The sequence below is a fragment of the Chitinophaga tropicalis genome (assembly GCF_009758205.1).
GTDB classification, from domain to species: Bacteria; Bacteroidota; Bacteroidia; order Chitinophagales; family Chitinophagaceae; genus Chitinophaga; species Chitinophaga tropicalis.
Genome location: NZ_WRXN01000018.1, coordinates 1 through 57671, shown reverse-complemented (window position 1 = coordinate 57671; position 57671 = coordinate 1). Strand labels below are relative to the sequence as shown.

Annotated in this window: 39 protein-coding genes; 21 read left to right on the top strand and 18 right to left on the bottom strand. The window is 44.3% G+C overall.

All coding sequences use genetic code 11. The features are described from left to right. Positions 1–147: 147 nt before the first annotated feature. The 5 genes from GO493_RS27455 (at position 148) to GO493_RS27435 (ending at position 5292) form a co-directional block, all read left to right on the top strand. Complete coding sequence (locus tag GO493_RS27455) at positions 148–780, top strand: hydrolase (protein ID WP_198315849.1); 633 nt, start codon at positions 148–150, stop codon at positions 778–780. Between the two features lie 53 nt (positions 781–833). After that, on the top strand, positions 834–2198 hold the full coding sequence (locus GO493_RS27450; RefSeq protein ID WP_317165474.1) for an alginate export family protein: 1365 nt from the start codon (positions 834–836) through the stop codon (positions 2196–2198). A 37-nt stretch (positions 2199–2235) separates the two neighbouring features. After that, positions 2236–4089 (top strand): amidohydrolase, encoded by a 1854-nt coding sequence (locus GO493_RS27445; protein ID WP_157309445.1) that lies wholly within the window; start codon positions 2236–2238, stop codon positions 4087–4089. 103 nt (positions 4090–4192) lie between these two features. Then, a complete protein-coding gene (locus tag GO493_RS27440) occupies positions 4193–4624 on the top strand; it encodes a DoxX family protein (protein WP_157309444.1) in 432 nt (143 codons plus the stop codon). A 14-nt stretch (positions 4625–4638) separates the two neighbouring features. Beyond that, the gene (locus GO493_RS27435; RefSeq protein ID WP_157309443.1) at positions 4639–5292 is read left to right on the top strand and encodes a YoaK family protein; all 654 of its coding nucleotides are present in this window, start codon (positions 4639–4641) and stop codon (positions 5290–5292) included. 73 nt (positions 5293–5365) lie between these two features. Here GO493_RS27435 and GO493_RS27430 read toward each other — a convergent pair whose 3' ends face one another. Then, the gene (locus GO493_RS27430) at positions 5366–6256 is read right to left on the bottom strand and encodes an NAD-dependent epimerase/dehydratase family protein (RefSeq protein WP_157309442.1); all 891 of its coding nucleotides are present in this window, start codon (positions 6254–6256) and stop codon (positions 5366–5368) included. A gap of 99 nt (positions 6257–6355) precedes the next feature. Between GO493_RS27430 and GO493_RS27425 the strand changes: the two genes are divergently transcribed. Next, complete coding sequence (locus GO493_RS27425; RefSeq protein ID WP_157309441.1) at positions 6356–7252, top strand: LysR family transcriptional regulator; 897 nt, start codon at positions 6356–6358, stop codon at positions 7250–7252. Positions 7253–7473: 221 nt separating this feature from the next. Then, positions 7474–8742, top strand: a complete 1269-nt coding sequence (locus GO493_RS27420) for a BamA/TamA family outer membrane protein (protein ID WP_232539131.1) — start codon at positions 7474–7476, stop codon at positions 8740–8742. Here the strand turns inward: GO493_RS27420 and GO493_RS27415 are convergent. After that, a complete protein-coding gene (locus GO493_RS27415) occupies positions 8739–9278 on the bottom strand; it encodes a GNAT family N-acetyltransferase (RefSeq protein ID WP_157309439.1) in 540 nt (179 codons plus the stop codon). The two genes, GO493_RS27420 and GO493_RS27415, sit on opposite strands and share 4 nt — an antisense overlap. Positions 9279–9383: 105 nt before the next feature. On the opposite strand from GO493_RS27415, the gene GO493_RS27410 reads away from it, so the two are divergent. The 4 genes from GO493_RS27410 to GO493_RS27395 all read left to right on the top strand — a co-directional run bounded on the left by GO493_RS27410 (position 9384) and on the right by GO493_RS27395 (position 12277). Then, complete coding sequence (locus GO493_RS27410; protein ID WP_157309438.1) at positions 9384–10001, top strand: transcriptional regulator; 618 nt, start codon at positions 9384–9386, stop codon at positions 9999–10001. 1 nt (position 10002) lies between these two features. Continuing rightward, positions 10003–10734 (top strand): DUF3307 domain-containing protein, encoded by a 732-nt coding sequence (locus tag GO493_RS27405; RefSeq protein WP_157309437.1) that lies wholly within the window; start codon positions 10003–10005, stop codon positions 10732–10734. Positions 10735–10844: 110 nt separating this feature from the next. Continuing rightward, positions 10845–11666, top strand: coding sequence for a DUF6585 family protein (locus GO493_RS27400; protein WP_157309436.1), 822 nt, complete (start codon positions 10845–10847; stop codon positions 11664–11666). A gap of 146 nt (positions 11667–11812) precedes the next feature. Beyond that, positions 11813–12277: a DUF2231 domain-containing protein gene (locus GO493_RS27395; protein WP_157309435.1), complete on the top strand. Its 465-nt coding sequence runs from the start codon at positions 11813–11815 to the stop codon at positions 12275–12277. Between the two features lie 46 nt (positions 12278–12323). Here GO493_RS27395 and GO493_RS27390 read toward each other — a convergent pair whose 3' ends face one another. The 6 genes from GO493_RS27390 to GO493_RS27365 form a co-directional block, all read right to left on the bottom strand. Continuing rightward, positions 12324–13064 carry a carbonic anhydrase family protein gene (locus GO493_RS27390; RefSeq protein WP_157309434.1) on the bottom strand — a complete coding sequence of 247 codons (741 nt, stop codon included), beginning with the start codon at positions 13062–13064 and terminating at the stop codon, positions 12324–12326. 84 nt (positions 13065–13148) lie between these two features. Further along, positions 13149–13655 carry a YkgJ family cysteine cluster protein gene (locus GO493_RS27385; protein ID WP_157309433.1) on the bottom strand — a complete coding sequence of 169 codons (507 nt, stop codon included), beginning with the start codon at positions 13653–13655 and terminating at the stop codon, positions 13149–13151. Between the two features lie 171 nt (positions 13656–13826). Next, positions 13827–15062 carry a glycoside hydrolase family 88 protein gene (locus GO493_RS27380; RefSeq protein WP_157309432.1) on the bottom strand — a complete coding sequence of 412 codons (1236 nt, stop codon included), beginning with the start codon at positions 15060–15062 and terminating at the stop codon, positions 13827–13829. Between the two features lie 5 nt (positions 15063–15067). Beyond that, entirely contained in the window at positions 15068–15979 is a 912-nt protein-coding gene (locus GO493_RS27375) for a DUF5017 domain-containing protein (RefSeq protein WP_157309431.1), read from the bottom strand. Positions 15980–15996: 17 nt separating this feature from the next. Next, entirely contained in the window at positions 15997–18030 is a 2034-nt protein-coding gene (locus GO493_RS27370; protein ID WP_157309430.1) for a RagB/SusD family nutrient uptake outer membrane protein, read from the bottom strand. Between the two features lie 11 nt (positions 18031–18041). Continuing rightward, a complete protein-coding gene (locus tag GO493_RS27365; RefSeq protein WP_157309429.1) occupies positions 18042–21212 on the bottom strand; it encodes a SusC/RagA family TonB-linked outer membrane protein in 3171 nt (1056 codons plus the stop codon). 403 nt (positions 21213–21615) lie between these two features. On the opposite strand from GO493_RS27365, the gene GO493_RS27360 reads away from it, so the two are divergent. Both GO493_RS27360 and GO493_RS27355 read left to right on the top strand, forming a co-directional pair. Beyond that, positions 21616–25587, top strand: a complete 3972-nt coding sequence (locus GO493_RS27360) for a hybrid sensor histidine kinase/response regulator transcription factor (protein ID WP_157309428.1) — start codon at positions 21616–21618, stop codon at positions 25585–25587. A 76-nt stretch (positions 25588–25663) separates the two neighbouring features. Next, positions 25664–28552: a polysaccharide lyase family 8 super-sandwich domain-containing protein gene (locus GO493_RS27355; protein WP_157309427.1), complete on the top strand. Its 2889-nt coding sequence runs from the start codon at positions 25664–25666 to the stop codon at positions 28550–28552. Between the two features lie 116 nt (positions 28553–28668). Here GO493_RS27355 and GO493_RS27350 read toward each other — a convergent pair whose 3' ends face one another. Beyond that, on the bottom strand, positions 28669–28818 hold the full coding sequence (locus GO493_RS27350) for a hypothetical protein (RefSeq protein ID WP_157309426.1): 150 nt from the start codon (positions 28816–28818) through the stop codon (positions 28669–28671). 123 nt (positions 28819–28941) lie between these two features. Here GO493_RS27350 and GO493_RS27345 point away from each other — a divergent pair, with 123 nt between their 5' ends. Together GO493_RS27345 and GO493_RS27340 are read left to right on the top strand one after the other, a co-directional pair. Continuing rightward, the gene (locus tag GO493_RS27345; protein ID WP_157309425.1) at positions 28942–30642 is read left to right on the top strand and encodes an ABC transporter ATP-binding protein; all 1701 of its coding nucleotides are present in this window, start codon (positions 28942–28944) and stop codon (positions 30640–30642) included. Positions 30643–31183: 541 nt separating this feature from the next. Beyond that, the gene (locus tag GO493_RS27340) at positions 31184–32812 is read left to right on the top strand and encodes a hypothetical protein (protein ID WP_157309424.1); all 1629 of its coding nucleotides are present in this window, start codon (positions 31184–31186) and stop codon (positions 32810–32812) included. Here the strand turns inward: GO493_RS27340 and GO493_RS27335 are convergent. Genes GO493_RS27335 through GO493_RS27325 form a run of 3 tightly spaced genes read right to left on the bottom strand, consistent with a single transcriptional unit; the run spans position 32806 to position 35619 of the window. Further along, positions 32806–33600 (bottom strand): glycosyltransferase, encoded by a 795-nt coding sequence (locus GO493_RS27335; protein WP_157309423.1) that lies wholly within the window; start codon positions 33598–33600, stop codon positions 32806–32808. The two genes, GO493_RS27340 and GO493_RS27335, sit on opposite strands and share 7 nt — an antisense overlap. Before the next feature lie 2 nt (positions 33601–33602). After that, positions 33603–35057 carry a glycosyltransferase family 4 protein gene (locus GO493_RS27330; protein ID WP_157309422.1) on the bottom strand — a complete coding sequence of 485 codons (1455 nt, stop codon included), beginning with the start codon at positions 35055–35057 and terminating at the stop codon, positions 33603–33605. A 13-nt stretch (positions 35058–35070) separates the two neighbouring features. Continuing rightward, complete coding sequence (locus tag GO493_RS27325) at positions 35071–35619, bottom strand: class I SAM-dependent methyltransferase (RefSeq protein WP_157309421.1); 549 nt, start codon at positions 35617–35619, stop codon at positions 35071–35073. Between the two features lie 114 nt (positions 35620–35733). On the opposite strand from GO493_RS27325, the gene GO493_RS27320 reads away from it, so the two are divergent. Next, a complete protein-coding gene (locus GO493_RS27320; RefSeq protein ID WP_157309420.1) occupies positions 35734–37077 on the top strand; it encodes a UDP-N-acetylglucosamine 2-epimerase in 1344 nt (447 codons plus the stop codon). A 20-nt stretch (positions 37078–37097) separates the two neighbouring features. On the opposite strand, the gene GO493_RS27315 is transcribed toward GO493_RS27320, so the two are convergent. Further along, complete coding sequence (locus tag GO493_RS27315) at positions 37098–37946, bottom strand: polysaccharide deacetylase family protein (protein ID WP_157309419.1); 849 nt, start codon at positions 37944–37946, stop codon at positions 37098–37100. 173 nt (positions 37947–38119) lie between these two features. On the opposite strand from GO493_RS27315, the gene GO493_RS27310 reads away from it, so the two are divergent. After that, positions 38120–40498 carry a TonB-dependent receptor domain-containing protein gene (locus GO493_RS27310; RefSeq protein ID WP_157309418.1) on the top strand — a complete coding sequence of 793 codons (2379 nt, stop codon included), beginning with the start codon at positions 38120–38122 and terminating at the stop codon, positions 40496–40498. On the opposite strand, the gene GO493_RS27305 is transcribed toward GO493_RS27310, so the two are convergent. After that, positions 40495–42123, bottom strand: coding sequence for a biosynthetic peptidoglycan transglycosylase (locus GO493_RS27305; RefSeq protein WP_157309417.1), 1629 nt, complete (start codon positions 42121–42123; stop codon positions 40495–40497). The two genes, GO493_RS27310 and GO493_RS27305, sit on opposite strands and share 4 nt — an antisense overlap. A gap of 181 nt (positions 42124–42304) precedes the next feature. Further along, positions 42305–42877 (bottom strand): NUDIX hydrolase, encoded by a 573-nt coding sequence (locus tag GO493_RS27300; protein WP_157309416.1) that lies wholly within the window; start codon positions 42875–42877, stop codon positions 42305–42307. A 189-nt stretch (positions 42878–43066) separates the two neighbouring features. Between GO493_RS27300 and GO493_RS27295 the strand changes: the two genes are divergently transcribed. The 3 genes from GO493_RS27295 (at position 43067) to GO493_RS27285 (ending at position 47824) form a co-directional block, all read left to right on the top strand. Then, positions 43067–44806, top strand: coding sequence for an SWIM zinc finger family protein (locus tag GO493_RS27295; protein WP_157309415.1), 1740 nt, complete (start codon positions 43067–43069; stop codon positions 44804–44806). Between the two features lie 279 nt (positions 44807–45085). Continuing rightward, on the top strand, positions 45086–46441 hold the full coding sequence (locus GO493_RS27290; protein WP_157309414.1) for an amidohydrolase family protein: 1356 nt from the start codon (positions 45086–45088) through the stop codon (positions 46439–46441). A gap of 273 nt (positions 46442–46714) precedes the next feature. After that, the gene (locus tag GO493_RS27285) at positions 46715–47824 is read left to right on the top strand and encodes a serine hydrolase domain-containing protein (protein WP_157309413.1); all 1110 of its coding nucleotides are present in this window, start codon (positions 46715–46717) and stop codon (positions 47822–47824) included. A 68-nt stretch (positions 47825–47892) separates the two neighbouring features. Here the strand turns inward: GO493_RS27285 and GO493_RS27280 are convergent, their stop codons facing one another. Beyond that, positions 47893–48798: an AraC family transcriptional regulator gene (locus GO493_RS27280; protein WP_317165473.1), complete on the bottom strand. Its 906-nt coding sequence runs from the start codon at positions 48796–48798 to the stop codon at positions 47893–47895. Between the two features lie 146 nt (positions 48799–48944). On the opposite strand from GO493_RS27280, the gene GO493_RS27275 reads away from it, so the two are divergent. Next, on the top strand, positions 48945–51734 hold the full coding sequence (locus tag GO493_RS27275; RefSeq protein WP_157309412.1) for a sugar-binding domain-containing protein: 2790 nt from the start codon (positions 48945–48947) through the stop codon (positions 51732–51734). A 116-nt stretch (positions 51735–51850) separates the two neighbouring features. Here the strand turns inward: GO493_RS27275 and GO493_RS27270 are convergent, their stop codons facing one another. Together GO493_RS27270 and GO493_RS27265 are read right to left on the bottom strand one after the other, a co-directional pair. Beyond that, positions 51851–53377 carry a RagB/SusD family nutrient uptake outer membrane protein gene (locus tag GO493_RS27270; RefSeq protein ID WP_157309411.1) on the bottom strand — a complete coding sequence of 509 codons (1527 nt, stop codon included), beginning with the start codon at positions 53375–53377 and terminating at the stop codon, positions 51851–51853. A 14-nt stretch (positions 53378–53391) separates the two neighbouring features. Continuing rightward, positions 53392–56412, bottom strand: a complete 3021-nt coding sequence (locus GO493_RS27265) for a SusC/RagA family TonB-linked outer membrane protein (protein WP_157309410.1) — start codon at positions 56410–56412, stop codon at positions 53392–53394. Between the last annotated feature and the right edge of the window lie 1259 nt (positions 56413–57671).

The following is a 57671-nucleotide window of genomic DNA, read 5'->3' as shown; positions in this document are numbered from 1 at the left end:
CATTTCGCGATTTTATATACTTCTTCGCGTTTCTCCGAAATACCGGAACTTCCACTTCTCTGATTTCTATCCCACATTATTGATATACAGTCTCATACGCTGATGGCACTCTTATTGGTAACTCCAGTCACAAATAAAACATCAGTTATGAATCCATCTCCGAATTTGTTGTCTCCCGGCAACCACGCCTTAGTATTGATTGACTTCGAAGGTCAAATGGGATTTGCCACAAAAAGCATCTCTCTCAGCGAACTACGCACCAACACCGCTATCATTGCAGGAGCTTCAAAGATCTTCAATGTTCCAACTATCGTAACCACTGTAGCAGAACAATCTTTCAGCGGACCCGTATTCCCTGAAATAGAAGAATTTTATCCCCAGGCCACATCCGGCTATATTGACCGCACCAGCATGAACACCTGGGAAGATGCAGCCGCCTACAAAGCTATTACCGGTACCGGAAAGAAGAAACTGGTACTGGCAGGACTGTGGACAGGTGTTTGCATCGTAGGCCCTGCCTTATCTGCCCTCTCTGAAGGTTATGAAGTATATGTGATCACCGACGCCTGCGGAGATGTAAGCATAGAAGCACATGAACGCGCTGTAACCAGGATGGTACAGGCAGGAGCTATTCCCATCACATCAGTTCAATACCTGCTGGAACTGCAGAGAGACTGGGCAAGACAGGAAACATATGCTGCAGTGACAGGCCTCATGAAGAAATATGGCGGCGCATATGGCATAGGTATCCAGTATGCCCATACTATGTTGCATCACTAATCTATCCCTTTCATAAAGACAGACCTCCATGGTCTGTCTTTTTAATCTTAGACGTGTTACGATTCATTTTTACCATATGTGTGGGGTTGATAGCAGTAAGAGCAAACGCCCAGTCTTTTAAACTGTTACGGTATGATGAAAACTATGCCGGTTTGAAAGATTCCGTACTACACGGCTACAACCGTATAAAGTTCATTCCTCTTTCTGCTGGTAAACAGGTATACCTGTCCTTCGGCGGCGGAGCAAGAGTGGAATATGTTTCATTCCAAAACGAAGACTGGGGCGAGACTGACATAGGGCATAACGACTTCTTCCTGCAGCGCTATGACCTGCACGGAGACCTGCACATCGGCCGCGGACTGAGACTCTTTGTACAGCTGAGAAGCGCATTGGAAAATGGCCGTAAAGAAGGCCCGGGACCTACAGATGAAGACAAACTGAATATCCAGAACCTGTTTATAGACGTCAGCATCTGGCAGCACAGGAACAGCTCACTAAAACTCCGCGCAGGCAGACAGGAAATAGATTATGGCTCCGGCAGATTGATATCTGTAAGAGAAGTGCCCAATGCAAGACTCTATTTCACCGGGCTGAAAATAATGTACACACACCGTAACCTGTCTGTAGATGGTTTTGCACTCATGGCAGATACTACCTACACAGGCGTCTTCGACAATGAGCCAACGAAAGAGATCAACCTCTGGGGAATCTATTCCAGGATGCCTGTTGCTGAAGCAGGTAACCTGGAACTGTATTACCTGGGTATTCACAGGGACAGGTCGGTTTTCGAAGAAGGCGCTGAAAGAGAGAACAGGCATACTATAGGCAGCCGGTTGTGGAAAAGTGGCGGTGGATTTATATACAATCTTGAAGCCGCATACCAGGCAGGAAGCTATGGAAGAGGAAGCATCAACGCATGGACAGCATCTGCCGATGTAGGATATTCCTTCATTCACAGCAAGCTGAAACCTGCTATCAATGTGCGCAACGATTACATCTCGGGCGATAAACATGCCGGCGATGGCAAGCTGCAAACATTCAATCCCCTCTATCCCAGGGGCGGTTATTTCGGCTTCAACTCGCAGATAGGCCCCGCTAACCTTATAGATCTTCATCCTTATGGAACACTGCAGCTGGCACGTAAGTTCCTCTTCCAGGCAGAAGCAGTATTTCATTGGCGATACTCATTAAATGACGGTATCTACAGACCCGGCGGGAATTTTAATATGGCAGGCGCATCGTCAGGCAAACGCTACATAGGCACTGCGTACCTGGTCAGCGGAGTATGGAAGGTCAACAGGTTCCTTACACTAAATACAGGCATACAGTATTTCAAACCCGGCGCTTTTATCAAGGACCTCATACCCGGCGCTAAAGACGGACTATTCATCAACAGCAGGCTTGACTGCAGGTTTTAAGCCCGGACTATTCATAACAAGAAAACAAAACGATCACATGAAAGCGGATATTATCTTATACAATGGCAATATTCACACGGTAAACAGGCAACATCCTATTGCCTCCGCAGTAGCCATTAAAGACGGCAAGTTCATTTCCGTTGGTACAGACCGCGAAGTGATGCAGGCCATACCGGAAGCTGCAATAAAAATCGATCTGAAAAAGAAACGTGTAATACCGGGACTGAACGATTCCCATATTCACCTGATACGCGGAGGACTGAACTATAATCTTGAACTGCGCTGGGATGGAGTTCCATCATTGGCAGATGCTTTGAGAATGCTGAAAGAGCAGGTAGACCGTACTCCCTCCCCTCAATGGGTACGTGTAGTAGGAGGGTGGTCTGAGTTCCAGTTTGCCGAAAGACGCATGCCTACACTGGACGAGATTAATGCCATTGCTCCTGATACGCCGGTATTCATCTTACACCTATATGACAGGGCCTTCCTTAACCGTGCGGCATTAAGGGCTGTAGGATATACCAAAGATACACCTGCACCTCCCGGCGGAGAAATACAACGGGATGCCGGCGGGGAGCCCACAGGACTGCTCATAGCAAGGCCCAATGCTATGATCCTGTACAGCACCCTTGCCAAAGGCCCTAAACTGCCATATGAACAACAGAAGAATTCTACCCGTCACTATATGACAGAGCTGAACCGCTTTGGTATTACCAGCGTAATTGATGCAGGCGGCGGATTTCAGAACTACCCTGACGATTACCGTGTCATCAGCGAGCTGAATGCAGAGAAACTACTTACCGTACGTATTGCATACAACCTATTTACACAACGCCCTAAGCTGGAACTGGAAGATTTTCAGAACTGGACCTCTGCAGTAAATGTTTACCAGGGTGATGATATGTACAGGCATAATGGCGCCGGAGAGATGCTGGTTTTCTCTGCGGCAGATTTTGAAGATTTCCTGGAGCCTCGCCCTGACCTCTCTGAGAATATGGAGGCAGACCTGGAAAAAGTAGTAAGGTTACTGGTTAGTAAGAGATGGCCTTTCCGCCTGCATGCTACTTATAACGAAAGCATTACCCGCTTTCTGAACGTTTTTGAAAAGGTGAACAGGGACATTCCTTTTGAGGGCCTTCCATGGATATTCGATCATGCTGAAACGATCACTGTACAGAATATTGAAAGAGTAAAGGCATTAGGTGGAGGTATTGCTATTCAAAGCAGGATGGCTTACCAGGGAGAGTACTTTACTGACCGTTATGGTGCCGCTGCAGCATTACAGACGCCTCCTGTTAAAAAGATGCTGGAAATGGGAGTGCCCGTAGGTGGTGGTTCAGATGCTACCCGTGTAAGCAGTTACAATCCATGGGTGTCTCTCTACTGGCTCACTGCCGGAAAAACAGTAGGCGGGTTGCAACTGTATAATGAACAGTCAAGGTTGAGCCGTGAAGCAGCGCTGGAGCTGTATACAAAAGGTAGCGCATGGTTCTCGAATGAGCAGGGTAAAAAGGGAGAGATCGGCACCGGTATGCTGGCAGACCTTGCTGTACTGGACAAAGATTACTTTGCTGTGGAAGATGAGCAGGTAAAGAGCATAGAATCTATCCTGACCATAGTAGGAGGGAAGATAGTATATGCTAAGGAAGATTTCTCTTCCTTCTCGCCCGAGCCTGTACCCGTATTACCCGCATGGTCTCCCGTTGCCGTGTATAACGGGTATTATTCTGCTAAAAATAAGGAGAGTAACATAGCAGCTGCTGTACACTGTTGTGCCGGCAGTTGTGATGTGCATGGGCATGATCATAATGTAGCGCGTATGAATAATGTACCGGCGGATAACTTCACTGCTTTCTGGGGCGCTTTGGGATGTTCCTGTTTCGCATTCTGATTTTATCATAGCCGGTCGCAGGCCAGCCCTCATCCCCCGAAAATTGATTTCTCCGAAGGCGAAATTAATTTTTGAGCGGTTTTTCAAACTCAAAAACTATAGAATGGAGTTATTAAAATACCTTTTTTATACCGACGCAGGCTCTGATGTCAACAACCTCGCCCTGCTCATCTATCGCGTCTTACTCGCACTGGAACTCTTCAGAGTACACGGTTTAAAGAAGTTCAGAGTAGAGAATGGACAAAAGGAACACGTACCTAATCCTTTGCACCTTCCTGAGAAACTAAACGCCTTTGTAGCTACATTCTCTGATACAGTAGTGCCTTTCCTTGTAATGCTGGGACTTGGCACAAGACTGGCAATATTGCCTGTGATAGGAGTAACAGCCATCGGGTATTTCGTAGTACACCGGAAAGATAGCCTGGAAGTAAGAGATGTACCATATATGTATACACTCTCTTTCCTGTTCCTGCTGGTCATCGGCGCAGGCACTTATTCACTTGACAACTACCTGTTACATTTATTATTAGATTAGTAAAAACAAACCAGATGGAAATGGAAGAAGTAAAGATCTGGAATATCACCCTGCTGCTTGCCGCCATTGCAGGGTTTTGTGACACAGTAACCTTTGTAGCGGCAGACAGCCTGTTCTCCGCTCATGTTACCGGCAACTTTATCGTATTTGCTTACCAGCTGATCAACAGGCAGGAGCTGCATGCCTGGGTCAAGCTGCTCACATTCCCTGTATTTGTTTTCTCTGTGATGGCTGGTGGCAGACTGGCAGCAAGCACCCTTAACAAGTATCACTTATTACTGACAGAAGGAATATTGTTATGCCTCGGCGGAATAGGGGTTGTGGTGTTTGACGCCATGGCTTTCAACGAAGCCTGGGTAATGCATCTGATTGCGATGATGGTAGTATTTGCTATGGGAGTACAGAATGCCTTTGGAAAGCTTTACAGCAAAGAGACCTATGGCCCTACTACTATGATGACCGGCAACGTTACACAGGCAGCGCTTGATCTCGGTGCATGGTTGAAAGGTGATAAGCCTGCTCTGACCAGTCTGAAAAAACAGGCTGTAACTATCAGCGGTTTCCTTGCAGGATGTGTACTGGGAGCGCTGATAGGGAATTATATAGGTTTGAGCGCAATATTACTACCCGGTATAGGCATGGTGATCTGTTACCTTTTTAAATCCTGAGCCGCTCAAAAAAAGTGCTTTTGCCGCAGGCAAAAGCACTTTTTTTGAGCAACCCTCTCTTCTTAAACCAACCTCAGATAAAATCATGTATAGAATTATACCTCGGTTTCCATCCCAACGTTTCTCTCGCCTTATCAGCATTACACCTGCTATTGGATCCCAACGCAAAATAAGCCCCTTCAGATCCGAAATGCTTCACCGCTTCATCCATACTGATAGAGGTAATATCCCCTTCCTTACCAATCCTTTTACTGACAGACAGCGCAATATCTTTCAATGAAGACTCCCCATTCTCAGCATAGAAATAAGAACCTGCTTTTGCCTTTTCCAGTGCAGCCACGTAAAGCTCTGCCAGATCTGCAATATGTATGTTAGACCAGATATTCTCTCCCTTCTCAATATAAACACCTGTACCTTTTTCTTTAGATGCTTTCAGCAGCATAGGGACCTGTATACTGTCTTTCTTCAATCCCAATCCGTCTCCGTATATCATGGTAGGCACGATCACGATACTGCGTATGCCTTCCTGTGCAGAGCGGATAATATGATTGTTGATGATGATACGGTGTACTTTCTCAAAACGTGCCTCCACGGGTATATCTTCTGTATATACAAAGTCACTTTTCCCGCCGTTATCTTTATTTCCCAGTATGCTTGAACCCGAAGTGTGAATAAACGTCTTACCGGTGCCTCTCAGCGCCTGCAGGAAGGTATCCACAGCATAAGGATCATCTGCATCAGCAGTATGAATAACAGCATCTGCTTTTATACTTTCTGCTCTTAATACAGGGGCATCCTGTAATGTACCCTGTACCGGCGTAATGCCCAGTGATTGTAGTTTCTCCAGGTCGCTTTCTTTTCTTGCAAGCCCCGAAACAGCATATCCCTTATCCATCAGTAACTTCGCGATAGAGCCTCCAATATAGCCCGTAGCGCCTGTAACAAATACTTTCTTTATTGACATGATTTATTGTTTTTTAATTGAACGACACAAATTTACGGCCATGCTATCTATCAATATAATTATTTAAATAGTAGCTTTGTATCAGAAAAATGATTGAGCATGATTGCAAATATGGAATGGTTCCGCACCTTTAAAGCGATCTATGAAACCGGCTCCCTGACAGGCGCTGCACAGGCCTTATACATTTCTCAACCCGGGGTAAGCCTGCATCTGAATTCGCTGGAAGCCTTCACCGGTTATAAACTGTTTGACAGGGCAGCCCGGAAAATGGTACCGACTGAAAGAGGAAAGGTGTTGTACAATTTTATTCTTGAGCCTGTCAGCAGGCTGGAAATGGCGGAACAGCATTTCAACAGGAGCTCGGTCTCAGAGAAAGCAACCATTAGTGTAGGCATGTGCTTTGAAACTTTCCAGTACACGCTGGAACCACATATCTCCCGTTTCCCGTTCAACCTGATCATTAAGTTCGGAGAGTATCCGCAAATGCAGCATGACCTGGATAAAGGAGTGCTGGACCTCATCATCACGCCGCAGAAAGGTAATCAGCAGGGATTACAGTATGTGCCTTTTTCAAAAGAGCGGATAGTCATGGTAGGTGGAAGCAGGTCAGATACCAAAGCATTTAAGAAACTGATCACTCAGAAAAAATTAAAGGAAGCAGAAGCATGGTTGCAGAAGCAGACCTGGTATAGCACGGCGGCAGATATGGATAACCTGAAGAAATTCTGGCATCTTAATTTTAATAAACATCCTGATTTTAAGCCTAACTATATCGTCCCTAATATCTGTTCCATTATCCGTTGCATCAGTGATGGAGAAGGGTTTGCCATTATCCCTGATTTCCTTTGCCAGGAAGAGGTAGAACAGGGTAAGGTTAAGCTGGTATGGGAAGGGAATAACGTTATTGAGAACACCCTTTATTTCGGTACCAGGAAAAAGACCATCTATACTGAAGAGATCAGGCAGATCCAGGAAATATTTGAACAAAGGCATTAAAAATGGCCTTCTGAACAATCTACGCATCAAATTTATAGCCGGCCGCAGGCCAGCTCCGTGTTCAAAAAAGCTTTTGCTGCAGGCAAAAGCTTTTTTGAACAGTGCTTTTGGCATAAGCCCACGCGGTTGGTTTAAAATTTGTGTACTCTGCTGGTATATAAGCTAATAAATAAACTTATTCTGCATTGTTATACCGCCCGCTAAATATCCTGTTGTTGTTTTTGTTGCTATGTGTCTGTAGCCAGGTATATAGCCAGGTACCGGTGCCGGCAGATACCCTGAAAATAGACTCCCTGAATGAAGCCCACCGTCAGGTGGAGGATCTGTCAGGGCAGTATGATATCGGAGATCTGGTCCGGGCGGTGCTGTTTCCTAAAAGGCCACCAGTGCCCAAGAACAGGAAATCTTCCGGTATTATCGTTGTCCCCAATATTGCTTCCAATCCCACTATTGGGTCGCAGATAGGTATTAAGGCTGTTGCAGGTAAGAAATTTGGGAATGATCCTAATACACTATTGTCTGTAGGAGCCACATCTGCTTCCATTACCACTAAAGGCATCATCTATTTTTATATCAGTCATAATATCTATACATCCGGCAATAAATGGAACCTGCAGGGCAGCCTGGTAGCTGCAAAAACTGTAACGCCCGATTACGGGCTGGGAATAGGCAAAGGCTCTGATAAGAGTGAAACAGATAATATCCTTGCCAATCCCGGGCGTACACCCCGTGTGCTGCGTGCCCAGTTTTACAATTTCCGGGAGAAGGTGTATAAGGAAATTAAGAAGAACCTCTTTGCCGGGGTCGGTGTATCCTTCGATATCAGGAGAAAGATCGACGAGAGGGATACCGCCAACAGCCTCACTCCCTATAACATATATAGCGACCGGCACGGGTTCCCGCGGGATCATTATATGGCTAACGGCCTTTTATTCAATGTTCAGTATACTACCCGCGATAACCAGAATCGCGCTTATAAAGGCATCTATGCCGATGCTGGCTTCAGGGTCAACCAGACCTGGATGGGCAGTACGAAAAGCGCGGTACAGTTCACTACCGATTTCAGGAAATATGTAGGGCTTTCTACCCGTAACCCTGCACATGTGATCGCTTTCTGGAACTGGGGCTCTTACCTGGTTAGCGGGGCAGTACCATACCTTGAACTGCCGGGTACAGCCAAAGACCCGGGGTCCCGTAGTGGAAGAGGGTATACCGTAGGTTACTTTAAAGGAACAAAATATAACTATTCAGAAGTAGAATACAGATTCCCCATATTGAGGAATAACTTTATCAGTGGAGTAATGTTCTTCCATTTACAGACAGCCAATGATGAGATTGGTACAAAGTTATTCCAGGAATGGCAACCCGGCGGGGGAGGGGGATTACGCATACTTTTCAATAAGGTTACCCGCACTAACTTATGCCTGGATTATGCCTGGGGAAAATATGGCGCCAAAGGATTTTTCCTCGGTTTAAATGAAGCTTTTTAATCTATAAGTATCCTCCTTGTCTGGTATTCTGATCTCACTTCTGTAAAGCCGTTATTCTTATAGTTGGTAAGTGCATAGGGATGGTCCAGTTTACATGTGTTCAGCTGTATCCATTTGGGACCATAGCTCCACGCTTTCTCTATAGCCCATCTCAGGAAATATTTTCCATAACCTTTACCCGTAAATTCGGGATAGAGACCAAAATACAGTATCTCTGTAAACTCTTCACCTTTTATAAACTCTGCATAGCCTGCAGGTGCGCCATCAATACTGACAATAAAAATGTCAATATTATCTGCATTGATAAGCTCATGCAGCTCATCATCCGGCATTACCAGGCGGTCCAGCCAGTAATGCTTTTCTCCTACTTTATAATAATGCTCGCGGTAAACTTCTACGTCTATCGGCTTCTCCAGCAACGTTATTTTTACATTGTCTGCCGGTACCAGTATTTCTGCCGGAGGCGTATGCATTTCCAGGTAAGTAACCAGCGTCTGGCAGGTGCCTATTTTCTCTTTGTTGATGTTTATAGCCATATTATTATCTTGTAATATAAATATCGGTAATTCTACCGATATTTCAAATTATCGTTTAAACAACCGATATTTTAAATTATTGGTAATTTAGCCGATATTTGATTTATGACAAGTGTTATTACCGGAGATATTATCAATTCACGGAAAATGGATGATCCGGCAATCTGGTTAAATCCATTGAAAGCCCTTATGCGGGAATGGGGGAAATCCCCAAAGACATGGGAGATATATAGAGGTGACAGCTTTCAGGTAGAAATAAACGCTCCTCAACATGCTCTGTTAGCAGCAATCCGTATTAAAGCCTGTATAAAGTCTATTGAAAAATTAGACGTGAGAATAGGTATCGGGATAGGAGAGAAGAATTATGATGCTCCGAAAATTACCGAAGCTAACGGTGAAGTATTTATTAATTCCGGGGAGATTTTTGAAGAACTTAAAAAATTAAAACAGCACCTTGCCATCAGAAGCCCTTGGCCGGAATTAGATAATGAACTAAATTTAATGCTTCGTCTTGCGTCGATAGTTTTAGATAAATGGAGTGCTGCTACAGCACAAATAGTAGCAGCATCAATTGTTAACCGCAATCTTTCACAAAAAGAGCTTGGTGATAGAATAGAAAGGACGCAATCTACCATTAGTGAAACTCAGAAAAGAGCGCATTATGACGAAATAATGGATTTGATAGCCTTTTATGAAAAAAGCATCGTAAAGAAAATCAGCTGATATGATACTTTTACTTCAATTCTTTTTGGCTCATCTTCTCGGCGACTTTTTTTTACAAAATGATAAAATGGTTGCCAATAAAGAGTTGTTGAAATGGCGCTCTCCTTACTTGTATGTGCATGTTTTCATACACTTCATTTTAATTCTTTTAGTTACCTGGAACTATAGTTACTGGAAAGCAGCATTAATAATTATGGGTTCTCACCTGCTTATTGATGGAGTAAAGTTACAGTACCAAAAGCCAGGAAACCAAAGAACATGGTTTTTTATAGATCAGATCATCCATTTAGTTGTATTATTTTTCGTATGGTCATTCTATGAAAAAGTAACTTTGGATTACGCAGCTATAGTTACTCCCAGAACATTGATAATCACTACCGCTATTTTATTCGTATTGAAACCCGCATCTCTGCTTACAAAAATAGCAATCTCTAAATGGACGCCGGATACAACTGCTCATCCCGGGCCACATACAATAGTAATTGAGTCCTTAAAAGATGCCGGTGAATGGATAGGATTTCTTGAAAGATTAATGATTCTTATCTTCATTTTGTTAGGGAAATGGGAAGGAGTTGGCTTTCTGCTGGCAGCGAAGTCGGTATTTAGGTTTGGAGACTTAAAAGAGCCCAAAGAAACCAAGCTCACTGAGTATGTGGTGATCGGAACATTTCTGAGCTTCTTCATAGCCATTCTTACAGGAATTATTACCAACCAGCTATTAAGTATATTGTAAGATAGCTGTTAAACATAAAAAAGAAGGTCCCTCCCCAAAATCCCTAATTTTAACTATACCCCTATTCACCAGCCCCATCTATATTTGCGCTTTATATAAACAGGAAAACGATGAACACGCAAAACGAACTGGGTGGGCTTGTCTATAAATCGGCTCCGTCCAAAACCTTCTTTTACTTCTCTGTCGTAATAATGATCTTATTTTCAGCTATATGTGCATTGATTTACTTCGGAGGGATCTTACCCGTAAAAAACGGCACTGCCCATTTTTCCGGGGATATCAGTGTATTGTACGGCGCCATAGCCTTTATTATGACATTAGCCATCCTGATAATACTCCTGGCTAATTATCGTACTAAAGGGGCCGTATTTTATATATGTGAGCAAGGGATCATTGCTGATCATAAGGGACAGCAAAAAGCAACCCGTTTTGCAGATATGCGTGACATTTACCTCTTTTCATCCGGCAGGCAGCTTTATTTCCTGAATAACCTGGCCTACCGTAGTAACGAGCATCAGGAATGGCAGGCCATTCCTACAACATACAGGAATTCAGCTAAGGTGATTGAGTACATTCGTACACAGCATCAGGCAATACATGCGCCCAAAGTATTACAGCATTTATCTGCTGGTAAAAGCATCACCTTTCATTACATCGATCAATCTGCAGTGATCGCTAAAAAATTCACGGCAATCGGTACAAAATCGTTTCTGAAAGTGCAATCTAAAGAGCTTATTCTTCAGAAAGATTCATTAAAGATAGGAGACCAGCTAATTCCGTTATCAGATGTTCAACGCTTCTCTGTCAGCGACTGGACAAGCCAGATCCAGCTGTTTGACAGGCAGGGCAAACCATTGTTGAAAACATTCTTTTCCTCCGTTTTTAGCGGAGATACATTCGTATTCGTGTTAAATAGGCTTGTTAACCCATAACGACGACCAAACACATTGACTTGTTAACCTCTAAGTGGTCATAACTATAAATGTATAGTTGTGACCGCTTTAATTTAAAAGTATACTGCTGACCCGGCTTACCCATCTGGCACGCTTTTTCTACTGAAAATCAGTAAACAAAGCATATGTACAGTAAAGTAAAAATTGCAGGGCATCCTGTTCACCCGATGTTGGTAGCCTTCCCGGTTGCCTTTTACACGGCTACGCTTGTCTGTTACATTACCTACAGTTCCAACCAGGACCCGTTCTGGTTCAGAGTGGCTGTAGTGGCAAACATTGCAGGTGTGGCCACGGCAGTACTAGCTGCGCTGCCTGGCTTTATTGACTGGCTGTTTATACCTAAAGATGTCGGCGCAAAAAAGACAGGTCTGTTTCACATGATTTGTAACGTGCTTGCTTTAATATGCTTCGCTATTGTGGCTTTTACTGAATGTGGAAAGTGGGATGAGGTTAAACCTGTACTTGGCCTGGCTATTCCGCTTACTGTTATAGGATTTGGATTAACACTGGTTGCAGGATTTTTAGGATGGACCCTGGTTCAGAAGCACCATGTAGGAGTTGATATGGAGCATCAACCTGGGAAAGTCTGAATGAAAAAAAAGGGATAGCCATCAGAAAATGACTATCCCTTTTTAATTATAAAAATGTTACCTCTCCCGTTTTCAGGTTATAAAAAGCACCTACTATCTTTATCTCTCCCTTATCTTCCATTTCTTTCAGAATAGGGCTTTTGGCTCTTATTGTTTCAATAGTATTAGATATATTCTTCTTCGCTACATAATCCACAAAATCATAATTTTTAGAAGTCTTCTCTCCCTGGTAGTCCTGCGCCTGTGCTACTGCCGGCTGGATCTTTGTGAGCATTGCTGTGATGTTACCCAGTTCCACATGGTCAATAGCTGCTTTGATAGCGCCGCAGGACGCATGTCCTAACACTACTACCAGTTTGGCGCCTGATACTTTACAGCTATATTCCAGGCTGCCCAGCAGGTCTTCGTTTACAAAGTTACCAGCCACCCTTCCTACAAACAGATCGCCTATTCCTTTATCAAACAGGTCTTCTACCGGTACACGGCTATCTATACAGGAAATAACCGCTGCTTTGGGATATTGCCCCGCAGCTGCCTTTCTAACCATAGCAGAGTGGTTCCGGGAAGTAAGATTATTGCTGACAAACCGTTTATTACCTTCTTTCAGACTTTGTATCACAGCATCTGGTGTAAGGACTTTCTGTTCTTCTGCTGTCAGTACTTTCTCATGTACAGGTGTTGTTGCCGCTATAAGCTTAGGTTTTTGCTGGGCGTTTACTGATGAGTGAAAACATGTAGTTAGCATAGCCATAAAAGTAATGGCAAGGGGTGTGCTCAATTTTTTCATTGTTCCATTAAAGTTTGCGGAGCAAAAGAAGAGAATTTTTCAATAGCTTTCCTGAGGCTATCCCTATTTTAATGCTTTTTTAATTCAATAAGAAAATGCCAGTCTCCTCTTCATTTCTTCCAACACATTGTAAATGATAGGGCAACGGCCATAGTGCATCAACATGGCAAAGAGGCGGTTGGTAAAATGAGGTTGACTCAGGCCGGGAAATTCACGGCATTCTGCAAAGCGTTGTTCGTAAATAGTACAGCGGTTGTTATTAAGAAAATGGCAGGGAATAGTATTGACAACCATCATTGTATTGTCAGAACCGTTTTCAATATATTGTTCCTTCACATTATCTTCAGAGCGGTTTAAATGTGCCGCCAGTCGTCTTACCTCTTCCTGCGTAACATTGATCATCAATGAGCGGCAACAATTGCCGCAACTGGTACAATCTATCTGCGGAGTAATAATAGCATCAAGCTCCTGTGCAAGCTCATCAATATCAGCAGGTTCCTGTGTACGGAGAAATGCTCTGAATGCCTGGTTTTCAGCTTCCTTTTCCTGTGCCTCCAGCGCAATAATGTTGAGTTGTGTAGTGATTTTCAAGCTGCTAAGATACGCAAAAGAAAGAAAGCATAGTATGCCGGTTCAGATTCTTAGCCGGCCGCAGGCCCTATCCCCCCTCAAAAAAATAGATTTTGCCGAAGGCAAAATCTATTTTTTTGAGCAGTTTCTTTGTATAAATCCTAATTGGTGCACTAGATCTGTAAGCATACATTAATTCAGCGAAACTTTATACCGCTGTAACGCTTCCATAAAATAATAATCAGCATACACCAGCGGCACATCTATCTCCGTATTATGCGGAATGCTTCCCACACTGTGCATCAATATAAAGTTACCATTCTTTTCCTCCGGCGCCCTGTACGCAGGACTTGCCAGTGAATGCAGCATTTTGATCCCCGCCTGGCGGAATTTCAGCCCTTTACTCTTATCTGCATAACCACTCAGCTCAAACAATGCAGAAGCTACAATAGCAGCAGCAGAAGCATCACGGTACTTCACTTTTATTTTGCTGGCACTGGAGCGCACACCAGGTACATATCCTTGCTCCTGCGCGTTAAAATCCCAATACGGTATTTTGTCGGCAGGTAGGTTCCTGTTATCCAGGAACCAGTCAGCCATACCAATTGCGGTCTTCAGAAAGCGCGGGTCTTTCGTTTCCCGGTAAATCATAGTGAAACCATATATCCCCCATGCCTGGCCTCTTGACCATGTAGAATTATCTGCATAGCCCTGCGCCGTCTCCCGCGTCAATACTTTACCATTCGCCGTATCGTAACAAACCACATGATAAGAGCTGTAATCCGGCCTTACCTGGTTCTGCATGGCAGTCTCCGCATGACTCACCGCTATATGACGGAAGCTGGTATCTCCCGTCTCTTTTGAGGCAAAGAATAGCAGTTCGAGGTTCATCAGGTTGTCAATGATCACAGGATAATTATATAGCTGCTGACTATGCCACGACTTGAAAGCATTCCATGATTTAATACTCTTTGTCACAGGATTGAAACGGGTACTGAGCGAACGGGCTCCCTGTATAAGTATGTCCCGGTACGCTTTATTTCCCGTAAGTCTATAAGCATTGCCATAGCTGCAATACATCATAAAGCCAAGATCGTGATGCTGCGTGAAATCTTTCAGCGGTTCCAGCTTCTCCGTCCACTTAACAGCTGCCTGCTGTAACACCGGATCCTTTGTCTGTTCATAAGCATACCAGAGAGTGCCTGCAAAAAAGCCAGGCGTCCAGTCGTACATAGAAGTGGTGATCATTTTCCCTTCTTTATTGATAGTGCGTGGAAAAGCCAGGCTATTGCGGGATTCTGTATCCTTTAACATGTGCCTGAGCTGTTGCTGCGCAAAGTCTGCATTACTGCTGATAAAATCCTTTTCTTCGCTTAGCGGATAAGCAGTCAGGCCGGCAGTAAGAATGAGATAAAGCAATGGTTTCATAATCTTTATGGTGTCACTTTTATGATAAATTCCCGGACAATCTGTTTTTCTTCATCCAGGGTATGATTAAAGGCAACGAAAGTGGCCCTGTACACGCCGGCAGCCGGATAAGCATAAGCATATCCCGCTTTATCCGGTTCATTAACGCTCTTGATACCTGCACTCACATCAGGAGGAACACGGCCTGCATAAAGTGGTTTGGTGATGATCCAGCTGGTATTGGTAGATGCACTGCTGTTGCCACCGGTGATTTTGAGATCAGAAGCAGATATTGTCCACCTGCCATTGGCCGGGCTCCATACATTGCCATACCGTGTCCAGTAAGCCACATCTGTTGATAGTGCGCTTAGCGGAACAGTCTTTTCAGACAGAACATTATTTACTGTAAACTCTGTAATGGTCCATGTACGCTGTTGGGAGCCGGTTACTCCGCTGTATTTGAAAGCAATAAAGAGAGAATCGTTCTCATTAGCCACCAGGTCTGTCACATCAGCAACACCAAAAGGTACTACAGTAGCACTGGTAGCCAGGGCACCGCGGGTACTTATATCTGTCCATTCCGCATTCATTACAGAAACAGAATCAAGACCAGCCAGTTTATTGGTAGCCAACACCTGCAATGTATTCACCTGAGTACCCGATTCTGCTTTGGAAGAAAAACTCAACGTAAGCTGCCCCAGTTTGTAAGTAGAGGTTCGGCTATCATAACGCTTTCCCGCTTCTCCGGAATAGAACGCTATATTACCAATAGTGCCGCTGAACCTGAACCGGGTGGTGTCTCCCAGGCGGTAAGTGAATGTATCCGACACCATCCTTGCCGGATCTAGCGAAACATCGAAGCTGGGCGTATCTGTTTCCAGCTTTTTAGAGCAGGCGGCTGCAAAGAAAGACAACAGTATGATGAGTGATTTTTTCATGTTCGTGTTTTTAAGGATTACCAACCTTCATTCTGTACCAGTAAGCGATTAAGATTGAGTTCATAGGTAGGCTTCGGCAGCAGGACATGCCTTGCGCTCACATTACGCAGCCCCTGCAGCCCGTTGGGATTACCTGTAGACGTAACTCCCGCGCCATTGGAAGTAGCCCATACGGCAAAATTCTGCATGTCTGTCACAAAGTTCCCCCATCGTATCAGGTCTGCTTTCCTTACCGCCTCAAAACACAGCTCACGCATTCTTTCATCGCGTATTGCCAGCTGGAATGTTTCTTTGTTAAGGCCTGGCGTAAGATCAGCTTCATTGCCAACGGTAATGGTAGCCGTTGCACTTGCCGCCGGACCTGCATATGTAAACGCAGCGCCGGTTATCTCCGCGCTGGAAGCCCCGCTGGTATGGGTCGGTGGAGTATTGGTGGAAGTACCTGCCATTGTTACGGTGTACAGCACATTGCCATTGGTGATCTGCATGCCTTCTGTATAGCTGATGCCCGGCGTCCAGAAAGTACCTATCACTACAACAGGAGAGGAGGTATAGTAAGAACCCGCTGTCAATGCCCCCGGACTATTCAGATAAATGCCGGTGACTTTGCCACCTGTAACGATCGCCGTTCCGGTAGCGCCTGAACCCCCTCCACCGGTAATGGTAACTGCAGGTACTTTGGTATAACCACCGCCCTGGTTCGTCATAGTGATGGATTTCACTACATTTCCATTCAGCAGCCCATATCCTCTTTTCCTCACCTGGTTAATGTACGTATATGCGTTAGCAGGGCCATTCACATAGTTCTCCGCTTCCGCCCGCATAAGCAACACATCAGAATAGCGTATCACAGGCCAGTTTATATTGTAGGTACCACCAGCGCCATTTGTATTGCGGATAGCCTGAGATACATACTCCCTCCTGAATTTACCCGCACACATCTGCCAGGGATTCGGACGTGCCGCTTTAGTACGGGGACTGGTCCCGCTGTATATGTAATTTGCACAGTTCCAGTCACGGCGAATATCCAGTGAGGATTTGTTAGGGGTTGCAGTACTGCCGGGATCCACTTCATAAGAATCAAACAGCTTCCTGGTCACCCATACCCAGGCGGCCGAGTTGTAGGAGGTAGAATCCAGCGCTGTAAGGGTAGACTGTATACCCACAAAGTTGCCTATATCATTCCCGGATTTGTTAACCACACCGGCGGCAGCGCCGAGAGACCCCAACTCCCAGATGTTTTCTCTTACATCATACTGATCTCTTGCCAGGTTAATGAATATCTGCCGGTAATCAGGGTTCAATGCATGAAGGCCTGAATTGATCACCTTATCGGTATAGGTGATCACATCCTGGTATCTGGCAGTATTATTCTGCGGATAGCCTGCCCAGTAGAGATATACCCGGGCAAGCATAGCCTGTACAGCAGTCAGCGTAACCACATCGTTGAAACTTGTCTGGGCCACGGTATAGTCTTTCAGCAGCACTTCCGCCTCTTTCATATCTTTTTCAACCTGGGCATACACATCCGCCTGTTTAACGGGGGGAATGTTCACTTCATTGATAGCAGGAGTGTGTAACACTAATGGCACATCACCATAATTACTGGTAAGAATAAAATACAGGAACCCACGCAGGAACAATGCCTGTCCTTTAATGATATTCCTGCGGCCCTCATCCATCGCCGGTTTGTCAATGTTATCCAGCAATGTGTTGATATTGTTGATGCCCACATAGGAATAACGCCAGATGTTGCCTACATACACCAGTGAAGCATCGTAATTGTAACGGAGACCACGCGCATCGCCATCTGCAGTACGGTTAGACATCACCTCGTCCGTAGTGGATACAAAATTGAAGCCCATCACCTGTGCATATAGTTCCGGTCGCATCAGGTCTCCGTACACACCATTCAGCGCCTGTTGCAGCTGTGTTTCCGTTTTGTAATAATTTTCTGTTGTATAGAAATCCGTCGGTTTGGTATCAAGGAATTTTTTGCAGGAACTAAGCCCCGCTATTGCTATACATGCCAGGATGCAGATACGTTTCATGTTCAGTCAGTTTAGAAGGTTACACTTAAACCAGTCACATAAGAGAGGGAATGCGGATAAATGGCATAATCAAAACCCGGTGTAAGGTTGCCAGGCCGGCCGTTCACTTCCGGGTCCATACCGGAATACTTCGTCCACGTATAAATGTTCTGTGTAGAACCATAAATACGAAGGTTCCTGATCTTCATGCGCTTCAGCAGGGCCCCCGGCACATTGTACCCCAGGGAAACCGTCCGTAGCTTCAGGTAAGAGCCATCTTCGATCACACGGGAAGAGTAAGCCGCATTGCCCATACCACCGGCACGGAATAGCGTGTTGCTCGGGTTGGTAGGTGTCCAGCGTTTGGAATAAGTGGCAAACTGGTTCAGGTTCGGGTTGTTCACAATACCCCCTTCAAACACATAACGGTTCGCATTGATAATATCATTGCCATAAGACCATTGCAGCAATATGTTCAGATCAAAATTACCGTAACGGAAATCGTTGCTGAAACCTCCTGTATGTTTGGGTAAACCACTGCCAATAATAGTGTAATCCTGGTTGTTCACCTGCAGGTCCCCATTCAGGTCTTTGTATTTGACATCTCCCGGGCGGATAGAATTACGTGCCGCGCCATTGGTAGTTACATCCGGTTTAAGCAGGTAAGTACCATTCGGCATCATATCGAAATCAGAATACTGGTACACTCCGTCAAACACCAGTCCGTACATTTCTCCCAATGGCCTTCCTATTACAGAGATGTAGGGGGAGAGACCAGAGAAAGTAGTATTGAAGAATGTACCTGAACCTGAAAGAATGGACTGTTGTCCTTCTGCGAGCGATAGTATTTTGTTTTTATTGAAGCTGATATTGAAGCTGCTGTTCCAGCTGAATTGTTTCTTATCTATGATCACCCCTGCTATTGTGATCTCCAGGCCTTTGTTCTGCAGCTTACCCACATTCTTGAATCCCTGCGCGCTCTCTATGCCATGAGCATAAGGTAATGAGGCATTCAGCAAAAGATCTTTCGTAGTACGTTGATAGGCGTCAACCGTCAGCGTCAGTCTGTTTTTCAGGAAGGCCAGATCCAGTCCTATATTGGTTTGCTCATTGGTTTCCCAGCGCAGGTCCGGGTTACCGGAAGATATCATTACGGCCCCTATGCTTAATGGCCCGTTCCCCGAAGAATACCAGTACTGGTTATTGGTCAGCTGCAATTGAGGCAGGTAAGCAAAATCTCCCACCCGGTTATTCCCCGAAGCACCATAACCCAGTCTTATCTTAGCATCAGTGATAAAACTTACTCCCTTCATGAACTCCTCACTGCTGAAGCGCCATGCGGCAGATGCAGAAGGAAAATAGCCCCACTTGTTCCCTGCTGCAAATTTGGACGAGCCATCTGCGCGGAGTGAAGCTGTGAACAGGTATTTCGAATTATAATCATAATTCACACGCAGGGCGCCTGACGCCATCGTCCATCCTGAACTGAGAGAGGTCAGTGAAGTATTGGCAGGCGCCGCCAGGTCTATCGCATCCAGTCCAAGATCTTCATTCGGGATTTGATTAGCAGAGAGCTTCCGCTGTGAATATTTATATCCCTGCGCCTCGAATACGCCGAGCACTGTCAGGTTATGCACCTTATTCCAGCGTTTACGGTAGGTCAGCGAGTTCTCCGAACGCCAGAGTGAAGACGGCCTGAAGTCTATACTGCCGTTTACGCCATTGGAATTCCATTTACTGCCGGATTGCGTTTTGGAGTTGTTGAAAATATCTATCTCCGTATTCACAGTATTGATCCCACCTGCTACGCGCAACGTCAGTTCTTTAGTGATCGCATATTCTGCATAGGCATTGGCTATGAGGTTGTTCACCCTGTTCATAGTATACTGGTTCCTGATATTCTGTAACGGGTTCACACGATAGTCCTGGTTGTTGGCCAGTTCATTGCCCGGGTCATAAAACTCGTCCACCAGGTTCACAGTACTGTCTCTGCCGGCAATACTGGTTGTTGGCCGGAAACCCCATACAGAATATAATGTGGTGGCAGAAGCATAGAAGTTGGTAGCAGAAACAGGTATACCATAGGTTTCATTGTAGGCGTAATTTGCATTGAGACCTACCTTCAGCTTGCTATTCACAGTCTGGTCAAGTGAGAACCTACCCTGGTAACGTTTAAAACCGCCGTTAATGATAATACCCTTCTGGTTATTGTAGTTACCGGAAATTGAATACCTGGTCTTATCATTTCCTCCCCGTACAGCTATATCATGGTTTTGATTCTGGCCCACACGGTAAATATGGTCCTGCATATCTACTGATTCCTTATTGCGGTAATCCTCCAGCGTTGCACCACCGGCCAGGTAAACAGAATCGTAAATAGCCGGGTTGATATCGCCCACGTATCGCACAAATTCATACGCATTCATTAACGGTATCTTATTCGGGATCTGTTGCCAGCCATAATAACCATTATAAGTAACCTGAGGTACGCCTGTTTTACCTTTTTTCGTGGTGATGAGAATAACCCCGTTAGACCCCCGGGCGCCGTAAATAGCGGTGGCAGAGGCATCCTTCAGTACGTCGATCGACTCAATATCTGCCGGACTGATCGCATTTGCATTGGAACTTTCCGTCGGGAAACCATCAATGACAAAAAGAGGGGAGTTGTCCTGCGTAATAGATCCCGCCCCGCGTATCACAATATTGGCGATAGAACCCGGCTGACCGTCATTACTCGCCACAGCCACCCCTGCTACCCGGCCTGCCAGTGCTTCATCGAACGACTTTACCGGCGCTTTTTCAAAGTCCTTCATATTCACACTACCCACAGCGCCGGTCAGATCTTTTCTTTGCTGGGTGGCATATCCCACTACAACTACATCGTTAAGCCTGCCGGCCTGATCGCTCATCCGTATACTGTACTCCGTCCTGTTGTCTGTCACCTGCTCCGTTTTCCCGAATCCTACAAAGGTGAATACCAGCGTAGCGCCGGTGGAGACAGAAATTGTAAAACGGCCATTCCCGTCCGTGGTAGTACCGGTCTTTTGGTCCTTTACTATTACAGTCACTCCTAATAGTGGTGTGCCATCTTTGTCCTTCACTGTACCGGACACCGTTTTTTTCTGTTGAGCAAAAAGGGAAAGAGGAATGAGTAAGATCCAAAGGAACCATCCCTTACAGGTTGATTGACATTTCTTTTTCATAATAGTGGAATTGAGCGATAGTATATCAGTTTAGTCTTTATCTGGCCGCAGGCCAGAAAGTCCCCCCTCAAAAAATCGATTTTGATAAATTAAGTTGAATGCTGGTTGATATACAAATATGTCATAACCGCTCCGTATCAAGGGTAGACAATCGTAAATGATTGGGGTGAATTTTATAAACCCCCTTAAAAACACTGATTATCAACGCTGATTTAAAATTTTAGCTGGCCGCAGGCCATCCCCTGCCCTCAAAAAAATTCATTCACCAGCGCTCCCTCCCTCTCCCGAAAAATGAGTTTCGCCGAAGGCGAAACTCATTTTTCGGGCAATTTTCCGCATAAAAATTAAACAGACACCCTTCTAAAAAACACCTCTCAGCTGCATACAATTCTTATATTAGAGAATGATTTCCAGGTGCTTTCTGTTCTTATCCCTGCTAATACCCGCTTTCTTTTCGAAAAGCAACGGGCAGGATGTGACGTTCAATCACCTCACTGTAGAAGACGGACTATCGCACAACGCAGTGCTATCTATTGTACAGGACTCCCAGGGTTTCCTCTGGTACGGTACAAACTACGGCCTCAATCGCTACGACGGCACCCGCTTCAAAATTTACCGCCATCAGGCAGAAGACAGCACCTCCCTGCCGGATAACCAGATAATGAGCCTGTACCGGGACAAAAAGAACACCCTCTGGATAGGCACAACCGCAGGCCTTGCCAGGTATGACCCGGAGCACGACCGCTTTGAGCGTATCCCCCTTGACCCCGGACGATCAATTAATATCAACTGCATTTACGAAGACAGCAAGGGCCGCCGCTGGATAGGCGCCAACAACGGACTTTACCTGCAGGATGGTAAGCGGCTGGAATTCTTTACCCCCGGTAAGATTGCAGCTTATGTAGTACGCTGTGTATATGAAGACCGGAAAGGTAATATCTGGATCGGCACCAGCAACGGTCTCACGAAAATGAGCGGAAATCATTTCGAAACATTCCGGCATGAAGAGGGACAGCCTTCCAGCCTCGCCATGAACTTCATCACCGCCATCACCGAAGACAGATACGGCAGATTATGGATAGCTACGCAAACCGGTGGTATTAATATATATGATCCCGCCACCAGCCGTTTTTCCCTGCTGGCCCAACCCACCATCATTAATAATATTGTAAGACGGATACTCCGGGATAAAGCCGGCAACATGTGGGTAGGTACCCAGGAAGGCCTTAGTATCATTGACCCCGCCAATATGGCGGGCAGGCACTATCAGCAAACGGTAGGGAACAACAACAGCCTCAGCCAGAACTCAATTCACAGTATTTATGAAGATAACAACGGGGGCATCTGGATAGGTACCTACTTCGGCGGCGTGAATATGGTACATCCCTATGGCACCTCTTTTATAGCCTGGCAGCACCATCCCCCGCTAAACGGCATAAGTAATAATGTGATCAGCACCATTCATGAAGATGCACAGCACAATTACTGGATCGGTACAGAAGGTGGTGGCCTGAATTATTATAACCGTACTACCGGCCGCTTTACCTCTTATAAACATGACGCAGGCAATCCCTCCAGTATCGGGTCAAACCTGGTGAAAGTGGTATATGAAGATAAAGATCATAACATCTGGGCCGGCACACATGGCGGTGGTCTGAACTTGTTGCGGCAGGGGAAGTTCAGACGCTTCTTCCACGATACAAAAGATCCCGTCACCTTTTCCCGGGAAGTAACAGCCATCCTGGAAGACAGCCAGGGCCGGTTCTGGGTGGGGACCAACAACCAGCTCCACCTGCTGCATCGCAAAGGGCAGGAACTGGAAAAACAGGCTGATTCAGCGCTGACAGGTATAGCCACCCGGCAGTCCATCCGCTATATTTTCGAAGATTCCCGTCATCGCATCCTGTTAGGTTCTACCAGCAACCTGTACGTGCTTGAAGGAAACACTATGCGTATACTCCGGCAGGGCTATGTCAATTCCATACAGGAAGATTCAAACCACAACATCTGGGTGAGCGTGTACTTCGGTGGATTGATCAAATACAATACAGACCTGGAACAACTGGCGCACTACACAGAAAAGGACGGCCTGCCAAATGATAATGTACTCGGTTTACTGGAAGATAACCAGCATTATTTATGGATCAGCACCCACAATGGCCTTGTCCGTTTTGATCCCGCCCGCAATACATTCCAGACCTATACGGTAAGCGACGGTATTGCCGGCAATGTATTTAATTACAACTCATTTCTGAGGAACAGCCAGGGCGAATTCCTCTTCGGCGGATACAACGGTATCACCAGCTTCTTCCCCGAACGGATCATTACCAACACACATCCCTCGCCTGTCCGCTTCACCGGGCTACGCCTGTTTAATAAACCGGTAGGCATAGGACAGGATGACGGTCTGCTCAGGCAGGATATCAGCTATACGAAAACCTTACGTTTCCACCATGACCAGGAGGTATTCACGCTGGAATTTGCATTGCTCAATTATGTAAAAAGTAATAAGAACCGATATGCATACCGGCTTGAAGATGCAGACCGCGACTGGATTGAGACTGGTAATCCGGCGGTGACATATACCAACCTGTCTTCCGGCCACTATACATTCTGGGTGAAAGGCGCCAATAACGACGGCGTCTGGAGTAAGCCTGCGCGGATGGACATCACCATCCTGCCGCCATTCTGGCAAACCTGGTGGGCATACAGCATTTATGTGCTCTGTTTTATCCTGCTGTTCTTCTTTGTCACCCGTTTCTTTTTCCTGTGGGCCTTACTGCGCAAGGAAGAGGAACTGCACCAGGTGAAGCTGAACTTTTTCACACATGTCTCCCACGAGATCCGAACACATCTTACATTGTTGCTGGTGCCGGTAGAAAGGATGATGGATATGCTGAAGAAAGATGATCCGCTGCAAGCCACACTCTCGCAGTTAAGGAATAACGCAGACCGGCTGCTGAAACTCGTAAATGAGCTGATGGACTTCCGCAAGGCAGAAACCAATCATCTCAGGTTGCAGGTACAGGAACAGGACCTGATCCCATTCCTCGATCATATTTATACCAGCTTCAGGGAGATTTCACTGGACCGTAACATCAGCATGGTATTTCAGCATGATATGGAACATGTCCGGGTTTACTTTGACCGGGAGCAGCTGGAAAAGGTGTTCTTCAACCTGCTCAGCAATGCATTCAAATTCACACCGGACGGCGGACGTATACAGCTGCATGTGTCCCAGTCCCGGCAGAACATTGTTATCACCATCACCGATAATGGTCGTGGCATTGCACCGGAATACCTGGATAAGTTATTTACGAATTTCTTCCAGGTACAGGACCATGGCTTGCAGAACACAGGATACGGTATAGGCCTGGCATTGTCTAAGAACATCGTGGAGCAGCATAAAGGTACGCTCACCGTGGAAAGCGTCCCCGCCACAGCAGGAAAAGAAGGTCGTACCTGCTTTACCGTCTCCCTGCTTACGGGCGCTAAACAATTTGAAGGCACCCGCCACAATGTGACCGGACAAACTGCAATACCCTCAGTCCCGGTAAAGATCCCTCTTGCATCAGAGGACGCAGATATCATTACCTCCGGCGCTCCCCAACCTTTCACCATTCATATTGTGGAAGACAACCCGGAGCTGCGTGCCCTCATCAGCCAGACCTTCCGTGATCAATACCAGGTACTGGAAAGTGAAAATGGGGTAGATGGATTGGCAACTGCCACCGCCCAGATCCCCGATCTGGTGATCAGTGATGTGATGATGCCGGAGATGGATGGTTTGCAGCTCTGCAAGGCGCTCAAAACTGATGAGCGTACCAGCCATATTCCCGTAGTACTGCTTACCGCCAAAAGCTCGCAGACTGATCATGTGAGCGGCCTTGAAACCGGGGCAGACCTCTACCTTACCAAGCCTTTCAGCACAAAGGTGCTGGCGCTGAACGTGCGTAACCTCATAACCTCCCGCGAAAAAATGCGGGAACGCTACAGCCGCCAGCTACAAGCAGAAGCCGAAGTGCCTGATGCTTTGCCCAATAGTGTGGATAATACCTTCCTGGAAAAAGTGATAGCATTGGTGGATGAATATATGGACGATCCGGAGTTCGGGGTAGATATACTGGCACGCAAACTGGCAATGAGCCAGCCGGTGTTGTACAAAAAACTGAAAGCCGTCACCAATATGTCGGTGAACGACTTCGTAAAATCCCTGCGACTCAAAAAAGCGGCAGCACTTATACGTACCCGTCAGCATACCGTATACCAGGTAGCATATATGGTAGGGTACGCCGACCGGAAATATTTCAGCCGCGAGTTTAAGAAACAGTTCGGGAAAACCCCTTCAGAGTTTGCAGGATCTCCTGAATTGTGAAAATTCACCCCTTAAACTCGGAAAAATCACCCCATGTGCCGGGACTGGATCACTAGATTTGTACAAATCCACTGTTATGAAGATCAGAATGCTACTTATCCTGGCCTTGTTCTGCCATTTGCCCTGTGTATGGGCTCAGACCGTGTACACCACCATTATGGACCGTGTCCGGTCGGAATTGCTCTCCCAGGCCTATAATATTACCACACTGGATAATAATGTGACCAGCACACTGGCAACATTACAGTCCAACGGCTCCTGGCCGGACGTGAATTATGCTTACAGCTCCACCTCCTATACGGCAGATGTACATATTAACCGGGTAAAAGCCTTTGCGCAGGCCTACATGAAATCGGCCAGCTCCCATTATCACAGTAGCGCGCTCTTTACCGCTATCGTAAACAGCCTTACCTACTGGAATACTACCGATCCGCAAAGCTGGAACTGGTACCATAACCAGATCTCCAATCCTCAGCGTATAGGAGAGATACTGATCCTCCTGGAAACAGCGCCACAAAGCCTCGGTAGCCTCCGCAGTGCCCTGCTTACCCAGATGAACCGCGGCTATCCTACTAATCAGACCGGCGCCAACAAGCTGGATGTAGCCACACATTTCATGTACCGGTCCTGCCTCACTGCCAACGACTCGCTCATGCAGTATAGTGTAGACCAGGTATTCTACCCGCTGGTGCTCACTACAGAGGAAGGCATCCAGCATGATCTCTCATATCATCAGCACGGCCCGCAACTGTATTTCTTCGGTTATGGTTCCGTATTCGTGGAAGGAGAGACCAAGGTAGCCTATTATCTCCGTGGCACTCCCTATGCTCTTTCTGGTTCCCGCTTAGCCATATTCAGCAGCTTTGTACGGAACGGTTTCCTCAAAGTGATGAGGTCCCGCTATATTGATTACGGAACGAACGGCCGCAGCATCAGTCGGGAGAATCAACTCTCCGTTGGTGTTACAGCACACCTGGAAAAGCTTAAAGTACTGGATACGGCTCATGTTACCGAATACAACGAGAACATTGCCCGGTTGAACGGCACCCAGCCACCCGGCTACCTGTTGCCCTCCCTGCATTCCCATTTCTGGCGCTCCGATTATACCGTACATCAGAATACCAGCTACCTGTTCGGGGTACATCTGACCTCTACCCGCTCAGCCAAACAGGAGAACGGGAATGGAGAGAACCTGAAAGGATATTACCTGTCAGACGGCTCCACTCATATCGCCACCAGTGGTAATGAATACTATAACATTCCTGCAGTATGGGACTGGAGCAGGATACCCGGCACCACCGTTCCCTATATCACCACCATTCCTCAACGCGCCCCCTGGGGAGTGAACTTCGGTACCACAGCATTTGCCGGTGGTGTATCTGACTCGCTGTACGGTGTTTCTGCGCTCTGGTTCTCCGATTACAACACGCAGGCCCGTAAAGCCTGGTTCTTTTTCGATAATGAAGTGGTTTGCCTTGGCGCAGGTATCAGCTCCTCTGCCACACAACCCATCAACACTACTGTAAACCAGTGCCTCCTTAACGGTACTGTATCTGCGAATGTAGGCGGTACTGTAAGCACCATTACCAATGGTGTTTACAACTATAATAATACGCTGAAATGGATCACCCATAACGGCGTCAGCTATTACTTTCCAGCCGGTGGAGAGGTACAACTGAGCATGCAATCTCAATCCGGCACATGGAAGAGTATCAACAATGGTGGTAGTACCACTGTACAGAACATGAATGTGTTTCAGCTCTGGTTCGATCACGGTGTTACTCCGTCTGACGGCGCCTATGCTTATTATGTATTACCCGGACAAAATATGAGCACCTACGATACCACATTAATACATATCGAACAGAATACTGCTGATATGCAGGTAGTATATCACCGCGGATTGAATATCTGGCAGCTGGTATTCTACCAGGCAGGTACCTTCCATAAAGATTCCCTGAGCATTACGGTAGACCGTCCCTGCACGCTGATGTTGAAGAACGTCGGTAATTCCAATGTAAGGGTTTCTGTTGCAGATCCTGCACAGTCATCTTTACCGGTAAACATCTACCTCAATCTTCCGGGTATTTCCCAGACCCGGCATCTTGTTGCCAGTCTGCCTTCCGGCCCTTATGCAGGTTCCAGCGTAAGATATAACGTTGATGTTAACACGCCTGTTTATACCCCATCAGTTGTTACCGCTGTTGCGGATGCTTATGTAAGAGGTGGCTCAGCATACGCTGGTATGAACTATGGCACCGGAAATCTTGTCCTCAAGCAGGATGCTACAGTAAGTTATACACGGGAAGTATTCCTGAAGTTCAATGTGAGTGGGTTGCCTGCGGGCACCAGCCAGGTAAAGCTGCGTATGTACGTGAACTATGCAAATACCGGCATTGCCTCAGTACCCTGGATTGTACAATATGTCAGCAATGACAGTTGGACAGAATCAGGCATCACCTATAACAACATGCCGGCTGTTGCCAGCCCTGTCGATACTATCATGGCATATACAGCTGGAAATTTTGCAGAGTGGGATGTGACGGATATTGCCCTCTCTCAGCAATCTGCCGATGGCGTGCTGACATTAAAGCTTGTTTCCGGGCTGGCTGGCGCTACTACGGATGCCATCTTCATATCCCGGGAGGGGAGTGATACCACCCAACGCCCGGTCCTGGTTTGTAGTGCAGGGGCTGGCTTTCTGTCCATGGCGCCGGGCAGCGAAGATAAAATAACCGGTGTCAGCGTCTTCCCCAATCCGGCAGGAACCTTCATTCGTGTAAATACTGCAGAACAGTGGTCGCAGGCTGAATTGAGAGATACCACAGGCAAGGTGCTGAAAACCGAAAAGCTAAATGGCCGGCAGCAGTTTGAAATGCCTTTAGGAGATGTACGGTCCGGGATGTACCTGCTTGTATTGAGCGGAATAGGAAAGAGAGTGGTAAGGAAGATAGTGAAAATGTGAGATCATAACTGGTGTCTTGTTCTGCTGCAGATTTTTAACGTTTGACAATCAGAAAAGTCTTCAAGTCTTTCGATTTGAAAGCTTTTCTGATTATTACCCGGACAGCGGGTGCCATATTAATTATAAGTATATCCAATACCCTTTTTTATGGATTGTAGTTGTCCCCAGCTGCCGCCTTCAAAACCTTTACGGTCAATGTCCTTATCTGCCGTAATAAATACAAAAGGGCATCCGTTCTCTGCCGCATTGATCTTTAGTTTTTTCATCGCTCCCATTTTACATTGAACAGTTCTTCACATTTTTCTGAAAACAACTCCCTTGTATTGCTATTAATATTCTTATCTTACAGGAGTGTCAACCCTAACCCGTTCACAACCACTAAATAATTAATGGAGACCCAACAAATTAATACTTCTTATATAAAGCGATTTATCCGGTATCTGCGCCCTCATATCGGCGGAGAAGTGCTATTGTTACTGATGATGTTAATAGCCAGTGCCGGCTCATTGGCAACACCATATATTCTAAAGATAATTATCGATGACATTTTCCCTAAAGGCAACTACTCCCAGCTTATAACTATATTGTTTATCCTGGTGGTCATTTATCTCATCCGCATAATTTGTTCCATTTTTACAGATCTGCTGTATGCAAAGATAAGTCAGCGGGTTATTGCTGCAATACGCGCTGACGTACTGAATACCATTCTTACCCGTCCCATATTATTTTTCCGGGAGGTAAAGCCCGGAGATCTTTTATTTACAGTAATGAATGACGTACAGAATATTCAGGTAGCTGTATCTTCTTTTGTATTGACCTTCACATCAGACCTGCTCACGGTAATTGGCATCATGATCATGCTGGCAATACTTAACCTGAAGCTGACCGCTATCAGTTTGTTGATATTGCCAGCAGTTATATTCAGTATCAGGAAATTTACACCTCATTTACAATCTAATTTCAAAAGTATACAGGAATTGCAGGAGCGGTTGAACAATTTTGTGCTGGAGAAGATCAAGAACATCCGTGTTGTCCGTAGTTATAATGCTACTAAATTTGAACAGGATAACCTGTCTGAGCTTCAGCAGCAGGATATACGGACCAATACCAGGAATGCAGTACTAAGTTCCCTGAATACCAATATAACCGTTTTCCTTGTAGCCATTGGGCCTGTCATTGTATTGATGTACGGTGGTAAGGCTGTGTTTCAAGGTGCGCTGACCATTGGTTCGCTGATTGCATTCATACAATATCTGAACAGGTTATATGCTCCTTCCATGAATATCATGAACAGCTATAACAGATTCGCAAAAGCGTTGGTGTCAATGGAACGTGTGAGCAAATACCTTCCCGGCAATTTTCCGGAAAAGAGTGGGACTCTCAGAACACCGGATTTCCAAAGCATCACCTTTAAGAATGTTTCGTTTTCCATTAACGACAGCCAGATCCTTCATGAAATAAACCTGCGGTTTGAAAAAGGGAATATCTATGGAATAATAGGCCCCAGCGGATCAGGCAAAAGCACTATCGCCAGCCTGCTATGCGATTTTATTCGTCCTGCAACAGGAGAGATCCTCCTTGACGGAGAAGTGCCGGTATCATATTTATCTGACTGGCAGGATTCATTAGGGCTTATAGAGAAGGAAAATCAGCTGTTCAGCATCTCTATCCTGGAAAATATCAGGTATGGCAGCTTTGAGGCATCAGATCCGGAGGTCTTAAAAGCAGCTGCAGATGCTGGTTTAATGGAGTTTGTCGAAAATCTGCCTGACGGATTTGATACCAGCATCAATGAATCAGCCACATCTTTATCAGATGGCCAGAAGCAGCGAATATCCATTGCCAGGGCCTTTTTGAAAAAAGCAAACGTTATTATCTTCGATGAGGCCACAGCTTCCCTCGATATAAAACTGGAGCAGCAGATAATTTCAAGCCTCAGGAAAAATCATCGCGATGCTATCGTCATTATTATCACGCACAGGCTGCAATCACTACGGCATGTGGACTATGTATACAATATTGAAAACGGCTCTGTCGTGTACGAAGGAGTACCAGATGCTTTTATTTCCAATAGTAGTATATCGGTCTGATTTTTCAGCCTCGCACAGCGCAAAAGAAACCCCCTCTCAAACTGGCTGGCCGTCAGCCAAATTAATCCCCATCATTCAAAAATATTTCAGCTTGGCGCAGGAAAAAAAATTCCCTCTCAAAAGCTGGGGTTTGCCGAAGGCGAAACCTAGCTTTTGAGCAAATCTCACATCCTGCATAAAAAAGAAAATTTAAATTAATGTACGCCCTGAATAATAAATATGTTTGTATTTAATTGGATTTTACTATCTTAGTTATGACATCAGAGATTTTATTACCCTAATTATTGTAATGTTTATGAACCCGACCCAGTTTTCTCACACTGACACTGCAGAACTCGAAATGGAAGCCCCATCAACTTTGTTTGCTAAGCTTTCAGATTTAACATCCTTTTCAGAACTTGAACTGTTAAGAGGTTGCTGCACACAAGGCTGCTGTGAATCTCCGGAATTTGAAGTACTATAAGAGATAGTGCGTCTGGAAGGGGATATCCCTCCAGGAATATCCCCTTCTTTATTTTTTTAGTATTCACATATTTAACCCATGAATAGTACCCATTGGTGGCCCTTTTCCCTTTCTCCCCGTTTAGAAAAAGCTTTCAGAGATATTAAAACCAGGCTGACTTCTGAAAACGTGCAGCTCAATACCAGGCAAAATACCCTGATCATATCACAGCTGGCTGATGTGATGGCACATCATATTCCTGAGATCATTGAGCGGGATGGCCTTCCCTACCTGTGTCATATCATGAACGGATGGGGGAATGTTACCTATAAGGGAAAAGAGATTATAGATGAGCTGCTTCCTTTTATCCACCGTAATGAGTCTGATGCTCCGTTTATACTGCAATGTGAGCCGGAAGGAGATTTTCACCCATGGCAGACATTCGCATACGCTATCATGGCAGGGGTAAGCCCTGATAAGGAAATTGCAGGTGCTGGCATTACAATAAAAGAACTGGCACGTAACAGCCGTTATATAAATATAAAGAAAGAACAGGGCCAGGAGCTGGGGCATCTTCTGTATGCGTTGTCATATATTGATGCCAACAGCAATACTGCACCATTCATAATAGAAAACGTAGCGTATAACCTGGAAGAGCTGATGGAGAAGGCTGTACACGCGCATAAATTCGGGACATTTGAAGTATGCCGGAAGGTACATTTGACAGAAGGTCTTTGTACAATCAGTGCCAATGTACCGGAATTTGCACATTATAAGCCTGTAGCGGAGGTATTCCTTAACGGACAGCTGGATATCCTCTTCCTGTTATGCGTCGCTATAGAAGAAGCTAAAAAAGCGTTGGAAGAAAATGTGAGCCCGGCAGCAGGCTCACTGCTGAGGGAAGTACGGAATGAACTGAAAATAGCCGATTTCCTTGAAAATAATGCTTTTTATATAGGTCATCTTGCCGAACTGGCCGGACTTGCCACAAAAGCTGGTTATAAGATAAGGAGGGAACATATCAACGCATTGAACTTTGCTGTCAATATCCTGAATGAGATCATTCCCCGGTATCTGCCCTATTTATTTTTCGAAGATTGTTTCCTGCATTTTGGTCACTACAGAAGAGGCATAAGTTTGCTGGAAGCTGTGAACGCTATCGCAAATGGAGATACATCTGTTGAAGTAGACCTTACAGCATACACAGCCAACCTGGATGCACTGACGCCTTTCAGAACTGATCCCGGTGCTTCGGGAGCATTATCTGCTATTGAAAAAGCTGTTTTTAAACTGTCCAGTCCTGTAAACCAGGAACGGCAGCGGTTCAGTACTGTATTAGAGCATTACGTTCAATATGCAGGAAATTCGCTGGAACCCAGAGGCCGCTTTAAACATTTCCGGCGTATAGGCCCCCCTTCCTGGCCAAGATCTTTTCATTATGAGTTTCTCGATTATGGAGATAAGATCGGCCTGGAGATCCATATTGAAAGCGATACCGTGAAAGCAATGACACCGGCTGTAGAACATGTGACGGCAAAGGTACAGGCGCTTTTCCCTGAACAGCCCGTGGAATGGGATCCTCGCTGGTACAAAAACAAAGGACGGCTGAGAATACTGTTCGATGATCATCATCCCGAACCACAGATTGCTGAGGCAATGGAGCAACTCATTACCCAGACCTTTGGCGAGTTTGATCCGATTGCCAGTCACCTGCGTATTGCTCAGTAAATATATTGTTGCACATCTTCTTTATAAGTGCCTGCGTAATTACCCTGGCTGTAATTATCCAGGCACTTTGCATAGTTGGCTGCTTCACTGGTCTTCCGTGAATTGTTATTTATTGTTCTCTGCTGGTCCGTATGTGTCAGGTGTATAGCGCTACCAATTTTTTCCCATTTGAGCGATAGCTTAAGCTGAAGCCTGCAGAGCAGGTCATTATCTTCCCATCCCCAGCCGGACAGGGCTGTGTTCATACCGTTCACTTCCATGAAATGTTCTTTTCGCAGCATCACCAGGCCCGGTGCACTGCGGCCTTTTTCATTGATATAATGACGGCTGGTTTCTATCAGCGCTTTATTGTTATTGATATCCTTTACTTCTATAAAGTAGGCCAGTTCAGAGATAAAACTCCTGGCAGCAGTAGTGCTTTTCTCCGATTCGTATACTTTCCCGATCGTAAGAAAACAATCATTTTCCAGTAAAGCAGCCGCTTCCGGCAAGAGGTCCTCTTCCAGGATAATGTCCGTATCCAGCAGGAACAGGTAAGTGCCTGTTGCTGCCAATACACCCAGGTTTAACGCAAGACACTTATTGAATAAAGTGATCTCAGGCTGCCGGATTGTTTTAACAGGGTAGGGGATGGACTGTAATATCTCTTCTAACATTATGGGATCGCCTCCCACATTGCTGATAATCACTTCTGCTTCGTTCTTCTCAAATACAGGCAGGTTCTTTTTCAGTGTTTCCGACAGTTCTTTACGGTTACACCAGGGTATGATAACTGAGAATAAAGGCATAATTATACTTTTTCATGGCTGTAGCTGAGCAGTCCTGCATTGATCAGAACTGTTATCCGGGGAAGGTCCGTGTCACAGCTATCTAACAGTGTTTTGATTTTTATGGGTGTCTGACAGTATGAGATAATAGTCTGTGTAAGTGCATCAGTCGGGTAAACGGCCGGCCATGCAGGATCATCCAGCTGGACCCTGTCGGCAGACAATTGCACAACAGGCACAGAAGTGTACACAAGTGTTTCCTCATCGGGTTTATTGTCCGCATTGCTTACATAGTAGCGTACTTGTTCTTTATAGTATTTCCACGGTATATCAATTTCCGGAAGATATTCTTCCTGGCTGCTGATGGCCGGCACAGGCAATAAGCTGGCATTTATGGCAGGCACGTCCTCATTATACCCTTCTACCGCCTTTGTAATAGCCGTGCAAAGAATATCTGCGCAGGTTTCCCTGCTGTAACCGGCTGCATGCCTTAAAGCAGCGGCCGACATACTCTCTTTAAGTGCTTTATCAGTAAGCAACCCCGTAGCAAACTGCATTGCCGCAAAAGTATCCATCCTGATACCTGCATCTGTTACCCATGTAGGCATGAGAAAACCTGTCGTTCCCGATATAACAGTATCTTTTAACCCGCCGTAAGCCGCTCCTAACACAGGTGTACCACATGCCATGGCTTCCACAGGAGCATACCCGAAGTTCTCATCAATGGAGTTGGTAGGGTGGATGAAAAGGTCCATTGCATTATAACAGGTAGCCAGGTCATCGTTTGACAGGTTGGCGGGGAAATACAGCAGGTCATTTTTCAATCCCAGTTTTTCAATCAGCTGTTGAATATAATTAGGATAGTTGCCCGTTTGATAGTCCAGCACTGGATAGTCTATCCAGTATTTCCCTATCACAATACCTTTTACTTTACGGGGAAATAACTGTTTTTTCAGCTGAACGAGAAGATCCAGGTAACGGTGCAGGTTTTTCTGTGGCAGCAGCCTGCTTACAAAACCTACTACAACATCATCTTCCTGCAATCCCAGTTGCTTTCTCACCTGCTGTTTTGACATAGGCCTGAAGCAGGTATCATCTACAGGTAGTGGAAGGTGGCAGAGGGTAGGGGCGTTATCAGCAAACATGCTGTTAAGAATGTCAATGTCTGACTGGCAGTTAACGATCAGCATATCCGAAGGCCGGAGCTTTCCCAGGTGTGTTCTCAGGAATGCCTGGTTGAGGATCGTGCCTCCATGAATTCCGAATATGAGAGGGCAGTCAGGGTGTGTTGTCAGCTCCCAGCCTGCATTACCCATGAAATTAACGATTGCATCAGGTGTAACATTTATTTCACCATTATTACTGGTCGTAACTGCACAGGTATCGAATCTCTTTGTAATAGTATCCAGGTAAAATGCTCTTGTTCTTTCCAGGCTGGGCCAGATGGATTCATTGAATTCCAGTAATCCGATTTTCATAGTGAAATAGTTATTATTTTTCAGACAGGTAGATACGGCAGTACCACCTGCCCCTTTCATTTTCTGTTATTTTCTCTTCAGCAGCGTGGTAACGGTTTTCAATGGCATCCAGTAATTGTTTGTTGGGAGGGGTTTCATAAACAGACAGGATAATTGCCCCTCCGGGTTTTAAAAATGAGAAATATCTGCTCATGAGCTGGATAGGGTAACTGGCATAATACAACGATTCGTTGAAAATGATGATGTCGAACTCCTCACCGGCGGGTTGCCAGGTTTCCATATCAGCAACCAGGTAGGTGTTTTGGGTATCCTGCAGATCTGCAGTACGTGTAATGGCTACAGTAGAGATATCTATGCCTGTGAAAGCAGCATACCGCTGTTTATCCATACCGGCCTGCAACAGCCCTTCCCCGCAACCTACTTCCAGGATGTTTCCCCCGGCAGCATATTTATAGATGAAGCTACGCACTGATTCAAAGCGTTTTTCTTCCAATGGGGATTTAAGAACTTCCCATGCGCCCTGTGCATATTGTTTATCCCATGTAGACGCTTGTATGTGCATTTTGAGGGGTTATTTGGTTCATTCAAATATAGAAAAATTTGTTCGCCGGTAATGATAAAATCTTATATTTAAGATCGAATGAAACCCAAACGTAATTAACGAATTACCATTTGTATGTTAATGCCGATTACTGACGATCATCTGGTGGATGAGCAGATACAACTCGCCAACGCTACTTCCAGACCACTTTACTTAATAATTATCGCAACCAAACCCTGTTATATCAAACTGGCAAGCCTCATCCTTGCACTTAGCAGAAATGGATGTGCATTTCTGGCAATAGATGTAGGTCAGCATTACGAAAAGAAGCTGGTACACGCGCGTCATGAATTACAGTATGAACACCTGATTTCAATTTTCCTGAATGTAAGAGGCGATTTGCTGGGAAGAACGGCAGAGCTGGCAGACCGCGTCAACTGGTTATATCTCTATCTGAAGAAACGGCAGTTTAAAGGACAAGCCATCCCGGTAGTATCCGGCGATACTTCTACCGCAGGCATGTTCCCTGCTCTCTGGTATTTCAAGACCCGTCTGCGTAGCATTCATGTGGAAGCCGGGTTGAGGTCCCTTTCTCCTTTCGACAGGCAGCAGATGCCGGATAATTTCTCTGAGATCCTTGATCTGCAACGTACCCGGCAGAGCTGGACAATGATCCAGGATGAACCATTCCCGGAAGCGGCAGATACACGGCTGGCATCCGTTTGTTCACAGTTGTTTTTTACCCCCGTTTCTTTAAACACTAAGAACATGCTGCGGGAGGGTGCTGATATGAAAGACATTCACCAGGTAGGTTCACTAAGTGCCGATGCGCTTGAGCTGATCATGAAAGAGACGGTACAGACATCTGTTTTTGACGTGTATCCCTTTTTGCGTGAAGGACGCTGGTTAAGGGTAGATATTCACCGGAGGGAGAATATCAGTTACCAGGTGCTTTCAGGTTTATTTAAAGCTATACAGGAGCTGTGCGGCAAAGGCTTCCGTATTGTGATCGTGGTATCTAATGCAATGAATAAGGGCATCCGTACATTGGGACTTGAAGACTTATGGGCGGACCTGCAAAAACAGGAAGGCGTAAAGGTGACACCACTATGGACCCATTATCAGCATGTGATAGAATTTATGAGTTCTCCGCATTGCCAGGGCATATACACGGATAGCGGCGGATTGCAGGAGGAAACGCAGGTCCTGGATATACCATGTATTACCTGCAGGTACAGTACTGACCGGCCGGAAACAATACTGCATGTACAGAACAATATCCTCGTGCCTCCATATAGTGCCTCACTCATCAGTAGCTCGCTGGAATATATCCTGGAGCATGGCCAAAGTATTTTCAGCAACCATGATAAGCTGCTCTACAGCCGCAATGTAGGAGAGAAGATGGCAGACATATTACGCGATTACGTACCACTGCCAATGCTTGCTATGCAGGATATTTTTGATGATAGCGTTTTATAGGTTCAGGAACATTCTCCATCTTAAGTCGCAGTTGAGAAATAGCTTCCTGTATATTCATCCAGCGTTTTAAACGTTGCACCCGTCTCTTTAAAATAGTTGATCAGTGATTTTAACTCGTCTGTTTCTTTTTTGCCAGTGCCTTTTCTGAATGCTCTCTCATGCATAAGGAGTATCACTTTGCCACTCATAGATGTTTTCAACATCTTATCCCTGACCTGCTCCCAGGTTTCGGTGAGCCGGTCCTTCCATATATTTTCCGGCGCATACCTGTCTATATCGGAAGAGGCATCCCGGTGAAAGTCAAACGTCATTCTCCATTCAGTGTTCCAGCCAAATATGTTATAACCGGCATCATATAGCTCTTCAGCGCCCTTGCGGCTGTCTGCTTCAAAATACCTGATAAGTGGTTGTGTACTGCTCTCCGGTTGTTGTGGATCTGATACACACCATGTATTGCGTCCCGGCAGCCTGGCCAGTGGCATCTTCTGTGCATTGGCAAGAGGATACTTACTGGTAACAGTCTCTGCTCCCAGCGCATCGGAAAGGAGTTGATTGATAGTATCTTTTGATTTGTGGAAATCCAGCACTATAGAACGTCTGTTCCCGTCATCATCTATCTGTACACCATTGTTTGTATAATAGTCAGCATACTTGTCATTGGCATGGGAATAACTGTGGTTGCCAATGCTATGGTGGGTATAAATGTCTTTTAACAGTGTCTTTGATTGCGTACGGTCCTTTTTAGCAGCATAGCTCAGTTGTGTGCCTATCAGGAAAAAGGTAGCCCTTACATTTGCTTCTCTCAGCACAGCCAGTACTTCTTCAGTGCCTTCCTGTATGCCATCGTCAAAGGTCAGGTAAACTTGCATACAATAACTTTTCTTTTGGGGTAGTGTCTCAGCACTGATACACTACTTCTTTTGAACATTTTTGTTAAAATAAGGAAAATTTATCTAAATTAAGCACCGGAAGATTGAACAGTTTCTTCGCATTGAATATGATATAAAGCTCCAGACTGGTGCACAACCTATAAAACCCTCTGATGACATTAAAACACATCCTGTTTGTTCTGTTTCTAACTCTTTCCTATAATGGTTTGCACGCGCAGCATGCTATTACCGGCAAGGTGACCGATTCCTCTTTTCAGGCGCTTGCATTTGCTACTGTAGTACTTCAGTCAGACACCAATTTTATAGCCGGTGCCGCCACAGATGAAAGCGGGCGCTTTAACATCAGCACTCCTGATAATTTACATGGTCATTATACATTGACTGTTTCATTAATGGGCTATCAGCCATTCAAACGGAATTTCAGCTATCCGGATACAGCTTTTCTATCACACATCACATTGACCCGCGATAGGCGAACGCTGACAGGCGTAACAGTATCGGGCAAAAAACCGCTTGTCATCCGGAAAGCAGACAGGTATATTGTAGACGTAGAGAATAGCTTCCTGGCCAATGGTAATTCAGGACTTGATGTGTTGAAAAAATCGCCCGGCATATGGGTAAGTAATAATGGCAGCATCCGCATTAAGGGATCTCAGTCGGTCATGGTCATGATCAATGATGTAGTACAGCGCATGTCTGAAGAAGAGCTGGCTGAGTACCTGAAAACTATCCCGTCAGAAAATATCAGCAGGATAGAAGTAATTGCTAATCCACCGTCCGAATTTGAAGCAGCTGGTGCTGGCGGCATTATACATATCATTCTTAAAAAAGTAAGGAATGACGGATTTAACGGGGGAGTGTCAACGCACTACCGTCAACAGGGCAAAAAGCCTTACTACGGAGGAACAGCCACGGCAGATTACAGGATAAAGGACCTCTATTTGTCCGGAGGATACAGTTATGTAAAAGATAAAAGCACCTACTTGGCCACTAATAATATTGTATACCCCGATAAAGGAGTATACAGCAGCCGGACAGACAGGAACAACAATACCGGTAGGCATCAGTATCGCTTCGGTGTAGCGCTGGACATCGGTAAAGATCATACTCTCAACCTGCAGACACTCGCTACTACCAATAACCTGGATGAATCCTTTATCACCGGCATACGTTACCTGCCAGGTACAGATACTATCACCGGTGTAGCTAATTCCGGACGAATGCGGGACGCTGATCTGCGTAGTACCACTCTCAATTATGTATGGAAGACAGACAGCAGCGGCTCTCAGTTGAAGGTGATTGCAGATTACACCAATAGCAGTAAGACCGAGCTTAATAATTTCTACTCCCGGTACAATGATCCGCTACGGAACTCTACCTACAGGAATAATACCCCCAACAATACAGATATACTGAGTGTGCAGGCTGATTATACGGAAGTATTAAAAGATAAAACGGAAATAAAAGGAGGTACAAAGCTATCTGCTGTAAAACGGGATAATGAAATTGTCCGTGAAGATTATGTGGACGATAAGTGGGTATTGAATGAAGCGGGCAGTAATCATTTTATCTATAAAGAGTACCTGCTGATGTTTTACTCATCTGTAGAGAAAACCTTCGGCCCTCTTGTGTTAAAGGCCGGTTTACGGGCAGAACAGACTTATACAAAAGGTAATTCAGTCACGTCCCATCAGAAGTTTGACAGGAACTATTTCGGATTGTTCCCTTCCTTCTTTATGATGTATACATTGAATGAAACACAGGGTAATTCAGTACGTCTGAACTATACCCGCCGGCTGCAGCGCCCGTCTTTTAGTGCATTGAACCCTTATCGTTTGCAGTTTGATGATTATACAGTGATGGTTGGTAATCCGAACCTGCTGCCACAGTATAGTCATAACATCTCGGCAGGTTATACTTTCAGGAATGACTATTCTGCAGAATTATATTTTTCCAGGACGGATGATGTTATTGCTGAACTGGCCTCTTCCACCGGTAACAATGTGATTGAATACCAGTCAAGGAATTTTACCCATAGTACTGAGTATGGCCTGAGCCTGGAAGCTCCTTTTAAGGTAATGAAAGGATGGACTGTCAATAACAGTTTTTCATTATACAACTTATCTTACCGTATTGATGCCTTCAGTATTAACCGGACCTCTTTTTCTGTAAAGTCAATACATACAATTGTATGGAATAAGGTCATAGATATTGACGCCGTAGCTGATTATCGCTCACCATATGTCAGTGCTAATTCCAGGATCCCATATATGTTTACGTTTGACCTGGAATTTACCAGGAGGATACTTAAAAACCAGGGGCGGGTACGGCTGTATCTGGCAGACATTTTCAATACTTTACGGGAGAAGGAGGTTACCGATTATAACAACACGCATATAGACTTTTATCAGAAGCGGCCTACCCGCCTTATAGGAGTGGTATTTTCTTATACATTCCGTTCTGGGAAAAAATTCAGTAATAAAAAGATTGACCAGGGTAATACGGATGAAAAGGGAAGAATAGGCAATTAAGTGCCTGCAGTCTGTAAGAGTGAAAGGGTTTTACCCTGTATGATGATGTTCATGTCCAGTCCATCCTGTTGTTCCTGTGTAGCAATGCCCTGGAGAAAAAGCATTCTGCCAAATCTTTTTATGTGCGTCCGTAAATTCCGTTTTAGTTGTTCAGACTCCTGCATAAAGGCATCCAGGAAAAATTTAGGCCGGGGAATTATATATGACAGCACCAGGCATTCGGTAAAGGTCAGATCATTCACAGGTTTTGAAAAATAGAACCAGGAAGCATTTGCCAGTCCATATATATCAGGTCCCATTTCTATAATATTCAGATAGTGTTCCAGTATTTTCATCTTAGGAATATGAAAGAAGTGTTCCAGCAGAAGTGTGATGAAGACTTCTTCAATTTTCCGGTAGACTGTTTTTTCATGGTTCAGGAAAAGATTACGTACCAGCTGCATGGTGATGGTGCTTGCTCCCCGTTGAAATCCGCGGTTAATAATATTCTGTATAATACTGTAACCAATGGCTACAGGGTCTAATCCTCGGTGCTTAAAGAACGTTGTATCTTCTGTACATAATATAGTGGCCAGCAGCAGCGGTTGCGTCTGCCGTATATCCAGGTAGTGATTGCCGGTATTAGCCGGTTTTTCATAAAGGTTATGCCAGTCTGCAGGACATTCGGTCAGTTGCAGCTGGTTGTTGTGTAAGTCCAGCTCGAAAGTATGTTCCCACATATTATTTGTATTGCAGCTGAAGTGCACGTTTGCATATGCTACTGCGCCTGTGAAGGCCAGATCGTATATCTTCCGGTAGCAGAAGTCCGGGAAGGCCCTTAGAAAATCAGCTATTGAAACCTCTTCCAGCCGGATTCCCGCTTTATAATGGTTGTTACTGAAATCGTGTATAGCAGAAAGAGAAAACCGCAGCTGGTTATACCTGGCCACAGATGTCTCCGCCAGTATAAAAACATCTCCGGAAAGATGGCAGTCTGCCTGAACTGATAAGTGGTCCACTGTAATCTCTTTCGAAGACAGAACAGGGCTGGTTATTGTACCTTGCTCAACCACTAAACTTAATGACAGTGAGCTGTCTGTTATATTGGTAATATTCAGCAGCGTACTTGAACCAGAAATAAGCATGCCTGGTAATCTTGTTTCATTAGCAGTGAAATGCAGGTTACCGTCTCTTTTTTCTATAATTAGCTTTTTAATAGAAGAGGTATAACGGCCGGCGTTCATTGCTACGGCAGTTATATCTGTATGCAGGGGAATGTATTTTTTCAGTCTTTCCAGCAGTCTGAATGCTCCTTTATAATGTCTGGCCTGCAGGGGAAAGGCCGGTTGCTTTACAGGAGCATTACTCTCCGATACCTTATGACTGGCGGAAAGGAAATCTATCTGGATTGTTTCTGCGGATAGTAAACTGAGCAGGAATTTTCTTCTGAATAAGGCCCTGAGCTTTATTTTACCATGAATGCCAGTAGCGGTAAGCAACAGTCTATGCCCCTTCCGGATATAGAGTTCTTTTATGGTAAAACTGCCATTCAGGTGAAATCTGGTCTTTTCTATATTCAGGGAAATGTTGAAGGCTTTGCCTATTTTTTCACATACCTTCTTCTGGAATATTTTTACCGGGTGCAATGGAAAAGGGTTATGTGTTGTAATATACAAAAAAATCAGCTGGCCGTAGATTAAATCCCTTTTATTCAAAATAAATGAGCCGCGCGTAGCGTAGAAAAAATCCCCCTCAAAAGAAATTTAAACTGTGAACTAACCATTTAAAATTAATCAGCCCCAATAAAGTCATCTCTATAGACAAGCGTTATTGTATTTCATTCAACTTATAAAAATCTTCTAATACTCTGAATTTAATCTTCTCACGATCAACCGGGTTAGTATAACCATATTCCTCAAATGCAGCTGCCCAGACATATGCTGGCTGAGTCATTACCTTTTGAAGGATCTGAGCAGATGCGGGATAAGGAATGGCTTTGACTGCATCGGGTAGGGAAAACCATTTATAGGACGAATCACTGAAACTTTGCCCATTGGAATAAGCTTCCATTTGCATGATGAAATATGGTCTTACAAACGTTCTGTTATTATTCGGGAAAATGTAGGTAAACATTCCCCCTAAACGGAAGGATTTATAAGTTACCCCTATTTCCTTAGCAGCACGGCTCATATATTCCCTGAGTGATATTGGTCCTTCCAGGAATCCAATACTTGGCAGTTCATAAGCTTTCCTGTTACTGTCGAACGCCAGTAATATCTCTTGTTTATTATTGGTAATAATAACCTTAGGGAAGATCCGGCTGATACTGTCAGCCTTTGTCTGGGCGGTAGCAGCATTAAACAGCAAAAGAAACAGAAGGCAGGAGGTAATGTATTTCATATTTAAGAATAATGGATAACGGTAATTGGGTTCTGTATAACGATGTCGAAGATAAACATATTAAAGAATATCTGAACGTTTTAAGTCCATGAAAGCCTGTTTATTCAGTATTTACATTAAAATGTTGAAAATAGTAAAGTATGTGGTACATTGATTAGATCTTTATGTAACTGTATATTGATATTTGTTATGTACACATTAAAGCAATTTGAATTACAGATCAGTGATAAGATCATACATCGGGGAAGGGAATATTATGAAAATGCCGCTGTTGTGGGGTTCTGTGAAACAGGAAAAGGTTTTTGGCATGCCGAAGTGATGGGGACTGAAACATATGAAGTGGAGGTCGAGCTTTTCAGGAAGGACAAAATAAAGTCATATTCATGCGATTGTCCTTATGATGGTGCTATTTGCAAACATGTTGTAGCTGTTTTATTTCTTCTGAGAGAGGAAATTATAAATACTGCTGTCCCCAAAAAAGTGACTGCGGAAACAGATTTTAGCAAGTTATTGCAAAAAATAAGCTTAGAGGAATACCAGGAATTTATTCTGGCTTATGCAGCAAGAGACGAAAACTTCAAATCTCTTTTTGAACGCCACTTTGCCAATAAAGATAATAACATTGATGTAGGAAGAAGGTATACAGAACTTCTTAAAAGTTTGATCCGGGATAATTCGAATAGGGGTTTTATTGATTATAGATCTGTCGTTAGACTGGCAAAGGAGATAAATGGATTGCTTGATGAGGGGAGACAATATATACTAAAAGGCAATTTTAGCAATGCGTTTATCGTATTAAGGGCAGTGTTGACGGAAATCATTGAACTTATTACTTACTGCGATGATTCCGGTGGGTACATTGGAGATATTATCAACAGTACGATAGAGATGATAATGGTTGTATCAGGGACAGAAGACGTATCAACAGAGTTGCAGAAAGAAATTTTTGATTTTGTACAATCGGCGATAAAGCGTCCCATATATTTTGATTATGGTGACTTTGGATATAGGATGGCAGATGTGTATCAGGTTCTTGCCGTAAGACTAAAGAAAGAAGATGCTTATTTGAATTTTATTGATGGTCAGATTAAAGCCGCATCAGCAGATAAGCATTCTTACCAAAAGGATTATTTCGTTGTACGGAAAATAGCGTTCTTAAAGGCTATAGGGAACATTGGCGAGGCTCAAAAGCTTCTTCAGAAAAATTTGGATATTGTAAACGTCCGGCGTGGGGAGGTGAGTAGCCTGATAGAAGAGGGAGATTGGTCCTCAGCGAAGAAATTGATAGCTGAGGGAATTGAAATTGCAAGTAAGAAAGACCACCCGGGAACCGTTGCGGATTGGCAAAAAGAATTACTGCGTATTGCAGTATTGGAAAAAGACACAAGCGTTGTCAGGCACTACACAAAGTATTTTGCTTTCAACCGGGGTTTTAATACAGGTTACTATAATCAATGGAAAGACACTTTCACCATTAACGAATGGAAAGGGGAAATAGAAAAATATATAGAAGAAAGAATAACGGATGTAGAACTGAAATATCAGAAAAATAAGGGTAAGGCATGGTATTCCACCAATACAGTGCTGCTTGATTTACTTGCCCCGGTTTATATTGAAGAAAAATATTGGGACAGGCTGCTAGCGCTTATGAGCAATGAAACAGATTTAGACAGGTTATTGCAATATCATGATTATATGGTAAAGGTATATCCGGTACAACTACTGGCAATATATCTTCCTGCATTCGGACGCAAAGGAGATGTGGTAGGAAACCGTAGAGAATATTCAGATTTGGCTATCAAAATGGATAAGGTAATAAAAGATATTCCCAAGGGGAAAAATGAAATCATCGCTGTGGCAGAGGAACTAATCCGTAAATACCCCCGCCGGCCCGCTATGATTGAAGAACTGAAGAAAGTAATTAAATAAATGAAAGGCCGAACTGGTATGAGACTCGCACCAACCCAAAAATCAAGAAGCATGAGCGGGAAATAACTTCCCTTTTAGGCCATCCTTAATTAATAATCTTCGACTTAAAGGCTTTTTAAATGATATAAAGGCATATTCATCACTTATCAGACCATTCATTCCAATTGTTTCATATTTTTAAAAACGATGGAACTTCTTTTTGAGCACCTCGGAAATTTTAAATAAATATAGATATACGTTAATCCAGACGTATTTGCAATTTAGATAAACCACGCAATTATGAAATTATTTACGTTTATCCTGGCTTTTCTTGTCGGATATACTTGCTTTGGACAGGAAAGGAAGTTTGACCTGATCATCAAAAACGCAAAAGCATTTAACGCCAGAACAGGAACGCTTTCATCAAATCAAACGATCCTCATCAAAGATGGTATCATTGTTAAAGTAACCAGCAATAAAAAAAACTATGCTGCAGCGAAAACGATCGACGCCATGGAAAGACTGGTAACCCCGGGATTTGTCGACACGCATATCCATCCGACCGATATTTATCGCAGCTATGGTCCGTTGTTTGAGTACTTACCGAAAGACTCTCTGGAACTTTATAGAAAGCGCCTTTCTGACACCTATTTGCCTTACGGTGTTACAAGTGCCATGATAATGGGACATTCTGAAAAATGGTTATCCCCAATACTTGACTGGCATAATGATCCACAGCCCAATTATCTTGACATCTATACAGTAGGTGGAGCGTTGGTATCAAATCAGGGCCGTAAACCCTATATCAACCACGTTATTGTGAATTCTCCCTCAGATGCAAAACAAAAAGTGATCGAACATTACAATCTGGGCCTCAGGCATGTCAAGCTTTATTGGAAACTACGGCGGCCGGAATTTGAAGCGGCGTTTAAAACTGCCGACAGCTTAGGAATGTACGTTTACGGGCATGTTGACCAGGGAATCATGTTTATCGATTCAGCGTTAAACATTGGTTTACGTAACTATGAGCATATATTGACTTTGATTAACAGTGTTCTGTACACCAAAAATGATGTTGAGAATTTTAATTCGGAAATGCAGCAACATTACGGTCCCGGCCATGCCAACGGTCAGGTAGAGCGATTGGAAATGTTCCGTTTTATTCACGACAAAAAGCCGGCAGTTTTAGATACTTTGATTGATAAGCTTTCAGGAAGCCATGCAACATTTTCTACATCCATTCACCTGATGGGCGAGCCATTTGGGTTAACCTATTTTTCCAACAACCTGGATACCTCTTTATCTGCAGCGCAATTAACCCGGTGCAAAGAGAACTTTAACATATTTATGGGCTACGTAAAACAATCATTTGACAAGGGAATAAAACTCCGGATCGGCACAGACTGGCCCAATGGGGGTAAGGCAATTGCTTCTGAGCAACTGCTTTTATCGGAATATGGATTTACGGTCCCGGCAATTCTGCAGATCTCTACAATAAACGGAGCAGTCGCTTTGGGCTTAGACGATAAATATGGTTCCATTGAAAAAGGGAAGAAAGCAGATCTGCTGATCTGGGACAAAAGCCCATTCGACGATTATAAGAACTTTCTTGCAAGCAAAACGATCATTAAAGACGGAGTTGTTTTTCAAAAATAAAACGACACACACTAGACCGCTTCCAGCTAAGCCTGGCAATACAGTCGAAATCATCCAACTCATGACCAGCAGTTTTTTTCATAGTTACTGTCGTTTAATAAGTTGTTTAAAACAAAAACAGACCAAACTCCATTGGCATTCAGACAGTCATTTAATAAGCACTAATGTCAGGCAAATAAACCCGGCACATATCCTCCGTTGGCCTATTGGATTGACCGGACATGCATTACCAAATAAGTTTAATTATATTAGATTATTGCAAATTCCCTAAAAATGGACCGATCATCTTTTATCTATTTTCTTTTATGCCTTATGGTCACTGCATCCCTTTGCCAGGGGCAGCAGCCAGTACTGAGTGATAACCCTCTTCGCACAAAGCTGGACTCAATGGTCGATCAAAGTGTACAACGCTATTTCCAGGATAAAAAAGCTGTGGGCGTATCAATCGGGATTGTACTGAAAGGCATCGTTCACTTCTATAATTTTGGAGAAACCAAGGCCGGCAACAAACAGCTTCCCAATAACCATACTATTTATGAGATTGGGTCGACAACCAAATCATTTACGGGTATCTTACTGGCTCAGGCGATACTGGATAAAAAAGTCCGGCTGGATGACGATATCAGGAACTACCTGAAAGGATCTTACCCCAATCTGAGCTATCATGATACCCCGATCAGAATACGTGACCTGGCTAACCATACTTCACGAATAACGCGCATTTTTCCGAATATGTGGCAAAGGCCGGCTTATGACTCGCTTAATCCATTGCATGACTATAACCGCCAATTGCTATATGAAGGCCTGCACCAGATGAAAATGGATACACTACCTGGCAAGATCTATTCCTATTCTAACATGGCCGTGGCTTTGCTGGGCACAATTCTGGAAGACGCATATGGACAGGATTATTTTATACTGGCGTCGAAAATCATCCTCACTCCTTTACAAATGAAGGATACCCGCATCGATATACGGTTATTGCCGCCCGCCCGCATTGCCTGGCCGCATAATGAACAGCGTCAGGTAGTGCCTCTTTGGGATATACCCTGGCTGCCTGCTATGGGTGCATTGCGGTCCTCCACGGCCGACATGGTTAACTATATCACCGCCAACAACAAAGAGATAAGCCCGGCTATCGCACTATCGCATCAGGTTACATTTGGTACCGGGAAGGAAGGCATGGGATTGAACTGGTTTATCCACAGCTCGCCGGACGGCCATAGAATACTAGGGCACGGCGGCGGTACTGGCGGTTCGCGCAGCTCGCTGGAATGTTTTCCCCAGCTTAACTCCGGTTTTGTGATACTCGCCAATAGCATTGCAAACCGTAACAATCTGGAAAAGGAACTGGCAGCTATAATTGTTGCACAGGCAAAATGATAAACTCATTTTGCATCAAAACCTTTAACGGGATTTACCATTATAGTATAAAAAATTTTTTATAGCTTTCATATTCCTCCAAGCTCCGAACTCCTTTTATTTCTATACTCCTGAGGAGAAACTCCCATTGTTTTTTTAAATATCCGCGAAAAGTAATGCTGGTCAAACATGCCTACTTCCAGCGCAATTTCTTTGATCCGCTGTTTGGTAAACAGCAGGTACTGACAGGCCTGCTGCATTTTCAGGTGATTATAATACTCAATAGGAGAGAACCCCGTTTTTTTCCGGAATAACAGCGAAAAATGAGAAGGCGAAAACTGGACATGCTGTGCTATCTTTTCCAGTGTCAGATTCTGATCTACATTCTTCTGCATGTAATCGATAGCACTATCTATGGTATCAGTTTCAGGATTATTCATCCGGGATCTGGTTTTCTCCTGGTAAATAAAAGTGGACAGATAATGCCAGAGATACATATTGCTATACATCAGGTGCTCCATACTATAACCCCGCTCCAGCGGAGTATATATCTCATTGAATAACCGGATTGTTTTTTCGCCGTCCGGTATAAACCCTCCATAACTATTTAAATATTGATGTATTTGTTTTACCCAGTCGTCAGCAGATTCACCCTTGAAATGAATCCAGAAGATTGTCCAGGGATTATCCGCATTAGCGGCATAGGTATGCCTTGTTAAAGCAGGTATAAGATAGAAATCACCTGGTGATATCTTATATTCCTGTTTATCTATGAGCATACTACCTTCCCCCTCATGACAATAAATAAGTATATGTTGATCTGTGCCATGCAGACGTTCCCTGTAATGGTAACGGGCTTTCGGGTAATAACCAATATCAGTGATGTATAGTTTTCCGATCAGTGGATGTGTACTGCATTTATTGTTTAGCACAGATCTTGGAATGATGACGGCCTTCTGTCCCTGGAATCCGTCCTTTTTTCGCTGCCTCTTCACATGTTAATTTTTTTGATAAAAAGTAAGAATGTCCACAAGAATAGTCATATAGTCGATCCTTATTAAAGTTAAAAAAAGTTCTTTTGTAAAGAAGTATTGATTCTTTGAGCCAGGAACAACTGGAAATCTAATAAAACACGCCTGAAATGAATAAACACGTTAAACTGGTATTACTGGCGGCAATGATGGCTATTCCCATTGCTATGCCGGCACAAAACAGGATCTCGCTGGCCGGGAAATGGAAATTCCGGATAGATAGAGACGATCGGGGTATTCAACAGCAATGGTATACTCAGCAATTAAAGGATTCCCTCAAATTACCTGGTGCTATGCAGGCACAGGGGTATGGCGATGAACCTTCCGTCAGCACAAAATGGATCGGTGACAGATATGAAGCCTTTCTGAAAGAGGAAAAATATGCACCTTACCGGAAAAATGACAACTTCAAATTTCCCTTCTGGCTAACTCCCGAAAAGTATTACATGGGTGCTGCATGGTATCAGAAGGTCATTAATATCCCGCCACAATGGGCTGGTAAACATATCAGTCTTACGCTGGAACGTTGTCACTGGGGTACCACCGTTTATACAGACAGTCAACTCATCGGGGCAGATAGCAGCCTGGCCACCCCGCATGTATATGACCTGAGCCATCTCAGCCCGGGTAAACATACACTCACTATCCGGGTAGACAACCGTTATCTCTCAGAAGTAGGTATCAATGCTCACAGCGCCAGCGATCAGACACAGGGGACCTGGAATGGTATTGCGGGTGACATTGTACTGGAAGCAGGGAGCCCTGTTTTTGTAAAACGGGTACAGGTTTATCCCGATATCCACAACAGGAACATCCAGCTTGAAATAATGCTTGGTCATACCGGTAATGCAGTTGCAGCAGGCAGCCTTTCTATATCTGTAGATCAGTTACCAGCCTTAAAGCAATCTTTCAGCAGCAATGACAGCACCTTATTGTTAACCTATCCAATGGGCGATCGTCCTGTATTATGGGATGAATTTAACCATAAGCTGTATCAACTCACTGTACAGCTACAAACGGCGGATAGAAAAAGTACCGATACCAAAAAGATTAGTTTTGGAATGCGCAGTGTGGGGACTACCAACTCGAAAATTACAGTTAACGATCATCCTGTATTCCTGCGGGGAACACTGGAATGCGCCATCTTCCCGTTAACAGGCTATCCGCCCACAGATACAGTGGCATGGGCACGGATTTTCCGGATCATAAAAGCACATGGTCTCAATCATATGCGGTTTCATTCATGGTGTCCGCCGGAAGCCGCATTTACAGCTGCGGATCATGCCGGTGTATATCTTTCTGTTGAGGTGGATTGCTGGGCAAGCGTAGGAGAGGGACTATCTGTAGATAATTTCCTGTATGAAGAAAGTAACCGGATCATTGCTGCCTATGGTAATCATCCTTCCTTTCTGATGATGGTACCGACTAATGAACCTGCAGGAGGTAAAAACCGTGACCCGTATCTGGCGGCATTCGTAAAATATTGGAAAGAAAAAGATAAACGACGCCTTTATAGTGCCGGTTCAGGATGGCCGGCCATTGCAGAAAATGATTATCATGTTCTGCCTGAACCGCGTATTCAGGCCTGGGGCGAAGGAGTTAACAGCGTCATTAATGCCAAAGCTCCCAATTCACAATTTAACTTCAAAGAAAAGCTCAGGGACAACAAACCGGTTGTAGCACATGAAATAGGACAGTGGTGTGTATATCCCGATTTCACAGAACGAAAGAAATATACCGGTCTGTTACAGGCACGAAATTTCGATATCTTCTATGACTTCATGAAGAGAGAACACCTGCAGTCGCAGGCGCATGATTTTCTCATGGCTTCCGGAAAATTACAGGCGTTGTGTTATAAAGCAGATATAGAAGCTGGTATGCGTACTGATTATGCAGGTTACCAGTTACTGGACCTGCATGATTTTCCCGGTCAGGGTACTGCCCTGGTGGGAATTCTGGATCCTTTCTGGAACAGCAAGCCTTATTTCACACCTGCAGCCTTCCACCGTTTTTCTTCTGCTACAGTGCCACTGGCAGTGATCAGTAAGTTTACATGGAAGAACTCAGAAGTATTTACAGCTGGCGTGCAGATCGCCCATTTCGGAAAAGAGCAGTTGAAGAAAGTACCGGTAAAATGGAAGATTACCGGTAATAACAAACGGGTAATAGCGAATGGTACTTTAACTGCGGACCTTGACTGGAAGAATGATAACCAGGCAGGTAATATCTCCTGTAAACTTTCCGGTATCAGTAAAGCAGAAAAGCTCAACCTGGAAATTATATTGGATGGATTAGGTGCAAATGACTGGGATTTCTGGGTATATCCTGATACGGCAAATGTGCAGCCCGGTAATGATCTTATTGTTACAGATGAACTTACACCTGCAATATCTGCAAAACTGGAAGCCGGTGCTACCGTATTATTGCAATTAAACAATAAGATCACTGAAAAGAAAGGGGCTTCTGTTAAAACAGGGATGTCTTCGATCTTCTGGAATACGGCATGGACCGAAGGACAGGCTCCTCATACATTAGGTATTCTGTGTGATCCGTCAGCGCCTCTTTTTAATGATTTTCCAACGGAATATCATTCTAATTGGCAGTGGTGGGATATCATTCATACAGCTCAGCCAATGCATCTCGACAATTTTCCTGCTGAATTAAAACCATCCGTGCAATTAATAGATACCTGGTTTGAAGCGAGGAAGCTGGGTATATTGTTTGAAGCAAGGATAGGAAAGGGAAAGATAGTGGTGACTTCTATTGATCTGCAACATGATCTGGATACAAGGTTAGCTGCGAGACAGCTTTATCATAGTTTGCTGTCATATATGCAAACAAAGGCATTTAATCCTGAAGTCGCCGTCAGACCGGAACAAATACAGGAACTATACAAATAAAAGGAGCCTGTCAGTTTACATCAGGTATCGGATAAAAGAAGCCCGTATCAACGCTGATACGGGCTCTTTTTATTTTGCTGATTAAAGGACATAGTCGTCTGTAAAGATCCGGTCAATTACTTCCAGTATGAATTCTGTTCTGCTTTGGAATTAGAATTTATCTCATCCTGTGGTATCGGGAAGTAATCATGCTTTTTAACCACGTAAAACTGCTTACCTACTTTATCGCTGTTGGTCAGCTCCTGTTGTAATAAGTCCCATCTCTTCAGGTCATAAAAGCGCTGACCTTCGCGTGCAAATTCGAGCATGCGCTGGTGCCTGATCTCTGCCATCATCTGGGTTTCGTTTAACCCGGTGGTCAATGCAGGTAACTGAGCCCTGTTACGCACCATAGTGATATATGGATAGGCATCAGCTGGCCTGCTTTGCATCGTTACGGCCTCAGAGAGTAGCAATAATACGTCCGCATACCGGAGCGCTTTTTCATTAATACTGGAAGTATAACTGCCGCCATTGCTACCGGTAAGCTCATTATCCTGTGTATAGTTCTGGTATTTCTTAAACATGGATTTATAACCGAACTGTAAGCTGAAAGCGGTGAATGGTTTATTATAGAATGTAGCCCCTGGATAATCCCACATCAACGTTGCATACATTCTCGGGTCAAACTCGCCGGTAGTTGTTTTTTCCTTTTGAAATTCATTGAACAACTTGTCTGTCGGGCTCACTTCAAACCAACCGGAAACCTCTGAAGGGGCAAACTCCTGTGCGGTAGTAACACCGATCGATTCATTGGCATTTTCACCTGCCCAGGGATTAGTACCGCCTACATCAGCAAGTTGGATTTCAAAAAGCGACTCTATATTGTTATCATTTGCAACAGTAAAATTATCGCCGTAATTAGGCATTAACTGATAAGTGAAAGGGGCAACAGTTAACTGTTTTAAGGTAGCCTCTGCATTAGGCCAGTCTTTCAGATAAACGTAGGACTTACCAAGAAAACCCAATGCAGAACCTTTGGTGGCCCTGCCCAGGTCTGCGGCAGAATAAGAGAGCGGCAGGTCTGCGGCTGCTTCAGTGAAATCTTTTATTACCTGTGCCCAGATCTCGGATTCTGTAGAAACAGGAATAAAATAATCAGCAGTTGAAGCCGGGATGGTGATCCTTAAAGGAACAGCACCAAAATTTATAGCCAGGATATAGTAGTTCAGCCCTCTCAGGAATTTCGCTTCCGCAATGTATTGCTTCTTTTTCGTATCGTCTAAACCGCTGACCTTATCAATGTTCGACAGGATCTGGTTTGCCCGGAAAATGGCGCGATAAGAGATATTGAACACATTGTTGGCAGCGGCATTATCCGGCGTGTTGGTAAAGGTGGAAAGCTGGTATAAATAACTCACATCATTCCTGATAAAGAAATCATCTCCCCTTCCGTTAGAAAGTTCAACCCCTCTCACTCCCCAGTAACCGCCATCTACATTCTTAAATAGACTATAGGTTGCTGCAAAGGCGCTTTGTACATCAGCTTCATTTCTCCAGAATGTTTCGCTGGTGATCTTGTTAGGGTTGGTGAGATCCAGTTCTTTATCTGAACAGCCTGCCATGACAACCGTTGTTGCTATTGCAAAAAATATCTTATTCATGATGAATGATTTAATTATAATGATAACTGAATACCAAGGGATACTACACGGGCAAGAGGATAGGCAACATGACCAAAGTCAACACCTCTGTCCAGGATACTGCCTGATCTGCCAATGTCTGGATTGTAGCCACTGTAATTCGTTATGGTAAATAAATTATCCGCGCTGATATAAGCACGCATGGAGGTGATCTTAAATTTATTGTTCAGAAATTCCGGGATAGTATAACCTATCTGTAATGTTTTAAGGCGGAAATAAGAACCGCTTTCCAGGAAACGGGAAGAGGTCTGTGTATTAAAGTTTGGATCATTGATAACGGCTCTCGGAATGTTGGAATGATTGGTAGGTGTCCATGCATTCAAAGTAGCGCGGGAGTAATTAAACTCCAGGTTCATACCTTCAAGGTCCTGTCTTAGACCGTTGTATATTTTATTGCCGTAAGTACCCTGCATAAATAAGTTCAGGTCAAAATTAAAAGCGGATAGATTAGCGCCGATTCCATACTCAAACTTAGGAAAGGGGCTGCCGCAATTCACCCTGTCAGCATTACTGATACTACCGTCGCCGTTCGCGTCGAGGAACTTAATATCTCCTGCAGATGCATTTGGCTGGATAAGCTGCCCGTTTTTACCCCTGTAGGCATTTACCTCTTCCTGCGATTGGAAGATGCCCTCTGCTTTGATCAGGTAAAAAGCGCTCACCTGGCCACCAGCTTCAGTAAGAGTGGTAGACGCACCATGGTGGGTAGGCTGTCCGCCAAATATCTGCTGGGAACCTGTACCCAGTTCAATCACTTTATTCTTGATAGACGAGAATGTCCCATATACCGAGTAAGTCAGTACACCTGCCTTATTGCCATAATTGATACCCAGTTCAAACCCTTTGTTTTGCAGGATGCCTGCATTCACGGTAGGGTTTTCAGAAGAACCGGCTGAACCGGGAATAGGAACTTCTAATAATACATCGGTGGTTCTTTTTGTAAAGTAATCAGCGCTCATGTTCAGTTTACCGTTCAGGAAACCTGCGTCAATACCGGCGTTGATTGTTTTTGTATTTTCCCATTTGATATTGGGAGAGGCAAAAGCAGTCTGGATAGCACCAAACCATTTTTGCTGAGCTGCGCCTATTACATAATTGATATTGGAAGCGATAGCAGCACTATACTGGTAATCCCCGATCTCCTGGTTACCCAGTATCCCATAACTGCCTCTTATTTTCAAAGAAGATAATACCCTGGGATCTGCATGAAAGAACTTTTCATTGGAAAGATTCCACCCAACAGCAACAGACGGGAAGTTCCCATACCTGTTGGCTTTTCCAAAGCGGGAAGAACCATCTCTTCTGAAGCTGGCTGTAAGCAGGTACCTGTTATCATAAGAATAGATCACACGTCCCAGTTGTGATAAAAGCACACTTTCAGTACTGTTACCTCCTACCGTAGCAGCGCCGGAAGCAGCGTCAAGTTCTTTTATTCCATCAGGGAGATTTGTTTTACTGGCAAGCCAGTAATTGTATTTGAGTCGCTGGTAAGCATATCCCGCCAGCAGCTGGAGACTATGTTTCCCGAAATCTTTATTATAACTCAGCGTATTTTCCAGCATTACCAGGTTGGTGCGCTCTTTGGTTTGGCTGAGGTCATTGGTGGCATGTGCAAACAGGCCACCTACCACATAACGGCGCTGGTAGTCGTCAGTATTACCGAAAGAGTTGGTGTATCCGACATTGAACTTATACTTTAAATTGGGAAGAATGGAAACTTCCGCAAAAGCATTTGCGAGAATGGAAGTCAATTCATAACTGATATCTTCAAGGTGTAGCTGTGCTACTGGATTGGCCACATTCACAACTGGTCCTGATGCTCCGGAATAACCACCCACGGCAGTGGAGTCGTAGATATTAAACACCGGGATCATTTTTGCGGCAGAACCTACAGGATTACCTCCCTGACCGCCCCAGCCTCCTGGCATGCGGATCCATTTCTCCCTTGTCAGCAGCAATGTTTCACCGATCTTCAGACGGCCTTTGGTGGCTTCTGATTTAACACGTGCACCGTAACGTTTGTAACCTGTTACGTCCACAATACCATCCTGATCTGTGTATTGACCGGACATACTGTATTTTGCTGTCTCACCGCCACCGCTTACACCCAGGTAATACTGTTGTATAGGGGCCGTTCTGAAAATAGCGTCCTGCCAGTCGGTCCCTTTACCAAGCTGTGATGGATCAGCGGCGATAGCCAGTCTTGGCAAACCGGCTGCATCATGTGCGGCATTACTTACTGTCGCCCATTCAGATGCATTCAGCACATCATACTTTTTGAGGATCCTCTGGAGGCCTACATTGGTATTGAACTGGATAACGGCCTTGCCAGGTTTACCAGATTTAGTGGTTACCAGCACAACTCCATTCGCAGCTCTTGATCCATAGATAGCGGCAGCGGAGGCATCTTTTAATACATCCATCGACTCAATATCTCCGGGCGCAATATTATTGATGTTGGCTACCTGTACACCATCTACAATATAGAGGGGATCAGCATTATTGAATGTGCCTACACCTCTTATCAGGATGCGGGTGCCCGAACCAGGATCACCGCCGGCCGATTCTACTGTTACACCAGGTAATTTACCCTGCAATGCACGGCCCACATTACTGACGCCTTCTGTTTTAATATCTGCACCTTTTAAAGATGCAATGGCCCCGGTAAGGTCCTTTCGTTTTACCGTACCATATCCGATCACAACTACTTCATTTAAACCGGAAACACTGCGTTTAAGAGGTATGTCGTAGGAAGAGGCCTCTTCTACTTTAACTTCAATACTTCCATACTCCATGGAGGAAATAATAAGTGTACTGCCTTTAGCTGCATCGATCGTAAAGACGCCTTTATCATCAGTTACAGCTCCTTTTGAGGTGCCTTTGACGCGAACAGAAGCCCCAAACACAGGTTCCTTACTATCAGCATCTGTTATTTTGCCGGATATCTTTTTTTGTGCATTTGCCATCAGGAAGGAAAAAAGAAATAATAGCAGCATGATTGGTTTACACCAGGCTCGAGGTGAGAAGCTCACACCGTGGAAATTTGTCATACAGAAATTGGATTTAATGATTTTGGCGATAGTTTACATAACGTACGCTAAAGTTAGTTTTTATTGCATCGCCAGATAAGGACTATTCAATTTTTTATGTGGACAATCTTATTAATCAAGCCCGTCGGATAAGGAAAATGTCTCAGTGACATTATTTTAAACTACTTAATTGGGATTTTGCACTCACTATTTCTAAATCAGAACTGTGACCGTTCATTCTTTAATAACATATACACGACAGATATGAGGAGATCTATTATGATTGATTTCGTATTTCAATTGAAAGATGACCTCCCGAAAAATCGCTGCTGAAGATTATCGAAGCAATCACCATCCTCAGGATATATCAGAACGAAGTCTGGAACTAAAGAGTACTAGATTATTTAACAAAAATAAGGTCTGTAAACCTAAAAAAATCATAGATATTAGGTTTATAATCCCTGAATTATTTAAAATTTTAGGTTTTAATATAATATTATGAGATTTAAAATGAGGAGGCTGTATTTTCAATTATTCTTTAATTGAAGTAAACAGGCACTATCATTGAACTGAAATTAAACCTCATTAGCTCTTGTGGAGAATATGTTAAGCTGGTTGTCGTTTTGCAATATTGGAAACGCAAACAGTTTTTAAAAAAGTTGCCTGCATAACTGCGGGAAATGGGGTGGATGAATGGGATACAGATTTATTATGAGGATATTGATGAGCATGGGTTTCAGATTTTACATCAGATCACAATAAAAATAATATAGGTAATGAAATGAATGTTGAGAGCAGTAATCAGAAGATTATGTTTGGCAGACTTACTGACATTTTCTATAAACCATACATTGGCAAAGTGACAAAGAGAATATTAATAAAATAAACAAATGATTAAGAATTATTCGGTTTTAATTTGTATAGTCATTTCTGTGATTTTAATAGCAATAGCGACATTTTTATATCCGGGCGGCTCATTGCTAGACAAGAATTCGATTGGTTTTGCCTGGACTAAAAACTTTATAAGTAATTTATTTTTGTCAAAGGCGATAAATGGCTCAGAAAACCCTTCCAGAATTTGGGCTATAATTGGGATAGCAGAGACTGTAAAATGAACTGTGTCAAAGGTTAAAATAATTTCCTGACCTTTAACACAAGTTTCTTTTTATGAGCAAGAATGATCAATTTGATTACGACGGCCTCAAGAAAAAGGCCTTAGAACAGTT

Bases quoted from the DNA above. Each gene is read 5' to 3' on its own strand.
- GO493_RS27455 (WP_198315849.1), top strand. From the start codon at position 148: ATGAATCCATCTCCGAATTTGTTGTCTCCCGGCAACCACGCCTTAGTA.
- GO493_RS27445 (WP_157309445.1), top strand. From the start codon at position 2,236: ATGAAAGCGGATATTATCTTATACAATGGCAATATTCACACGGTAAAC.
- GO493_RS27440 (WP_157309444.1), top strand. From the start codon at position 4,193: ATGGAGTTATTAAAATACCTTTTTTATACCGACGCAGGCTCTGATGTC.
- GO493_RS27435 (WP_157309443.1), top strand. From the start codon at position 4,639: ATGGAAATGGAAGAAGTAAAGATCTGGAATATCACCCTGCTGCTTGCC.
- GO493_RS27430 (WP_157309442.1), bottom strand. From the start codon at position 6,256: ATGTCAATAAAGAAAGTATTTGTTACAGGCGCTACGGGCTATATTGGA.
- GO493_RS27425 (WP_157309441.1), top strand. From the start codon at position 6,356: ATGATTGCAAATATGGAATGGTTCCGCACCTTTAAAGCGATCTATGAA.
- GO493_RS27415 (WP_157309439.1), bottom strand. From the start codon at position 9,278: ATGGCTATAAACATCAACAAAGAGAAAATAGGCACCTGCCAGACGCTG.
- GO493_RS27410 (WP_157309438.1), top strand. From the start codon at position 9,384: ATGACAAGTGTTATTACCGGAGATATTATCAATTCACGGAAAATGGAT.
- GO493_RS27405 (WP_157309437.1), top strand. From the start codon at position 10,003: ATGATACTTTTACTTCAATTCTTTTTGGCTCATCTTCTCGGCGACTTT.
- GO493_RS27400 (WP_157309436.1), top strand. From the start codon at position 10,845: ATGAACACGCAAAACGAACTGGGTGGGCTTGTCTATAAATCGGCTCCG.
- GO493_RS27395 (WP_157309435.1), top strand. From the start codon at position 11,813: ATGTACAGTAAAGTAAAAATTGCAGGGCATCCTGTTCACCCGATGTTG.
- GO493_RS27390 (WP_157309434.1), bottom strand. From the start codon at position 13,064: ATGAAAAAATTGAGCACACCCCTTGCCATTACTTTTATGGCTATGCTA.
- GO493_RS27380 (WP_157309432.1), bottom strand. From the start codon at position 15,062: ATGAAACCATTGCTTTATCTCATTCTTACTGCCGGCCTGACTGCTTAT.
- GO493_RS27375 (WP_157309431.1), bottom strand. From the start codon at position 15,979: ATGAAAAAATCACTCATCATACTGTTGTCTTTCTTTGCAGCCGCCTGC.
- GO493_RS27370 (WP_157309430.1), bottom strand. From the start codon at position 18,030: ATGAAACGTATCTGCATCCTGGCATGTATAGCAATAGCGGGGCTTAGT.
- GO493_RS27365 (WP_157309429.1), bottom strand. From the start codon at position 21,212: ATGAAAAAGAAATGTCAATCAACCTGTAAGGGATGGTTCCTTTGGATC.
- GO493_RS27360 (WP_157309428.1), top strand. From the start codon at position 21,616: ATGATTTCCAGGTGCTTTCTGTTCTTATCCCTGCTAATACCCGCTTTC.
- GO493_RS27355 (WP_157309427.1), top strand. From the start codon at position 25,664: ATGAAGATCAGAATGCTACTTATCCTGGCCTTGTTCTGCCATTTGCCC.
- GO493_RS27350 (WP_157309426.1), bottom strand. From the start codon at position 28,818: ATGAAAAAACTAAAGATCAATGCGGCAGAGAACGGATGCCCTTTTGTA.
- GO493_RS27345 (WP_157309425.1), top strand. From the start codon at position 28,942: ATGGAGACCCAACAAATTAATACTTCTTATATAAAGCGATTTATCCGG.
- GO493_RS27340 (WP_157309424.1), top strand. From the start codon at position 31,184: ATGAATAGTACCCATTGGTGGCCCTTTTCCCTTTCTCCCCGTTTAGAA.
- GO493_RS27335 (WP_157309423.1), bottom strand. From the start codon at position 33,600: ATGCCTTTATTCTCAGTTATCATACCCTGGTGTAACCGTAAAGAACTG.
- GO493_RS27330 (WP_157309422.1), bottom strand. From the start codon at position 35,057: ATGAAAATCGGATTACTGGAATTCAATGAATCCATCTGGCCCAGCCTG.
- GO493_RS27325 (WP_157309421.1), bottom strand. From the start codon at position 35,619: ATGCACATACAAGCGTCTACATGGGATAAACAATATGCACAGGGCGCA.
- GO493_RS27320 (WP_157309420.1), top strand. From the start codon at position 35,734: ATGTTAATGCCGATTACTGACGATCATCTGGTGGATGAGCAGATACAA.
- GO493_RS27315 (WP_157309419.1), bottom strand. From the start codon at position 37,946: ATGCAAGTTTACCTGACCTTTGACGATGGCATACAGGAAGGCACTGAA.
- GO493_RS27310 (WP_157309418.1), top strand. From the start codon at position 38,120: ATGACATTAAAACACATCCTGTTTGTTCTGTTTCTAACTCTTTCCTAT.
- GO493_RS27300 (WP_157309416.1), bottom strand. From the start codon at position 42,877: ATGAAATACATTACCTCCTGCCTTCTGTTTCTTTTGCTGTTTAATGCT.
- GO493_RS27295 (WP_157309415.1), top strand. From the start codon at position 43,067: ATGTACACATTAAAGCAATTTGAATTACAGATCAGTGATAAGATCATA.
- GO493_RS27290 (WP_157309414.1), top strand. From the start codon at position 45,086: ATGAAATTATTTACGTTTATCCTGGCTTTTCTTGTCGGATATACTTGC.
- GO493_RS27285 (WP_157309413.1), top strand. From the start codon at position 46,715: ATGGACCGATCATCTTTTATCTATTTTCTTTTATGCCTTATGGTCACT.
- GO493_RS27275 (WP_157309412.1), top strand. From the start codon at position 48,945: ATGAATAAACACGTTAAACTGGTATTACTGGCGGCAATGATGGCTATT.
- GO493_RS27270 (WP_157309411.1), bottom strand. From the start codon at position 53,377: ATGAATAAGATATTTTTTGCAATAGCAACAACGGTTGTCATGGCAGGC.
- GO493_RS27265 (WP_157309410.1), bottom strand. From the start codon at position 56,412: ATGCTGCTATTATTTCTTTTTTCCTTCCTGATGGCAAATGCACAAAAA.